This is a genomic window from Sporosarcina pasteurii (assembly GCF_041295575.1).
Taxonomy (GTDB): domain Bacteria; phylum Bacillota; class Bacilli; order Bacillales_A; family Planococcaceae; genus Sporosarcina; species Sporosarcina pasteurii.
This window is the reverse complement of the sequence record NZ_CP160452.1, coordinates 1,211,102-1,268,772: the sequence shown is the minus strand read 5'-3', so window position 1 is coordinate 1,268,772 and position 57,671 is coordinate 1,211,102. Positions and strand designations below refer to the sequence as shown.

At 38.9% G+C, this 57,671-nt stretch carries 57 protein-coding genes and 2 riboswitches (2 of these 59 running past the window's edge); of the genes, 20 read left to right on the top strand and 37 right to left on the bottom strand.

Translation table 11 applies throughout. The features are described from left to right. Together AB1H92_RS05730 and AB1H92_RS05725 are read right to left on the bottom strand one after the other, a co-directional pair. On the bottom strand, positions 1–68 hold the beginning of the coding sequence (locus AB1H92_RS05730) for a 3-oxoacid CoA-transferase subunit B (protein ID WP_115361613.1). The gene continues 589 nt to the left of window position 1, outside the view; 68 of the gene's 657 nt are visible here — the first part of the coding sequence; its start codon is at positions 66–68; its stop codon lies off the left edge, out of view. Positions 69–83: 15 nt separating this feature from the next. Continuing rightward, on the bottom strand, positions 84–779 hold the full coding sequence (locus AB1H92_RS05725) for a CoA transferase subunit A (protein WP_370475441.1): 696 nt from the start codon (positions 777–779) through the stop codon (positions 84–86). A gap of 108 nt (positions 780–887) precedes the next feature. Here AB1H92_RS05725 and AB1H92_RS05720 point away from each other — a divergent pair, with 108 nt between their 5' ends. Beyond that, entirely contained in the window at positions 888–1,760 is an 873-nt protein-coding gene (locus tag AB1H92_RS05720) for a LysR family transcriptional regulator (protein ID WP_115361614.1), read from the top strand. Between the two features lie 439 nt (positions 1,761–2,199). Here the strand turns inward: AB1H92_RS05720 and AB1H92_RS05715 are convergent, their stop codons facing one another. From AB1H92_RS05715 to AB1H92_RS05640, 16 genes are all read right to left on the bottom strand, one after another. Next, complete coding sequence (locus AB1H92_RS05715) at positions 2,200–3,474, bottom strand: TRAP transporter large permease (protein ID WP_115361616.1); 1,275 nt, start codon at positions 3,472–3,474, stop codon at positions 2,200–2,202. Next, complete coding sequence (locus tag AB1H92_RS05710; RefSeq protein WP_115361618.1) at positions 3,471–3,971, bottom strand: TRAP transporter small permease; 501 nt, start codon at positions 3,969–3,971, stop codon at positions 3,471–3,473. The genes AB1H92_RS05715 and AB1H92_RS05710 overlap by 4 nt, the downstream gene beginning before the upstream one ends. A 250-nt stretch (positions 3,972–4,221) precedes the next feature. Beyond that, positions 4,222–5,235, bottom strand: a complete 1,014-nt coding sequence (locus tag AB1H92_RS05705) for a TRAP transporter substrate-binding protein (RefSeq protein WP_115361620.1) — start codon at positions 5,233–5,235, stop codon at positions 4,222–4,224. Positions 5,236–5,354: 119 nt separating this feature from the next. Next, entirely contained in the window at positions 5,355–6,716 is a 1,362-nt protein-coding gene (locus AB1H92_RS05700; RefSeq protein WP_115361622.1) for an aromatic acid/H+ symport family MFS transporter, read from the bottom strand. Positions 6,717–6,795: 79 nt separating this feature from the next. Continuing rightward, positions 6,796–7,818, bottom strand: a complete 1,023-nt coding sequence (locus AB1H92_RS05695) for an amidohydrolase family protein (RefSeq protein ID WP_115361624.1) — start codon at positions 7,816–7,818, stop codon at positions 6,796–6,798. An 81-nt stretch (positions 7,819–7,899) separates the two neighbouring features. Beyond that, entirely contained in the window at positions 7,900–8,904 is a 1,005-nt protein-coding gene (locus AB1H92_RS05690) for a VOC family protein (protein ID WP_115361626.1), read from the bottom strand. A 118-nt stretch (positions 8,905–9,022) separates the two neighbouring features. Beyond that, the gene (locus AB1H92_RS05685; protein WP_115361628.1) at positions 9,023–9,208 is read right to left on the bottom strand and encodes a 4-oxalocrotonate tautomerase; all 186 of its coding nucleotides are present in this window, start codon (positions 9,206–9,208) and stop codon (positions 9,023–9,025) included. A gap of 24 nt (positions 9,209–9,232) precedes the next feature. Further along, on the bottom strand, positions 9,233–10,021 hold the full coding sequence (locus tag AB1H92_RS05680) for a 2-keto-4-pentenoate hydratase (protein ID WP_115361630.1): 789 nt from the start codon (positions 10,019–10,021) through the stop codon (positions 9,233–9,235). A 16-nt stretch (positions 10,022–10,037) separates the two neighbouring features. After that, positions 10,038–11,063 (bottom strand): 4-hydroxy-2-oxovalerate aldolase, encoded by a 1,026-nt coding sequence (dmpG, locus tag AB1H92_RS05675; protein ID WP_115361632.1) that lies wholly within the window; start codon positions 11,061–11,063, stop codon positions 10,038–10,040. 20 nt (positions 11,064–11,083) lie between these two features. After that, positions 11,084–11,965 carry an acetaldehyde dehydrogenase (acetylating) gene (locus tag AB1H92_RS05670; protein ID WP_115361634.1) on the bottom strand — a complete coding sequence of 294 codons (882 nt, stop codon included), beginning with the start codon at positions 11,963–11,965 and terminating at the stop codon, positions 11,084–11,086. A 167-nt stretch (positions 11,966–12,132) separates the two neighbouring features. Next, a complete protein-coding gene (locus AB1H92_RS05665; RefSeq protein WP_115361636.1) occupies positions 12,133–12,921 on the bottom strand; it encodes a 2-keto-4-pentenoate hydratase in 789 nt (262 codons plus the stop codon). A gap of 15 nt (positions 12,922–12,936) precedes the next feature. Next, complete coding sequence (locus AB1H92_RS05660) at positions 12,937–14,403, bottom strand: aldehyde dehydrogenase (protein ID WP_115361638.1); 1,467 nt, start codon at positions 14,401–14,403, stop codon at positions 12,937–12,939. A 69-nt stretch (positions 14,404–14,472) separates the two neighbouring features. After that, a complete protein-coding gene (locus AB1H92_RS05655; protein ID WP_115361640.1) occupies positions 14,473–14,724 on the bottom strand; it encodes a ferredoxin in 252 nt (83 codons plus the stop codon). Between the two features lie 96 nt (positions 14,725–14,820). Continuing rightward, positions 14,821–15,864, bottom strand: coding sequence for an NAD(P)/FAD-dependent oxidoreductase (locus tag AB1H92_RS05650; protein WP_115361642.1), 1,044 nt, complete (start codon positions 15,862–15,864; stop codon positions 14,821–14,823). Between the two features lie 134 nt (positions 15,865–15,998). Continuing rightward, positions 15,999–16,478 (bottom strand): aromatic-ring-hydroxylating dioxygenase subunit beta, encoded by a 480-nt coding sequence (locus AB1H92_RS05645; RefSeq protein ID WP_115361644.1) that lies wholly within the window; start codon positions 16,476–16,478, stop codon positions 15,999–16,001. Further along, positions 16,475–17,761, bottom strand: a complete 1,287-nt coding sequence (locus AB1H92_RS05640) for a Rieske 2Fe-2S domain-containing protein (RefSeq protein ID WP_115361646.1) — start codon at positions 17,759–17,761, stop codon at positions 16,475–16,477. The genes AB1H92_RS05645 and AB1H92_RS05640 overlap by 4 nt, the downstream gene beginning before the upstream one ends. A gap of 491 nt (positions 17,762–18,252) precedes the next feature. Between AB1H92_RS05640 and AB1H92_RS05635 the strand changes: the two genes are divergently transcribed. Both AB1H92_RS05635 and AB1H92_RS05630 read left to right on the top strand, forming a co-directional pair. Further along, a complete protein-coding gene (locus AB1H92_RS05635) occupies positions 18,253–19,137 on the top strand; it encodes a LysR family transcriptional regulator (RefSeq protein ID WP_115361648.1) in 885 nt (294 codons plus the stop codon). Between the two features lie 169 nt (positions 19,138–19,306). Further along, on the top strand, positions 19,307–20,275 hold the full coding sequence (locus AB1H92_RS05630; protein WP_115361650.1) for a 3-hydroxyacyl-CoA dehydrogenase family protein: 969 nt from the start codon (positions 19,307–19,309) through the stop codon (positions 20,273–20,275). Positions 20,276–20,337: 62 nt separating this feature from the next. On the opposite strand, the gene AB1H92_RS05625 is transcribed toward AB1H92_RS05630, so the two are convergent. The 5 genes from AB1H92_RS05625 to AB1H92_RS05605 form a co-directional block, all read right to left on the bottom strand. Further along, positions 20,338–21,534, bottom strand: a complete 1,197-nt coding sequence (locus tag AB1H92_RS05625) for a benzoate/H(+) symporter BenE family transporter (protein ID WP_115361652.1) — start codon at positions 21,532–21,534, stop codon at positions 20,338–20,340. Between the two features lie 133 nt (positions 21,535–21,667). Beyond that, positions 21,668–22,951, bottom strand: coding sequence for a GntP family permease (locus AB1H92_RS05620; protein WP_115361654.1), 1,284 nt, complete (start codon positions 22,949–22,951; stop codon positions 21,668–21,670). A 24-nt stretch (positions 22,952–22,975) separates the two neighbouring features. Continuing rightward, entirely contained in the window at positions 22,976–23,752 is a 777-nt protein-coding gene (locus AB1H92_RS05615; RefSeq protein ID WP_115364101.1) for a 3-hydroxybutyrate dehydrogenase, read from the bottom strand. Positions 23,753–24,171: 419 nt separating this feature from the next. Next, on the bottom strand, positions 24,172–24,729 hold the full coding sequence (locus tag AB1H92_RS05610; protein WP_115361656.1) for a DoxX family protein: 558 nt from the start codon (positions 24,727–24,729) through the stop codon (positions 24,172–24,174). 46 nt (positions 24,730–24,775) lie between these two features. Beyond that, complete coding sequence (locus AB1H92_RS05605; protein ID WP_256594309.1) at positions 24,776–24,898, bottom strand: hypothetical protein; 123 nt, start codon at positions 24,896–24,898, stop codon at positions 24,776–24,778. 539 nt (positions 24,899–25,437) lie between these two features. Here AB1H92_RS05605 and AB1H92_RS05600 point away from each other — a divergent pair. The 7 genes from AB1H92_RS05600 to AB1H92_RS05570 all read left to right on the top strand — a co-directional run bounded on the left by AB1H92_RS05600 (position 25,438) and on the right by AB1H92_RS05570 (position 34,134). Then, positions 25,438–26,928: a peptide MFS transporter gene (locus AB1H92_RS05600; protein WP_370475433.1), complete on the top strand. Its 1,491-nt coding sequence runs from the start codon at positions 25,438–25,440 to the stop codon at positions 26,926–26,928. A 195-nt stretch (positions 26,929–27,123) separates the two neighbouring features. Further along, on the top strand, positions 27,124–27,816 hold the full coding sequence (locus AB1H92_RS05595) for an SDR family oxidoreductase (protein ID WP_115361660.1): 693 nt from the start codon (positions 27,124–27,126) through the stop codon (positions 27,814–27,816). Positions 27,817–28,261: 445 nt separating this feature from the next. Then, complete coding sequence (locus AB1H92_RS05590; protein WP_311157230.1) at positions 28,262–30,283, top strand: cation:proton antiporter; 2,022 nt, start codon at positions 28,262–28,264, stop codon at positions 30,281–30,283. A 199-nt stretch (positions 30,284–30,482) separates the two neighbouring features. Further along, a complete protein-coding gene (gene cysK / locus AB1H92_RS05585) occupies positions 30,483–31,412 on the top strand; it encodes a cysteine synthase A (protein WP_115361663.1) in 930 nt (309 codons plus the stop codon). Positions 31,413–31,556: 144 nt separating this feature from the next. Next, complete coding sequence (locus AB1H92_RS05580; protein WP_115361665.1) at positions 31,557–32,399, top strand: ABC transporter ATP-binding protein; 843 nt, start codon at positions 31,557–31,559, stop codon at positions 32,397–32,399. After that, positions 32,332–33,084 carry an ABC transporter permease gene (locus AB1H92_RS05575; protein WP_115361667.1) on the top strand — a complete coding sequence of 251 codons (753 nt, stop codon included), beginning with the start codon at positions 32,332–32,334 and terminating at the stop codon, positions 33,082–33,084. The genes AB1H92_RS05580 and AB1H92_RS05575 overlap by 68 nt, the downstream gene beginning before the upstream one ends. Positions 33,085–33,165: 81 nt before the next feature. Further along, entirely contained in the window at positions 33,166–34,134 is a 969-nt protein-coding gene (locus AB1H92_RS05570) for an ABC transporter substrate-binding protein (RefSeq protein WP_370475565.1), read from the top strand. A gap of 133 nt (positions 34,135–34,267) precedes the next feature. Here AB1H92_RS05570 and dapA read toward each other — a convergent pair whose 3' ends face one another. From dapA to AB1H92_RS05545, 5 genes are all read right to left on the bottom strand, one after another. Further along, positions 34,268–35,152 carry a 4-hydroxy-tetrahydrodipicolinate synthase gene (gene dapA, locus AB1H92_RS05565; protein ID WP_115361671.1) on the bottom strand — a complete coding sequence of 295 codons (885 nt, stop codon included), beginning with the start codon at positions 35,150–35,152 and terminating at the stop codon, positions 34,268–34,270. A 124-nt stretch (positions 35,153–35,276) separates the two neighbouring features. Next, positions 35,277–35,455, bottom strand: a riboswitch (Lysine riboswitch). A 227-nt stretch (positions 35,456–35,682) separates the two neighbouring features. Continuing rightward, positions 35,683–35,805 carry a hypothetical protein gene (locus AB1H92_RS05560; RefSeq protein WP_256594310.1) on the bottom strand — a complete coding sequence of 41 codons (123 nt, stop codon included), beginning with the start codon at positions 35,803–35,805 and terminating at the stop codon, positions 35,683–35,685. A gap of 265 nt (positions 35,806–36,070) precedes the next feature. Then, entirely contained in the window at positions 36,071–36,934 is an 864-nt protein-coding gene (locus AB1H92_RS05555) for a malate synthase (protein ID WP_115361675.1), read from the bottom strand. A 329-nt stretch (positions 36,935–37,263) separates the two neighbouring features. Continuing rightward, complete coding sequence (locus tag AB1H92_RS05550) at positions 37,264–37,665, bottom strand: carboxymuconolactone decarboxylase family protein (RefSeq protein ID WP_115361677.1); 402 nt, start codon at positions 37,663–37,665, stop codon at positions 37,264–37,266. Positions 37,666–37,805: 140 nt separating this feature from the next. Then, the gene (locus AB1H92_RS05545; RefSeq protein ID WP_115361678.1) at positions 37,806–40,085 is read right to left on the bottom strand and encodes an ATP-binding cassette domain-containing protein; all 2,280 of its coding nucleotides are present in this window, start codon (positions 40,083–40,085) and stop codon (positions 37,806–37,808) included. 711 nt (positions 40,086–40,796) lie between these two features. Here AB1H92_RS05545 and AB1H92_RS05540 point away from each other — a divergent pair. The 3 genes from AB1H92_RS05540 to AB1H92_RS05530 all read left to right on the top strand — a co-directional run bounded on the left by AB1H92_RS05540 (position 40,797) and on the right by AB1H92_RS05530 (position 45,404). After that, positions 40,797–42,239, top strand: coding sequence for an aspartate aminotransferase family protein (locus tag AB1H92_RS05540; RefSeq protein ID WP_115361680.1), 1,443 nt, complete (start codon positions 40,797–40,799; stop codon positions 42,237–42,239). A 588-nt stretch (positions 42,240–42,827) separates the two neighbouring features. Beyond that, positions 42,828–44,684, top strand: a complete 1,857-nt coding sequence (locus tag AB1H92_RS05535) for a sigma-54-dependent Fis family transcriptional regulator (RefSeq protein WP_115361682.1) — start codon at positions 42,828–42,830, stop codon at positions 44,682–44,684. 366 nt (positions 44,685–45,050) lie between these two features. Then, entirely contained in the window at positions 45,051–45,404 is a 354-nt protein-coding gene (locus AB1H92_RS05530) for a DUF2200 domain-containing protein (protein WP_115361684.1), read from the top strand. 99 nt (positions 45,405–45,503) lie between these two features. On the opposite strand, the gene AB1H92_RS05525 is transcribed toward AB1H92_RS05530, so the two are convergent. From AB1H92_RS05525 to fabG (AB1H92_RS05510), 4 genes are all read right to left on the bottom strand, one after another. Then, positions 45,504–45,746, bottom strand: a complete 243-nt coding sequence (locus tag AB1H92_RS05525; RefSeq protein WP_115361685.1) for a hypothetical protein — start codon at positions 45,744–45,746, stop codon at positions 45,504–45,506. Positions 45,747–45,858: 112 nt separating this feature from the next. Beyond that, positions 45,859–45,958: riboswitch (SAM riboswitch) on the bottom strand. A 97-nt stretch (positions 45,959–46,055) separates the two neighbouring features. Next, positions 46,056–46,430 carry a UPF0158 family protein gene (locus AB1H92_RS05520; RefSeq protein WP_115361687.1) on the bottom strand — a complete coding sequence of 125 codons (375 nt, stop codon included), beginning with the start codon at positions 46,428–46,430 and terminating at the stop codon, positions 46,056–46,058. Positions 46,431–46,684: 254 nt separating this feature from the next. Then, positions 46,685–47,194 carry a YfiT family bacillithiol transferase gene (locus AB1H92_RS05515; RefSeq protein WP_115361690.1) on the bottom strand — a complete coding sequence of 170 codons (510 nt, stop codon included), beginning with the start codon at positions 47,192–47,194 and terminating at the stop codon, positions 46,685–46,687. 147 nt (positions 47,195–47,341) lie between these two features. Next, positions 47,342–48,085 (bottom strand): 3-oxoacyl-ACP reductase FabG, encoded by a 744-nt coding sequence (fabG, locus tag AB1H92_RS05510; RefSeq protein ID WP_115361692.1) that lies wholly within the window; start codon positions 48,083–48,085, stop codon positions 47,342–47,344. A gap of 216 nt (positions 48,086–48,301) precedes the next feature. Here fabG (AB1H92_RS05510) and AB1H92_RS05505 point away from each other — a divergent pair, with 216 nt between their 5' ends. After that, complete coding sequence (locus AB1H92_RS05505; protein ID WP_115361694.1) at positions 48,302–49,090, top strand: TatD family hydrolase; 789 nt, start codon at positions 48,302–48,304, stop codon at positions 49,088–49,090. An 82-nt stretch (positions 49,091–49,172) separates the two neighbouring features. Here AB1H92_RS05505 and AB1H92_RS05500 read toward each other — a convergent pair whose 3' ends face one another. Both AB1H92_RS05500 and phaQ read right to left on the bottom strand, forming a co-directional pair. Next, positions 49,173–49,688: a hypothetical protein gene (locus AB1H92_RS05500; RefSeq protein ID WP_115361696.1), complete on the bottom strand. Its 516-nt coding sequence runs from the start codon at positions 49,686–49,688 to the stop codon at positions 49,173–49,175. 75 nt (positions 49,689–49,763) lie between these two features. Continuing rightward, on the bottom strand, positions 49,764–50,192 hold the full coding sequence (gene phaQ / locus AB1H92_RS05495; RefSeq protein WP_370475427.1) for a poly-beta-hydroxybutyrate-responsive repressor: 429 nt from the start codon (positions 50,190–50,192) through the stop codon (positions 49,764–49,766). A gap of 217 nt (positions 50,193–50,409) precedes the next feature. Between phaQ and AB1H92_RS05490 the strand changes: the two genes are divergently transcribed. The 3 genes from AB1H92_RS05490 (at position 50,410) to phaC (ending at position 53,026) form a co-directional block, all read left to right on the top strand. Further along, positions 50,410–50,832 (top strand): poly(R)-hydroxyalkanoic acid synthase subunit PhaE, encoded by a 423-nt coding sequence (locus tag AB1H92_RS05490; protein WP_115361699.1) that lies wholly within the window; start codon positions 50,410–50,412, stop codon positions 50,830–50,832. A 234-nt stretch (positions 50,833–51,066) separates the two neighbouring features. After that, the gene (gene fabG / locus AB1H92_RS05485) at positions 51,067–51,849 is read left to right on the top strand and encodes a 3-oxoacyl-[acyl-carrier-protein] reductase (protein WP_115361701.1); all 783 of its coding nucleotides are present in this window, start codon (positions 51,067–51,069) and stop codon (positions 51,847–51,849) included. A 91-nt stretch (positions 51,850–51,940) separates the two neighbouring features. Further along, positions 51,941–53,026 carry a class III poly(R)-hydroxyalkanoic acid synthase subunit PhaC gene (gene phaC / locus AB1H92_RS05480; protein ID WP_370475563.1) on the top strand — a complete coding sequence of 362 codons (1,086 nt, stop codon included), beginning with the start codon at positions 51,941–51,943 and terminating at the stop codon, positions 53,024–53,026. A 170-nt stretch (positions 53,027–53,196) separates the two neighbouring features. Here the strand turns inward: phaC and AB1H92_RS05475 are convergent, their stop codons facing one another. Next, on the bottom strand, positions 53,197–53,850 hold the full coding sequence (locus AB1H92_RS05475) for a carbonate dehydratase (RefSeq protein WP_115361705.1): 654 nt from the start codon (positions 53,848–53,850) through the stop codon (positions 53,197–53,199). Positions 53,851–54,033: 183 nt separating this feature from the next. Here AB1H92_RS05475 and AB1H92_RS05470 point away from each other — a divergent pair, with 183 nt between their 5' ends. The 3 genes from AB1H92_RS05470 to AB1H92_RS05460 all read left to right on the top strand — a co-directional run bounded on the left by AB1H92_RS05470 (position 54,034) and on the right by AB1H92_RS05460 (position 56,462). Next, positions 54,034–54,489, top strand: a complete 456-nt coding sequence (locus AB1H92_RS05470; RefSeq protein WP_115361707.1) for a staygreen family protein — start codon at positions 54,034–54,036, stop codon at positions 54,487–54,489. Positions 54,490–54,859: 370 nt separating this feature from the next. Beyond that, on the top strand, positions 54,860–55,051 hold the full coding sequence (locus AB1H92_RS05465) for a hypothetical protein (RefSeq protein ID WP_243835729.1): 192 nt from the start codon (positions 54,860–54,862) through the stop codon (positions 55,049–55,051). Next, a complete protein-coding gene (locus tag AB1H92_RS05460; RefSeq protein WP_115361709.1) occupies positions 55,044–56,462 on the top strand; it encodes an amidase in 1,419 nt (472 codons plus the stop codon). The genes AB1H92_RS05465 and AB1H92_RS05460 overlap by 8 nt, the downstream gene beginning before the upstream one ends. Positions 56,463–56,529: 67 nt before the next feature. Here the strand turns inward: AB1H92_RS05460 and AB1H92_RS05455 are convergent, their stop codons facing one another. Both AB1H92_RS05455 and fdhF read right to left on the bottom strand, forming a co-directional pair. Continuing rightward, entirely contained in the window at positions 56,530–57,006 is a 477-nt protein-coding gene (locus AB1H92_RS05455; protein ID WP_115361711.1) for a DUF1641 domain-containing protein, read from the bottom strand. 6 nt (positions 57,007–57,012) lie between these two features. Beyond that, positions 57,013–57,671, bottom strand: the final stretch of a protein-coding gene (gene fdhF / locus AB1H92_RS05450) for a formate dehydrogenase subunit alpha (RefSeq protein WP_115361713.1). Its footprint extends 2,275 nt past the window's final position; 659 of the gene's 2,934 nt are visible here — the last part of the coding sequence; its start codon lies beyond the right edge, outside the window; the stop codon is at positions 57,013–57,015.

Below are 57,671 nucleotides of genomic sequence, written 5' to 3'. Positions count from 1 at the left end.
TTCACATTCATGCCGTCTTCGATTTCCTTCACGGCTCGTTTTACAATCAATGTACGCATATTACTCATGTTCATCTCTCCTTTTTAAGCTTTCGCAACCGTTAAACGCTCAATTCTCTTTTCGTAATTTGTTCCTTGCAAGACGCGTTGTACGTAAATTCCTGGTGTGTGAATTTCATTCGGATCTAATTCTCCTGCTTCTACAATTTCTTCCACTTCAGCAATCGTTATTTTCCCAGCCATCGCAGCAAGCGGATTAAAGTTTCTTGCCGTTTTGCGATAAACGAGATTCCCAAGCGTGTCAGCTTTCCACGCTTTCACAAGTGCAAAATCCCCTACAATTCCTTCTTCAAGCAAATAGGTTTTCCCGTTAAAGTCTTTCGTTTCTTTTCCTTCAGCAATTGGTGTGCCAACACCAGTCGCTGTGTAAAATCCTGGAATACCTGCACCACCCGCTCGAATTCTCTCCGCAAGCGTGCCTTGTGGTGTTAATTCAACTTCCAATTCACCGCTTAAATATTGTTGTTCAAATATTTTATTTTCCCCAACATAAGAGGAAATCATTTTTTTAATTTGTTTATTCGCAAGTAGAATCCCTAGCCCACCATCATCGACTCCGCAATTATTACTAACGACGGTTAATTCTTTCGTTCCTTGTTCGCGTAGTGCTTCAATCGATTTCTCTGGTATTCCTGAAAGTCCAAATCCTCCAACAATGAGCGTATTACCATCCTCGATGTCGGAAACCGCTTCCACAAATGACTTATATACTTTACTCATCACTATCCCCTCCATAGTGAATAGTTTACAGATTATATATTTATTAGTAAAATGCATATATAAAATGAGTACTATTCAAATTCGGAATAAATGAAAGGTTTTGTGTGCATGGAATTTAAAGATATTAGAGCGTTTATCGCAGTTGCCAGTCATTTAAGTTTCACAAAAGCAGCAGAGTACACTTATATTTCTCAGCCTACTTTAAGTAAAGCAGTAAAAAAACTAGAACAAGATTTAGGTGTCCTGCTTTTCAATCGTTCTACAAGACACCTCAGCTTAACGGATGCTGGTGAAATCGTTTATAAACAAGGGAAACAAGCACTTTCTTCATTAAATGAGATAGAGAATTTATTGCAAGAATTAATGAATGCAAATGCAGGAAATATTAAACTCGGTATGCCGCCATTAATTGGCACGTTGTTTTTCCCAGATATTGCAAGAAAGTACCATGAACGGTATCCCAACGTAAAAATTAAACTGTTTGAACTCGGTGCAAAAGTCGTGGAAGAACTTGTGGAAGAAGGTCAAATTGATGCCGGGCTTATTGTATTGCCAACAAATGAGACAATATTCAATATACAACCATTTATCGAAGACAACTTCGTCTTATTTGTACATCGTGATCATCACCTCGCGAAACAAAGAAAGGTTGCTCTGTCGGAATTAAAAAATGAGAAGTTTATTCTTTTTGATCAAAGTTTTGCTTTACATAATTACATTATTAGTGCTTGCAAGGATGCCGGATTCAATCCAACGATTTCTTATGAAAGTTCACAATGGGATTTAATTGTTGAACTGATCGCATCGAAACTTGGAATTACATTGTTGCCAAAATCGATTTTTGAAAAACAAAGTAATCCAAATATCAAAATGATTCCACTCCAAACACCTGCATTAAAATGGAAACTAGGAATTATTACAAAAAAAGATACGTACGATTCATTTGCATTGAAAAAATTTATTGAAATGTTTCAGCAGTAGATTGTTAATTAATTTGAATGATTAATATATAACACTTCACCACAGACACGATGGAGTTATAAAAGCGCTCAAAAAAAGTGACTCCATCATTTCAATGAGGTCACTAAAGTCCGCTTTAATAGGGATTGGTAAAACTATTGACTTCCGTTCCGGGCGCACGCCAGCTTAAGGAAGCAAATACTCGAGTCAATCGCAAGACGAAGATTGAAATTGGTCGTATTTCTATGGGTTTTGTAGAAATTAAAGGCGCCCAGTTATATTCTTGCTCATAACGCTTCGCTTGTACTCGCAAAAGTGGTTCTTCGTTACAGCTTTCGCTAATCCCACAGGAGTCAGCACCTACACTCCAATCAACGAAACACATTCTATCGAAGTGATAAAATAAAACATAGTGAATCTGTTTCATGTCTTACTGTCTGTTCTCTCAAGTATTTTTTAGTCAATTAACTAGGGAAGGTATCCACAACACTAGCTCTGGTATAAAAGTTATCAATAATAATACGAAAATAGAGACAGCTACGAACGGTAATACAGCTTTGATAAAGTCCTCCAATTTCACCTTACCTATAGAAGTCGTTAAGAATAAACCTGACCCTACAGGAGGTGTTAAAATCCCTATTACAACGTTTAAGCAGATAATAACCCCAAAATGAATAGGATCTATGCCGAATACAGGTAAAATAGGGATAAAAATAGGTGTTAAGATAATGATTAAGGCAATTCCTTCAATAAACATTCCCAACAATATGAACAACACGTTAATAAGAAGCAGGAAAATCACTGGATTTGTTGTCACTGTCGTCAACCATTCTGCAATCATTTGTGGAATGCGCTCAAATGTCATCGACCATCCAAATAAACTTGCCATTGCAATTAATAAAGTTACAATTGAAGTAGTTATTGCTGTATTAACAAAAATACCTGGAAGCTCTTTTAATTTTAAATCTTTATAAAAAAAGAGGCTAATGATTAAAGCGATAACACAGGCGATTCCCGCAGACTCTGTAGGTGTGAAGACGCCTGTTACAATCCCCCAAATAAGTATTCCTGGAACAGACAACGCAGGCAATATTTGAATTAATGATTTTCCCCTCTCTTTCCAAGGGATTTTTTCCGCCTTCTTGAATTCTTCTTTATAACCTATATAAGCGACCAATAAAACAAATGATATTGCTAAAAGAATACCAGGAATAATCCCTGCTAAAAACATATCTCCAATTGATATACCAGCACTAGCACCATAAATGATAAATAACATGCTTGGTGGAATAATCGGGCCTAACATTCCAGACGCAGCCGTAGTCGCTGCCCCAAACTCTCTCCTGTACCCCTCCTTTTCCATGGCTGGAATCATAATTTTACTCATCATGGCTATTTGCGCTGCTGCTGACCCGATAATTGCCGCGAGAAATGTATTTGCGACAATGTTGACATAGGCGAGTCCTCCACGGAAATGGCCAACAAATTTTTGGGCGAAATTAACCAGTCTAATGGTAATCCCGCCAGCATTCATAATTTCTCCAGCTAACATGAACAAAGGAATTGCTAATAAACTATAACTTTCAAGGGCGGAAAACAAACGTTGTGGGGAATTAATAATCAACCCAAGATTCCCTGCAAAAAATAACAGGATTACACTTGTTATTCCTAATACGATTGCTATCGGGATTCTCAATAACAGGAAAAGAAGAAAAAGTACTAGTGAAATAATCATTCTATCACCTTCTTTTCTTTTGCTTGACGTAATGAGTCCATAAATAAATGAACAAAATGAATTACCATGAAAAACATTCCAATTGGAATTGAAAGATAAGGAATAATCATAGGAATCTGGGTTGTTACTGATTTTTGATATAAAATGGTTGGATTGGAAATCCATTTAATCGACAAATACACTAGCAATAACGTAAATAATAACGAAGTCAATAATCCAGTTATTATCAAGATGTTGCGTAGTGATACAGGTATTCTGTCAACCAGAATTGTTACCGCAACCGCTTCTTTAACTTTCACACTCATACTCGCACCTATAAAGCTTGCAAAGATAAAAGTAAACAAAGAAATTTCCTGCGCCCACAATAAAGGAGAGTTTAAAGCATATCGAAATAAAACATCTGCAAATAATGAAAATAATAAAATGGGCAGTAGAATTATAACGATTACTTTCTCTAGTTTGAACAGGGAGTCACTCACAATTTTAAATAGGCTCAAGTCATCAACTCCTTAATAAATAACCAATTTGACTATAATCGTATTAAATAGTCGGCGGATGTTCCCTTTCAAAAACGATTTCAAATTTGGTTATGTAAGTTACAGTTCTGATTAAGCCTTCTAAGGGATTTATTTTCATTGAATCCAACTTAATCATTCCTCTATTGGCATATACTCTTATATATTTTTGTAGTCCACTTAATATTCTCTAGAGCCCTCAAATAGTGAGGGCTCTAATTATCCAAAAATATTATTTTTTATTATTTTCCTTGATAAAACGTTTAATTAATTCATTGTCGGAAGAATACTTTTCATATATTTTTTCTGCTTCAGTTATAAAACTTTCCTTATCTTCCAACTCTAAAACCGGTAAATATTCTTCCAATTCTATAAGATTCTCACTTTCCCTTTTTAGATGTTCAACTTTACCCCACTCAATTGCAGCATTAACAGCTTCATTTACGATCTTTTGATCTTCTTCAGGAATGTTTTCGTAATTTAGTTTACTTGAAGTAAATATTCCTCCGAAAGCCATATGACCCGTTAACACATAGTTATCCGAAATTTCATAATACTTTTCAGATAATAATGCATTACTGTCAATTGAAGTTCCTTCGATAACTCCGGTTTGGAGGGCAGAATAGACTTCTGTTAATCCCATTGCAATTGGACTAGCCCCTAGACCTTCCCAATAATCAAGTACAGAAGGTCCTCCAGTGAATCGAAGTTTTTTGCCTTTGACATCACTTGCAGTTTGGATTTCATCATTTTTTAAAACCAAATGGTGTAGTCCTGTATGCATATATCCCATACCATTTAATCCTTGTTCACTTAACAAATCCAACATTTCCTGGGCAGAATCTGAGTCCTGCGCTTCTAATGCATCCTCAAGACTATCAAATAGAAATGGCATATTCCATGCATCTAACTCTGGAATTCGAGAGCTTAAATACGGAACTGTAAGTAGCGCAAAGTCTATCGATCCATTTTCTAGCTGCTGAACAATATCAGGTTCCGGCCCCAATTGTCCCCCAGGATATATTTCCAAATTCATGCGGCCGTCTGATCGCTCATCTAACTCTTTAGCAAGGAACTCTGCAAACCCCTGCCAAATATGCGTGTTTTGTGTGACATGTGTCATTTTAAAATTATAGGTTTTGCCGTCTCCAGAGCTTTCTGCTTTCGTTAAGTCATCTGGAGAACAAGCGGAAAGTAGCAGTAACATCATCACTGTAACGATGAGATAAGCTTTTATTTTTTGCATTTAATAGTCCCCCTTGTTGATTGACTTCTAATTAGGTATAACACCAATAAAAGTCCAAAAAGCTTATGTTTAATAAGCTTTTCGGATTAACTGAAATATCAAATTCCGGGATATTTCAGTTATTTATCTATTAAGTTGCTAGTAGCCTTTACTAAATTCGGTTTAACTGAAGCTCGTTGCTTAGCATGACCCTTTTCCCGAATAAAGGCAACAGCAATAGCTGCAAGTACACCCGGCACAGCTAAAAGCATAAAATTTTGTTGGAACGGCAGGTTAAGCGCCAACAGCGCCCCGCCCACTACTGGACCGATAATACCGCCAATTCTTCCTACCCCTGATGACCATCCTACTCCCGTAGAACGAACTTCAGTTGGATAAAATTGAGAGGCAAAAGAATATAAAATAATTTGTGATCCAATAGATGTTGCACCTGCAATTGCAACCAAAATATAAAGTATTACAACATTTGGTTGCAGGCCCATCACGGTTAGAGATATAGCATTTAAGGTGAAAAATAGAGTTAACACGTTTTTCGTACTCCAATGGTCTGCCCACCAACCACCAGTAAGTGAACCTATAATTCCACCTAGGTTAAGCACTAAGAGAAACATCAAACTTGACCCAAAGGCATACCCAGCTTCAGACATTAACTTGGGCAACCACGTACCTAAACCGTAAGTAATTAATAAACATAAGAAAAAATTGAACCAGAACAATAAAGTACTAATCGTTCGTCCACTTTCAAATAACTTTGTGACAGGTATTCCTTTTTTAGAAGGTATGGAAATATCATATACATCCTCATCACTTGGGCGATAGGAAGGATTAATTCTTGCCAGTACTTGACCGATTTCTTTCTCCTTCTTTTGAGCCATTAGAAACCCAAGTGATTCGGGAAGATGTCTGTAAAGAAAAGGAACAGCTAATAATGGAATTGCACCGACTAAAAACATCGCTTTCCAACCTGCGGCAGGAATTAAATAAATGGCTAATCCCGATGCTAAAATCCCGCCAATTCCATATCCACATAACATAAGCGTCACTAATCGATTTCTCATCACTTTGGGTGCGTATTCGGTTACCAATGCCACTGTAACTGGAAATGCCCCGCCTAAACCGAGACCGGCAATGAAGCGATATATGCCAAACTCAGTAGGTCCATTCGAAAATGCGATTAAACCTGTAAATAAACTAAAAAGAACTACACAGAAAATAATGATATGTTTCCGGCCAAATCGATCGGCGAGGGGCGCAAATATAAAAGCGCCAAACATCATACCTATTAACGCATAGCTTCCTATCGTACCTGCTTGTACTGATGTTAAGGACCATTCTTCCATTAATGTAGAAACAACTGATCCATAAACGATTAAATCATATCCATCAAAAACTATGATGAATGCACACCAAAATACTAATAATCCGTGAAAGCGGTTAAATTTTGATTCGTCAACCGTGCGGGCAACATGAATCGAATTCAAATTATTTCCTCCCCTTATCCATACGAATTAAATCAGTACGAATATACAGTATTTAATCACTCGATTGCTCATCAAGTATTCACTTAGAGGTAGCCATTTCACGCAATCCTAAAAATTTCAATGCATTTTCACCATGTATTAAACGTGCTTCTTCTTCAGACAATGTCATTAAATTATCAACTACCTTACCAGAAGGCGCTTCGCGTAATAAAAACGGATAGTCCGAACCAGCAATGATCTGCTCAGGTCCAAAACGATCAATCATATATTGAAGATTCACCGGATCATAGACAAGAGAATCATAATAAAGTTTTTTCGCATAATGGCTTGGTGGATGTTCAGTCTTTCTAATCTCAGGCCAAACTTCCCAACCTTTATCCATTCTTGGCAATAAATACGGCAAAGCACCTCCGCCGTGTGCAAAACATATTTTAAGCGACGGATACTTATCAAGTAATCCACTCATAATGATACTGCCCGCTGCAAGTGCAGTTTCTGACGGCATCCCAACCATATACATAAAGTTATGTCTTGGCATTCTTTCCCCACCCAATGTGGCCCATGGATGTACGAAAAGCGGTATATTCCACTTTTCCGCTGCTGCGAAAAAAGATTCTAAAGAAGGATCATCCAAGTTTAGGCCATTTACGTTGGAGCCAATTTGAAGGCCTTTCAAACCTAATTCATGAATCGCACGGTCCATTTCAAGAATAGCAAGTTCCACATCTTGCAAAGGAACCGTCCCTAACCCGATAAATCGCTCTGGACACTCTTTCACAATTGAAGCAATAAAATCATTTTGCGACTTTGAAAGCTCCAATCCTGCTTCCGGCTCGGCCCAATAAGATAATGTCACCGGAATCGGCGATAAGACTTGAATATCGATACCTTCCTTATCCATGTCTTCAAGGCGTTTTTTTATATCCCAAGCCTGGTCTGTTATTTTCCGGAAAGACTTTCCTTTAATCATAATTTCCGCACCGCAATCGCATGTCCGGTCTAAAACTGGAAAGCGTTCGTCTCCGTATTTGGCAGCAAGATCCGGAAAATCTTCTGAAATGATATGCGTATGAAAATCAACACGCAATATTTTTTCTGACATAACACCCATCTCCTTTAAATACTGAATGAGGTAGACAGATCATTTCTATCTACCTCGTTCTTTATATATGTTAATATTTAATTACAGCAATTTAGTGCCGTACGTAAAGTAACTTTCTGGTGCGACACTACCCCATAGGTCAAGACCTAGTAAACCAACTTCTGGACTCCACTTAATCGGCTCCCAATCTGGTGCGAAGATTAATAGTCCACCAGTCCAAATTTCAACACGGTTACCAGAAGGCTCGATGACGTAAATGAACTGTGCACCGCTTGTACCATGTTTACCCGGTCCCCACTCGATCTTAATATCATTTTCAGCCATTAAGTTACAAGCTCTAATTAGCTCATCCGGCGAATCTAAGTAGTAAGCTAAGTGGTGGAAAAGTGCTCCGTCCTGGTTTGCATTACGCATTAATGCAATTTCGTGGGCAATGTTCGTACGGCTTAACCAAGAACCAATACGGACATCCTCTTCGTTTTTAACATAGTAGCGGTGGTGGATCCCTAAAAAGTCACTCCACCATTGTTGTTCTTTTTCAACATCATTCACCATGAAGTTTACGTGGTCAAAACGACGTGGTGCGACCCCTTTACCCGTATACTTACTTGGGTGACTTGGCATTTTTGATGCAATTGCTGGATCATTGTTCACATATAATTCTTTCTCCCAATATAGTTCAACTGGCAATCCTGCTGGCGATTTAAATTGAATTGAGTCGCCTATTGCTTTTTTCTGACCTGCTTCCACCCAGTTAAAGTCAATGTTCATATCTGTTAATTGCTTTTCAAAGCCTTTTAATGCTTGTTCCGTAGCAACACGCCAACCAACTTGTTTCACACCAGATGTGTCAGATTGCTTCAGTACAAGTGTATGGTGATCAAAATCCTGCCAAGCCCTTAAGTAGACGCGGTCATCTTCTTGATCTGAAATATAAAGCCCCATTACTTCTGTGAAAAACCAAGTTGATTTTTCTAAGTTAGTTACACCAATTTCAACGTGTCCAAGGTGTGCGATACTTGTTGTGTACTTTTCAAGTTCTTTTAACAGTGCTTGTTCTTCAATGTTTTCTTTTGAGATAGTCATGATACATTTCTCCCATTCTATAATGTAATTGTCTTATTAAAAGAAAAATGATTTATTATGATAACGTGTTTGTAGTAATCGAAACATTTAACGCATAACCCCTATCATTCAAACCTCTTCATTCCCTTGAAATAGGTTCTCCTGCTTTGCCCCAATGGGTTTTTGCTACTTCTGTGACGATGACTCGGACGTTTTCAACAGGTGAATCCAATGTTTCTGAAACTGCTTTTGTTACATTTTCAATCACTTCAGCAACTTTTTCTTTTGGTCTTCCTTCGAGAAGATTGACGTGAATAATTGGCATGTATACTCTTCCTCTCTTAAACTTTTATTCTGTTACTATAAATGAAACTTCTCCAAGTCCGTCGAACTTACCGCTAACGACGTCGCCTTCTTCAAGTAACACCGCTCCCGTTAAGGCACCCGATAAAATGACATCACCTTTACGGATTTTATCGCCTTTTTTCGCGAGCATATTCGCAAGCATTGCGATGGCATTAGCCGGGTGACCGAGAACAGCTGCACCTGCACCAAGCTCTTTGATTTCTCCATTAATCGATAATGTTGCTCCGACTAAATCGAGTTCAAATTGCTCTGGACTTTTGATTGTAGTTCCAAATACAACTCTCGATGTAGAAGCGTTATCCGCTACTACGTCGGGTAATGTGAAATTAAAGTTTTCATAACGGCTGTCAATAATCTCCAGTGCCGGCAAAACTGACTCCGTTTTCGCGAGCACTTGTGCACCTGTAATACCAGGTCCTTCAATGTCTTCGCCGATAACAAACGCAATTTCTGCTTCTACTTTCGGATGAATTAAATCACTTAAAGAAACCTTTCCGCCGTTCTCAATTAACATATAGTCGAAAACGTATCCATAAATTGGCTCATCTACATCCATCTGTTGCATTTTTGCTTGGCTTGTCAATCCCATCTTCGGACCAACGATTTTACGTCCTTCCGCAAGTTTCATTGCAACGAGTTCTTGTTGGACAAGATACCCTTCTTCTACTGTTAAATCTGGCTTCAATTCTGCAGTTACTTTTGTAACTTCTCGTTTTTCTACTTCTCCAGCTACTAAATATTGTGCAATCTCTTTTGCAAATGTTGCTTCCATTAAATACTGCCCCCTTCTATACACCAATTTCGACTTTTTGATTTGCGAGCTCTGCGGCCACATCCATGATCATATCTTCTTGACCACCGACGACTTGACGTTTGCCAAGTTCTACTAAAATTGACCGCGAATCAATGCCAAACCTTTCGGCTGCTCTTTGTGCATGTAGCAAGAAACTTGAATAGACGCCTGCATAACCTAATACCAAGCCATCTCTCGTAATTTCTTGTGGTTTTTCTAAAATTGGTGCAACTAATTCTTCTGCAATATCCATCATCTTGTAAACATCTATTCCTGTTTGAATATTCATCTTATCCAGTACTGCAACTGCTACCTCTGTTTGCGTGTTTCCAGCGCCTGCGCCTAAACATCGGATACTTCCATCGATTCGGTTTGCGCCTTCTTCAATCGCAACGAGTGTATTCGCCATCGCCAATGATAAGTTGTTATGTGCATGAAAACCGATATCAATCGATAAGTTTGCTTTTAATGCGCGGATTCTGTCTCTCACTTGCTCCGGCAATAATGCTCCTGCTGAATCAACGACATACACCGCATCTGCCCCGTAGCTTTCCATAAGTTTTGCTTGTTCAACAATTTTCTCTGGACTGGCCATATGGGACATCATTAAAAATCCGATTGTTTCCATACCTAATTCTTTCGCTAATGCGATATGCTGCTCGGATACATCGGCTTCTGTAACATGGGTTGCGACTCGTACCATTTTGGCACCGAGTTTTGCAGCTTCTTTTAAGTGGGACATCGTGCCGATACCCGGGATTAATAGAACAGCTATTTTTGCTTGTTCTACAACGGAAGTCGCCGCTTCGATTAGTTTCATCTCGTCTGTTAAGGACAAGCCATATTGCAAGGATGAGCCGCCTAACCCATCACCATGAGAAACTTCAATGTAAGGTACGTTCGCATCGTCTAATGCTTTTGCTACTTGGGTCACTTGTTCTACAGTAAATTGATGTCGGATCGCATGGCTTCCATCTCTTAAAGCCACTTCTGTAATAAGTACATCACGCTTTTCTGCCATTTAGTTGTTCAACTCCTTCTTCATCCAACTACACTGGAAACTTGATGTTTCGCCCATTCTTCAGCCACTTTGACTGATGCCGCAGTCATAATATCGAGGTTGCCGGAATAAACAGGCAAATAATCACCTGCACCTTCTACTTCGACAAATACTGTGACAGATGAACCGTCAATAATTGGCTCTTGTCGGATTCGATAACCTGGTACATACGCTTGAACTTCTTTTTCCATCGCTTTAATCGATGCAACGATTTCCTCTTTTTTCGCTTTACCTTCTACTGAAACATGAATCGTATCTCGCATTAAAATAGGTGGTTCCGCTGGGTTTAAGATAATAATCGCTTTACCTTCCTTTGCACCGCCAACTTCTTCAATTCCGCGCGCTGTTGTTTCTGTAAACTCATCAATATTAGCTCTCGTACCAGGGCCTGCACTCTTACTGGAAATCGTTGCAACAATTTCTGCATAATCAACAGGTTGTACTTGATGAATTGCATGTACGATAGGAATTGTTGCTTGCCCTCCACAAGTTATTAAGTTAATGTTGTCAGCATCTAAATGGTCATGCATATTTACAGGTGGAACGACGATTGGTCCTATAGCTGCAGGTGTTAAATCTAACACTTTCTTACCTGCTTCCTTTAATAATTTTGCATGATGGATATGCGCTTTTGCAGATGTCGCATCGAAAATGATATCCGCCAACTTAGGTCTTGCTAAAAAACCTTCTATTCCAGTATTAATGGCGACATACCCCAACTCTTGTGCTTTTTTCAAACCATCTGACTCAGGGTCAATGCCAATAACTGCCGTTAATTCGAGCACTGTCGATCTGCTTAACTTCATCATTAAATCCGTTCCAATATTCCCGGAACCTAAGATTGCCACTTTTAATTTACGCATGAAATTCCCCTTTTCATCGAATCAATTTCATCATTCTGTTCGGAAACGAGATTGTACACTTTTATGTAGCGTAAATGTTGTTATTGGCGCAATAGGCGTCTGCCTACAGCGCCAAACCTCATTCATAATTCGCTATTATTCTTCGTTTCTAAAATTGACCCTATCATTTAAAAGTGAATGCTAACTTCACCTAGATGTGCAAATCTTGCTGTAAATGTATCTCCTTCTTCTGCATCTACTGCTGCGGAAAGCGCACCTGATAAGATGACTTCACCCTTACGTAGCGGAATATCGAAATCTGCCAATCGGTTCGCGAGCCAAGCGACACATTGTGCAGGATTCCCAAGGGCGGCCGCGCCAACACCTGTATTCACGAGCTTGCCATTTTTAAGCAGTACCATGCCGACTAATTCTAGATCGACATCTTCTATTTTTACTGGCTTGCCGCCAAGCGCATAGAACGCAGAAGATGCATTGTCAGCAATTGTATCTTCTAATTTAATCTTCCAGTCTTTCACTCTACTATCTACGACTTCAATTGCCGGCAAAATATAATCTGTTGCTTGCAATACGTCTAACGTCGTCACATTCGGTCCTTTTAAGTCCTCTTTTAAGACGAATGCAATTTCGCCTTCCACTCTCGGTTGGAGAACTTTGTCTTTTGGAACCGCATTTCCATTTTCGACAACCATGCTATCTAGTAGATGTCCATAATCCGGTTCATCAACCCCAAGCAAGTCTTGCATCGCTTTTGAAGTTAAGCCAATTTTCTTCCCAACAATCGTCTGTCCTTGTGCTACCTTTCGTTCAATATTCTCAAGTTGAATCGCATAAGCTTCTTCCACCGTTAAATTCTGATCTTCAGAAGTTAACGGCGATGTACCGATGAGCGTCTCTTCTGCTACAAGTAATTGTTTCGCTAATACTTTGAATTTATTTGCTACTGCTGTTGTCATTCATCACACTTCCTTTTACAACTTAATCGTAATATTCGATAACTCGGAATAGAAATCAATGCTGTGCATGCCACCAGTTCTACCAATTCCGCTATGTTTCATCCCACCAAATGGTGTTCTTAAATCTCGTAGGAACCATGTATTTACCCAAACCATTCCAGCTTCAATTTGATGTGCGACACGATGTGCACGTCTGACATCATTCGTCCAGATGGATGCACTTAGGCCGTAATGTGTATCATTCGCTTGCTCGATCACTTCTTCTTCTGTATCAAAAGGAACAACAGTTACAACTGGCCCGAAAATTTCTTCTCTTACACAACGAGAGTTGCGATCTAATCCAGTAATAATCGTTGGTTCTAAGTAGTATCCTTTTTCCAATCCTTTTGGACGATTGCCGCCCGTTAAGAATGTACCGCCTTCTTCACGTGCAATTTCTACGTAGCTAAGTACACGCTCATAATGTTCTTTACTGACGAGTGAGCCAACGTTTGTACCTTCTTCAAAAGGTTTACCAACTGTTAATTCTTTTGTTTTTGCAACAAACTTCTCTAAAAATGCCTCATAAGCAGGTCTCTCTACATAAATACGGGAGCCACATAGGCACACTTGACCTTGGTTAATAAAACTGGATCTGATTGTTGTCTCAACAACCTCATCTAAATCCGCATCTGCAAAGATAATGTTTGGATTTTTACCACCTAGTTCAAAGGAAAGCTTTTTCAGCGTAGCTGCGCCTGCTTTCATAATTGCAGAACCCGTACTTGGCTCACCAATGAAGGAAATTGCATCGACGTCCGGATGTTCAGAAATCGCGCCACCTGCCGAATTTGGACCAAATCCATGAACAAGGTTTACAACTCCGTCCGGAACACCCGCGTCTTTAAGAATTTCCATCAGGACAGTTGCCGTCATCGGTGTCCACTCAGCTGGTTTAATAACCGCTGTGTTTCCCATTCCTAAAGCAGGAGCTAATTTCCAAGTTAAAAGTAGCAACGGCAAGTTCCACGGTTTAATAATGCCGACAACCCCTACTGGCTTGCGTACTGAATAATGTAAAGCATTTCGATCTTCCTGTTGATAAGCTTCTGTTCCAACTGAAATAATGTAATCTGCAAAATGGTGGAAGTTATAAGCAGCCCTCGGTATATCAATTGTGTTCGTTAGCGAAAGAGGTTTCCCAGTATCCAAACACTCAAGACGTGCTAATTCTTCCTGTCTTTCTAGAATTAAATCCCCGACTTTACGAAGAATTTTGGACCGTTCTTCAAGCGTTGCATCTTTCCAAGGTCCTTTAAGTGCTTTTCGAGCAGCTTTAACCGCAAGATCTACTTCTGCTTTTCCACCTTCTGCGACAAGTCCAAGAACTTCTTCCGTAGCTGGGTTTATATTTTCAAAGCTTTTTCCTTCCTCTATTTCCACATACTGTCCACCAATAAAATGACGGCAGTCGATTGCTTGCACTTTTGTTTTCGTAACCATTCAAAATTCCTCCCTAATCATTTTTTAACCTGATAAACGGTGCGATTCCCCAAGATGTATGATGATTAGTTAACTAGCTTCCTCTTTTTCACTACTAAAAGGTTCATCAGACATTTGAATTGAATTAGATGGACAGCTTTCATAAGCATCTTCTAATTCGTCAATCATTTCTTCATCTACTACAGGCGTAATTCCTTTGTTATTATCCAGAAGTCCAAAGGAAATGCCCTCATCGTCATAATCGAATAAATCCGGCGCGGCAATTGCACATGCACCGCAAGCAATACATGTATCCTGGTCAACTATTGTGTACTTTGCCATCTATACACCCCCGTATTTTGTGTTTCTGATCTGATTCATCTACACATTTCCAATTTCACTAAATCGGGTATTTCCGAACAGTGCATTTTCTCATGATTATGAGATGCCTACAGTTTCTTTCGCTTTCGTTGTTTTCTTTTTAAATTCTTTACTCTCCATGAGCGTCGTACTATGCTGTGTCTGCACGCGGGCTGTTGGATCTATATAAACCTTTGCATTACTAACAGCGATTGGTGACTCCCCAAATCCAGTAGCAATCAACTTCACTTTGCCGTCATACGTGCAAATGTCTCCAGTCGCATAGATCCCTTCAATATTCGTTTCCATCTTTGAATTAACAACAATGGAGTTTTTATCGATTTCTAATCCCCAATTTTTTATTGGTCCAAGCGATGAAACAAAGCCATAATTGACGAGTACATCGTCTGCTTCAATTTCTAAAGTTTCCTCGCCTCTCGTTTCTTTGACGATGACTTTTTCGATTCGTTCATCACCCACTAACTCAACCGGAACGTATGGAGTCAATATCTCTACATTCGACTGTTTTAGCAACTCAACACTATGCTCATGTGCACGGAATTTATCTCTTCTATGAATTAACGTAACTTTCTCTGCAATAGGCTCAAGCATTAACGCCCAATCCACTGCCGAATCTCCCCCGCCAAAAAGAACGACTTTTTTGTCGGCAAACTGCTGTAAATCTTGAACGAAGTAATGAAGGTTTTTATCCGCAAACTTCTCTTCACTTTCGATATTCATTTTACGAGGTTGAAATGCCCCATTACCTGCTGTAATAATAATCGTTTTGGAGTAATGGATTTCTTTGCTCGTTGTGATTTTAAAAATATCGCCTTCTTTCTCAACAACCTCTACAGACTGTCCCGTACAAATGATTGGATCAAACTGATGCATTTGTTCAGTGAGTCGGTCAACAAGGTCTTGCGCACTAATCTTTGGAAACCCAGCAATATCATAAATGTATTTTTCAGGATAGAGTGCTGACAGTTGCCCACCTAATTGGGGAAGACTTTCAATGATTTTCACTGATGCCTGCCGCATTCCCGCATAAAATGCAGTAAATAACCCAACAGGCCCGCCACCGATAATCGTCATATCAACGACTTCAGACTGATAATTCATATTTTGAACCTCCTTACTAAAAATTTTCCAATAAATTAACGGCGCATTATTCGAAATTAATACCAGGCCGCGCCGTTAACTAAGGAATATGTAGCGGCCTTTAAACAATTAGACCGCATATGTTTAGCCGTAATTCATAATATAAGGCTTATTTTTCCATGTGGCCGTAAGCTATCTAGTTGTAGTGTTACTTTCTTTTCTTGGATTTTAAGCGCATCATTTTCAACAATTAAATGATAATCTTGAACACCTATAAAAGTATCAATCACATCACGTTTTGTTCTGTAAGTAGTAAAATTACACCTTACAACAATTTTATTGTCTTCCTGGCTTTTAATTCTGACGTTGCTAATGTTACGCAACGTTTTGGAATGCGGATATTCAACATGCGCTTCTTTTTTCAATAATCTTTTTGCTCTATCTTCCAATCTCTTACGATCGTCATGGACGTAAAATAATGATGTTGCCGGATTTGCTGTTGGATTTTTAAGCGGTGGAATCAGATAACTTCCGGTATCCGTAAATAATGCAGCCCACTCTTCTAATTTCCATTCGTCTAGCAATTCATTTTCATGATATAAAAATGCTTCGATTTCCGCGCGAGTTTTCGTCATACTAGTGCCTCCTCTTTTTCTTTGACATCTTTCGATATAATTTTATTCCACTGTCTCCAGAAGCTACGCATTTGCTCCTCATCTGTTGCATGCGGCTGCTCGCCATTGTTCATGCGGTTCATTCCTTTAGAGATGTCATTCCATTCGACCCCAGTATTGTTCAAGTAACCTTCTTGACAAAGTTCAAGCGCTTCGTTGTCATCTGGAGATGCAAATCCGCCTGGTCCTAAGAACTCAAGGAAGTTTTCGTTTCTCATCAATCTGGACTTCTCACTTTCTCCAACTGGTGCTAAGGAATAACCTGTTACTTCCATGTAGCCTGGCTCAACTGGATAATAAGTACGCAGTGTAATAGCCATGATGTCATTAATGACTAGGTTCGGGAAAATGAGGATGTTTCGGTTGTAGTTGGCAATTCTGTCTGCTCTTTCCTCGCCAAACCTTTCAACTAGTTTCTGTTTAATTTCATCGATTTCTTTTTTATCTTCTTCATCCCAAGCAGGAGTCCAACGAGCAACCGGCCTACCCCATGGAGATGTGTATTCCATTACCGCATGTCCGTTCCCTAAATCTTTTCCAATTCCTTCAAGCTTTACATTTTTAGCGTTAGCATCTTGCTCCATTTTGATATCGAAATAAGTTTTATGCGTCGGCATTCCGTGATATAAGTCAACACTGTTTTCTCCAATTAACTTCCAGTTTGCCCGTACACTATACTCTTGAGGATCATTAAGTGCTTCCATGCCAAGCTCAGATTGATCTGCGACTAAGTCGATATACTCTTTCGCGTTGCCTAGGTACTCCTCAAGAGAAACAGCATTCTCATCGAAGTTGACAAACATTAGGCCGCGATAACTTTCAAGACGCTCAACTTGTTTCATATTTTTAGCGCCATCACAGTTAAAATCATCCGCGAAACCATCTTTACCAGGCATTCCGACTAACTCGCCGTCGTTTTTAAAACTCCATGCGTGGTAGAAGCAGCGAAACACTCTTGTATTTCCTTCATCTTCACGACAAACAAGTGCACCGCGATGTGGACATGAGTTATATAAAACTCTAATCACATCATCACTTCCACGTGTAAAGAGTAGGTTTCTGCCGCCTACCTTTTTACGTTTGAAATCACCTTTTTTCGGAATTTCAGTTTCATGACCAATAAACAACCAGCACTTGCTAAAAATTTCTTCTCTTTCCTTTTCCAAAATCTCCTGTGACGTAAATGCGCTTCGGTGAACTAAAAACTCGCACTTTTCCTGATTTTCAATTACGTATTTGCTCATTTGTTTTCCTCCTTATTTCTTTAAAAACATTATTTGTGAAGTACTTTTAATTGAAACTCCAATTCTAGCTTCAGTATGCATCCGTCACAAATGGATACATCACTTTTCCAATAGGAACAATAGGTTTAGTTGCCCTATCATCCTGCTAAATGGATTCTAATACTTTACAAAACCTCTAACGGAAAACGCTTACATGTAACCCATTTTTCTATCCACTTCCTACGTTGGCACCGCAATCATCCCCATTAGAAACCTGATTGAGCTTAAAGCGTCTCGAACGAATTGAATATTCTATAAATTTGACCTAGTCCAAGTATATAGTCTACTATAGTGAAAGACCAATTGATTTTTTTTTAGTTTCACCCTTATATTCAAAATTTTTTCTATTCATTTGTTAACCCGAACTTGCACCTCCCCTCTTAGACTCGGAGGTTGCAAGGAATTAGAAAAAAATTCATTTGACAGAAGAAAAACTTTAAGGAGTGATACATATGGACAAAGTTCAGTTAGAGACATTTCTAACAATCGCTAAGCACAAAAGTTACTCAAAGGCAGCTGAATTATTAAATGTCACCCAACCTACAGTAACTGCAAGAATTAAAAACTTGGAAAAGGAACTTGTTTGCCAATTGTTTGAAAGAGTGGGCAGACAAATTACATTAACTGAAGAAGGAAGTATTTTCGTAGAATATGCCACAAGTATATTAACCTATATGAATCATTCCAAAGAAGTAACGAGATCAGCTAAATATCCAAATGTCAGGATTGGGTTTTCTCCGGGCTATTCATATTCCTTTATTACAGAGGTTATCAATTCTGTGATTGATATTGATAACTTAGGAATTACTATCATCGAAGGAGAAGACTCGGTTAGTTTAAATGAACAAATTTTGTCTGGTGAATTTGATCTCGTCTTCACAAGAAATGTTTTATCACATAAACCAGAGTTAATCTCTGAATATTTATTCGATAATCGTCTTATCGCAGCACTTAGTAAAAATCATCCACTAGCAGAAAAAACAACACTTAGATTAAATGATTTACAAGGACAAACAATCATCGGGTATCGCCGACATACAAAATTATGGTCTGAAATAGAACAAAAACTTATAGGGATTCCGAACGTGAAGAGGATTGAAGTTGATAATAACGAGATGTTAAAAAACTTAGTTGAAAGCGGCTTAGGTATAGGCATAACCCCTTCCCTTGGAATTAATAAACATATAGATACAAATTTAGTAGTTAAAAAAATCGAAGGCATTGACAACATTCCAAACAAAGTTTATGTACAATACAGGAAAAACTCTGCCATTGCCAAACCTATTAAAAAAATCATTTACTCTATTATTAATCATGAAATGGAAAAAACCATGTGAGAAGGGATTTTTAAGTCTATTAATATGGATTGCAACACTACAATTAACTTAAATTACAATCTTTTCAGAAGATACATGCTATACTAATGAAAATTATAACTGACAAGATACTCTTTCAAGTGTCAAAATCCAGTTATATAAATAATTAGCAAGGAAAAGGGGTAATGAAATGGAGAATATTACAGTACTCGGAGCAGGAGTTATGGGACATGGTGCTGCACAATTATTTGCGCAAGCAGGAAAAAACGTACGTATTCAAGCAAGGCGCGAAACATCACTTGAGAAAGCGAAAGATATGATTACGAACAGCTTGAAGATTATGGTAGAAAAGGCAATGCTCACAGAAAATGATATGAACCAAGCATTGGCACGTATTACTTATAAAACGGATTTACATGAAGCCATTCAGGATGCTGATTTTATTCTCGAATCCATTCCAGAAGTACTTCAAACGAAGTTAGATACTTACGAGATTATTGAAAGCGCTGTCAGCAAAAATACAATTATTTCATCAAACACATCAACTTTTCCGTTAAAAGAGTTAACAAAAAACGCAAAGCATCCAGAAAGATTTATCATTACGCATTTTTTCAATCCACCACAAATCGTACCTATTGTGGAAATTGTAAAAGTCGAAGATACTGATGAAGCAGTCGTTGAAACAACGTATGATTTGATGAAAGGTATCGGAAAGTCTCCTGTTGTACTAAAAAAAGAAATTACAGGATTTATTGTCAACCGTGTTCAAGTTGCGATGTTGCGTGAGGCTTTTCATTTAATCGAGTCTGGAGTTGCAACCGCCGAAGATATTGATGTCGCAATGAAAGGAAGCATGGGCTTTAAATGGGCATTTTGTGGACCGATGGAAAGTCAAGACTTGGCAGGCCTACAAACAACGGAAGCCATGGTCGGAAACATTATGCAAGATTTATCGAATACGAGAGAGGTGCCTTCATTTTTATCGGACATGGTGGAGCATAATCAGCACGGAATTCGAACGAATCAAGGGTTTTATCAATATGATGATTACGGCGAACAAGCCATTCATACGCGAGACGATCATTTCTTAGATTTATTAAAGTTGATGCAGCAAAAAGCGGACGCAAATAAAGAACCCGTTCTATCTTCTAAAAACTAGTATTTTTGATTATCATTATATCATTAGAAAAAGAAACCAACCCATTTTGGCTGGTTTCTTTTTCAATTTACTTTTTCTTTTCTCCCCAAAGTAAAATGCTCTCTTTCAACGAGAAAAGAAACCATCAAACTACCGACAATTGCCCAAAGCGGTGCACTGATGTTAAAAAAACTTATACCTGACATGCCAATAATCAAGGCAAAGAAAGCCCCCATTTGAAAATGACTGGCTGAAAAAGCAGCTTTAAGTGAATTAATTAAAACACCAAGCATGGCAAGTCCCGCTATAACACTTACAATTACGCTCGGCATGGCAATAATGAATGGGACGAGTACCGTCGCAAACAAACCGAAAGTTGAGAATAGCCCACCGCATACGACTGCGGCTGCATACCGGTGTTCTTTTTCTCCTACATCCTGATCGGAACAAATGGCCGTCATCGGTCCAGCAATATTAATCGCATGTCCCCCAAAACATGAACCGACAAGCCCAACGATTGAACCATAAATTGCCATCGCGTTGTTCGGCGGTTTATAGCCTTGTGCCATTAATACACCCGTTGCTTGTGCATTTTCTGTACAGATAATGAGGATTGCCAGGGGAATCGCTATCGAAACAATGGCATCTAAACTAAATACTGGCATGATAAGTTGCGGCAAAATGAATCCTTCTGAAATACTTTCAATCTTAAATTGATTTGTCAAAACTGCTAATAAAATAGATAGGATTAATGCAGATAATACTGGAGGAATTTTAGTCCGCATTGAGAGTAAAAATGCAATAATTGCCCCGCCTGCTAAAAGCGGCGAAATCGTTATCGACGTAATCATGTCCGTCGCAAAACGGATCATCACCCCAACGATCATACCCATGACAATCGGGACGGGCAACCAGTTCATCACTTTATCAATTAAACCTGATGTGCCTAATAGTATAATCAATAAATGAGCAACTAAATAAGCGCCTACTGCCTCATTGATTGTAAAAAAAGATAAAGACCCCACGACTAATACTGCTCCCGCAATCGAATGCGCTCCTGCGATAGGCTGACGATATTTTATTGATAAAAAAATACCCAGTAACCCGCTAAAAAAATAAACAGCGAATATCCAACTGATTGTTTCGGAATAAGACAAGCCGTTACTAGTCGCACCTCCGATAATAATGAGGGCGGGTCCTGTACAACCAAAAATCGCTGCAACGACCCCAGCGCTAACTGTTTTAAGATTGAGGCTTTGACGCAATGCGAATCTCCCCATACCATCCCCCCTACAAACATACTCTCCACTCTAACTATTCTGTCTATTGAATGCAAGGGGGGATTTGCTTTTTTAGGTTCATTTGGAAATGATGATACTACTGAAAGAATCGTAACAAACTAGAATAATAGAATCATACAAGTCCAACAATGGCCAGTAAAATTGCTGCAATAAGCGCAATTACTGGAATGAGGACCGCTACGACAAAAATGTCTTTATAACTTTCCTTATGACTCATCCCTGTAATCGTCAGCAGTGTTAACACTGCGCCATTATGTGGAAGCGTATCCAATCCTCCTGAAGCAAGGGATGCAACTCGGTGAAATGCCTCTGGACTCATTCCTGTTTCTAAGGCAATCTCATAATACTTGGAGCCTAGCGCTTCTAGGGCAATTCCCATTCCCCCAGATGCTGAACCTGTTGCCCCTGCGAGAATGTTAACGGCCACAGCTTCTGAAATTATAGGATTTCCTTTGATGCCCATTAATAGCTCCGTCAGTTTTTCAAAGCCAGGGACTACTTTTACAACCGTCCCGAACCCAACTGCCGCACTTGTATTTATGATTGCGGTAACTGAACCAATCGCTCCTCCATTAAGTGCTTTGATAAACATGTTCATTTTACTTAAGTTGAGTAGGATAATTAATAGAATACCTGATAGCAGAGCTGCAACAATGTCCCATTTAAACAAATTCAATGTAACCAGAACAATAAGCAATGGCAATAAAGACAAAATAAATGAAGGCACATGCCCATCAGGATTCAGAACATTTTCATCTTCCGGTTCGGTGAACACTTCTCCAGCGAGTCTCGTTTTACTCTCCCGCCAACTTAAATACCAATAGCCACCGCCCAGCATAATGAGTGCGGCTACAATTCCCATAATCGGCGCTGCACCTGCCGTCGTTTTAAAGTAATTGATCGGAATTAAGTTTTGTATTTGCGGTGTTCCAGGAATCGCTGTCATCGTAAACGTGAAAGCACCCAGTGCAATCGTAGGCGGGATTAATCGCCTAGTAATATTTGCTTCTCTAAATAACGATAAAGCAAGCGGATAAACAGCAAATACAACTACAAACAGACTCACCCCACCATAAGTGAGGACAGCTGCTGACAGAACAACTCCTAAGATTGCACGCTTCGTTCCCAATAATTTTGTAATAGAAACAGCAACTGACCTTGCCATTCCCGTGTCCTCCATCAACTTACCAAATATTGCACCTAGTAAAAACACAGGAAACCAAGCTTTGGCAAAATCAACAAATCCGCCCATATACGTGTCTTTATAAGCATCTAATAAATCCAAACCGCCTGTAAGTGCTACAACCCCAGCAGCAATCGGAGCCACCCAAATAATCGACCAACCTAAATAAGCGAGAACCATTAAAACGATGAGTCCAAGAATAATCCCTAACATAAGATTCTCCTTTTCAAAAGTATTTTACTGTGCAGTATATCCGCCATCAATAATGATTGATTGACCTGTCATGCCTTTTGCTTTATCACTTGCAATAAACAATGCGACGTCCGCAATCTCTTGGACCGCCAACAGTCTCTTTTGTGGGACGAGCGGATAGATGACTTCCTCCAAAACTTTTTCAAGTGACACATTTCGATTTGTCGCTAAGTCGACAAGCTGATTCCGGACGAGCGGCGTATCACAGTAGCCTGGACATATTGCATTGACAGTAACGCCATATTCTGCCCCTTCTAATGCAGCTACTTTTGTAAGGCCAATAACGCCATGTTTTGCACTATTATAAGCCGATTTACCGGCGAATCCGATGACCCCATTAATCGATGCCATATTAATGATTCGACCAAATCCTTGCTTTTTCATCATTGGCATCACATGCTTAATGGCCATAAATGGTGCAATCAGCATAATCTTTGTCATAAGCTCAAAACGTTCAGTTGGAAAATCTTCTATTAGCGAAACATGCTGCATCCCCGCATTATTCACCAATACATCGAGCCGGCCGTACCGTTCTACTGTTCTATCAATTGCTTCTTTAATCTCGTTCTCATTAGTAACATCGCATTTCACACCAAAGCAATCATAACCTTCAGCGACTAGATCGGTGACGACTTCATTTAGTTTTTCTTCATTGACATCCGAAAATGCAACCTTGGCTCCTTCTTTTGCAAACTCCAGCCCAATTTCATACCCTATTCCACTTGCTGCCCCTGTAATAAACACAACTTTATCTTTGTTCAATTCAATAACCTCCCCTAGTAATATTGTTTCATTTTCTGTTGCTAAGCATGATGTTACAGGAAATGACACTTCTTTACTTCTTCTAACAAAACGTATGCATGTCCAAAAATCCTTGTAAATAAAGTGTCCCAGGATAAGTGGATTCAGCTAAAGAAGTGTGAACGCTTTTACCTACAAGTTATCTACCCCCCTCTATACTTAATACTCTATCTATTCCGAAATTGCAAGTACCTCAGTCCTAAGACATGTATACGCTTACTTCAAAGAATAAATGAAAGATTTCGTAAAACTTGGCCAATAGACAGCGAGTTATCTTGTTAACTGTGTGATGCAGTAGTAATAATAGATACCATTTTCAGACAAATTTCTTTACGCAAAAAATCCCAAGCAATTAAACTTGGGATTTCATTTAGTTTATTCTATTTATTTCTTGAAGACCAAGGCGTTCCTAAACGAGGCAATACCCAGCGGTCTAGTCCATACCAACCGGCAACTTTCCAAGCTAAGATTAGGACAATTGCAATCATAAACATAACTGGGTTTGAGCTGACCGTACCTGCCAATAAGAAAGACATATTCATTGTTGCACCGAAGAACGCTGCAATTCCCGTTAGCATTCCGACGATCAATCCAATGCCTACTAATACTTCACCCCATGCGACCATATAAGAAAATGGAACCGCATTTGGAATGACAACATTTTCTAAAAACCAAGCATACCATCCAGCAACGTCCCCTGCTTCAGCTTTTGCTAGAGCACCTTTCATGAAACCTTCTATTGCGACGCCTGCTTTATCGCCAGTCCATGCGTCAGACGTAACTTTTCCAATACCTGCTTTTAACCAAGAGTAACCGAGGTATACTCTTAATACCAACCATATCCATGCGGATGTTGTATTTGAAAACAACCATTTTGATAGTGGATTTTCCTCGACAATAACATTTTTCCCAAATTGGGAATTTCTTAATTCTACCATGTCCTCACCTCTAATAAGTTATATAAATAATTACATGCTCACTAAATTAGTTCATGTAAGTTAATAATGCACCGTGTTCAAATTGTTTAAGTGCTACTAACGCTTCTGCCTTATCTTGGTATTCATAAATCCTAACATTTGTTTTCTCAAAAACTGTAAGTAACCACATGTCCTCTCCCCGCCTCCTCTCTAATCGCTTTTATATGATGTAGCCCAATGAGTCTATAAGATTTGTCCGTCTTATTAACTAGTATTATACGCATTTCACTTTCAATGAAAAGTAGTTTGTGAAACACTTCACGAATGCTTCACAACCTTTTGTCCATTTTGTGAACTACTTCACTTAAATGTTTACCGACTATAAGCGTATTCACTAACATTCACACCCCTAAGGGCTGATTGTTGAAATTAGGCAATCTGAAAGTAAATTTAATGTACGAAGTGGTAGCTATCCGCTTCATTCTTTATAGATGTCCAGTTGATACAATCATCTTGTTGAAATCCACCAAATGTTATTTTGAAATAACTTATTTAAAACCATGAAATGAACAAGAACATAATATAAAAAGACGTATTTTTATCCCCTTAATAGTAGTCTAATATTTCGCAATTATCGTTATCTTAAAACATTATTAATTAAATAGTATTCTGATAGCATTAAAAAACGCTTACATGTATTATGTGTTATATGTAAGGGGGGGATTTATCGTGTCAAAATTAACGAAACAACAAATTATTGAAAGTGCCCCACAAAAAGGTTTTTTCGGGCATCCCAAAGGGTTATTCACTTTATTTTTCACTGAGTTTTGGGAACGTTTTTCCTACTATGGAATGCGCGCAATTCTTGTCTTCTACATGTACTATGAAGTCTCAAATGGCGGACTTGGATTAGATAAGACCATCGCGCTATCTATCATGTCAATTTATGGTTCACTCGTCTATATGTCAGGTATTATTGGTGGATGGTTAGCTGATCGGTTATTTGGAACTTCTAAAGCTGTTTTTTACGGCGGGATTCTAATCATGTTTGGGCATTTAGTTTTAGCAATTCCTGGGAACTTAACGATGTTCTTTATTTCGATGGTGCTTATTGTACTTGGTACAGGACTATTAAAGCCTAACGTTTCTAGCGTTGTTGGTGACTTGTATACGGAAGATGATCATCGTCGTGATGCCGGATTTAGTATTTTCTATATGGGAATTAATATGGGTGCATTCGTTTCCCCATTAATTGTCGGGAGTTTAATGAAGACCAGTTTCCATTTAGGCTTTGGTGTTGCAGCTGTCGGAATGTTCTTAGGTTTGGTCGTGTTTATTGCGACGAAAAAGAAAAATCTTGGACTTGCAGGTACACAAGCGCCAAACCCATTAAACCCTTCAGAGAAAAAACGTGCACTAGTGATTTCTTTAGTATCGACAATCGTGACTGCCCTGCTTGTTGCAATTTCTATTCCACAAGGTTGGTTAACGTTTGATTCGTTTGTAGCATTTGTCGGAATATTAGCTTTCCTCATTCCTACTGCTTATTTTATCGTGATGTATAGAAGCCCAAAAACGACTGAAGTTGAGCAATCAAGAATTATCGCTTATATTCCTCTCTTTTTAGCATCTGTTTTATTCTGGGTCATTGCTGAACAAGGGGCAACCGTTTTAGCGCTTTTTGCAGATACAAGGGCGAATTTGAATTTCATGGGGATTGAGCTATCTCCGGCTTGGTTCCAATCGTTCTGGCCTTTATTTGTTATTATTCTTGCACCAATGTTTGCTTGGCTTTGGGTGAAGCTTGGGGATCGGCAGCCAACAATTCCACAGAAGTTTTCACTAGGTTTATTATTCGGTGGTTTATCCTTTATCGTCATTTTATTGCCAAGTTATTTGGGTGGCGGAGATGCGCTTGTGAATCCACTCTGGTTAGTATTAAGTATTTTCTTCGTTGCGGTCGGAGAATTATGTCTCTCCCCTGTTGGTTTATCTGCAACTACAAAACTTGCACCAGCTGCGTTTTCAGCGCAAACAATGAGCTTATGGTTTTTATCAAACGCAGCCGCGCAAGCATTAAATGCGCAACTCGTTAAGTTTTATTCGGCAGAAACTGAAATTATTTATTTTGGTACAATTGGCGGTTCTGCAATTGTCCTCAGTATCTTGCTGTTTTTCATCTCACCAGTGATTCAGCGATTTATGAAGGGCATTCGTTAATTTATTTTATAAACAAGCATAAATAAAACGAGATTTAGGCTGTTGGAAACCCGAATGATCGCCGGGGTTCGGCAGCCTATTTTTTAGAGTTTAGCTCAATTCTATTCGACTTAGATTGACACAACAGGAGTCGATGCACCTATAATATGTATAATTATCTAATCATTGCACAAAACAGAAAGGATTGATGGATACATGGTTAAAAAAATAGCTGTCATTACTGGAGCCGGAAGTGGATTAGGTGCTTCCCTGGCAAAAAAATATGCGGAAGATGGTTATCACGTTTGTTTACTTGGTAGAACAGAAGATAAATTAGTGCGAACTGCGAAAAGCTTACCTAATAAAGCACATTCGATTTTCTCAGTAGACGTATCGTCTAAACGTGAAGTATCCGATGTTTTTACAAACATCAAAGAAAACTTAGGTAGCGTAGATGTCCTTGTAAATAATGCAGGTGTCGGCATGTTTGATGCAGCGGAAAACTTATCAGAAGAAGCTGTACACCAAATGATTGACATCAACTTGAAAGGGACAATTTTCTGTACGCAAGAAGTACTAACCGATATGAAAGCGAAAAATACCGGAAGCATTGTAAACGTCGTTTCCACGGCCGGATTAGAAGGCAAGAAGACAGAATCCGTGTACTGTGCAAGTAAGTTTGGTATGCGAGGTTTCCACGAAAGTCTAGTAGTCGAGCTACAAGAAACAGACATTCACGTATTCGGCGCGTATATGGGCGGTATGAAAACAGAATTTTGGGATGGCATTTTCGATGTGTCTCAAACAGCAGGATTAATGGACCCTGATGATATTGCCGATATCATTTACCATAACGCAGTAGAAAGAAAAAACTTAAATGTGGAGCAAGTGGTCATTAAAAATCATTGAACGATTTGAATACATGCTCACGACGATTAGCAGTCGTGAGCGTTTCTTACATCATACGCTTTTCACCTGCTTTGCTCCAATATCTCCAATTGCTGTTGCAATTCAAAAATGCACCTAAAGCAATGCACACAAATTCATGACGATTCCCCCTTTAGACATTCCTCTTCACTATATACAAGTTGCAACGATGGTCTTGGCTCTAAATGCTTAAATGTTTTAAATTCAACTAATATCTGAATGATTTCCGACAACCATCCTACAGCGTATTATCCGCTTATAGTGGGCTCTATCGCCAAACTGCTTCTTTATCTAAACTGTCTAATGATTTAAATTACCTTTTTAGACTAGAATTTTGAAATCAAATATAGTACATTGTTTATTCATAAAAAGAAAATCAATATACAATGATAATGTTTTTTTGTTACTGGAAGGCGAGGTTGAAATAATGATGAGTTTCCCACTAGAGGGACCCGTTCTCATATTCGGTTTGGCAGTGTTAATGTTTTTATTCTTCCCTATATTGATGGGGAAATTAAGAATGCCTGCGATTATCGGACCAATTTTGGCGGGAATTATCGTCGGACCCAATGGGCTAGGCATACTAGCTCGCGATTCGACCATTGAGTTACTCGGAACAGTCGGTTTATTATTTATTATGTTTATTGCAGGTCTTGAACTTGACTTTGACGGGTTTAAAAAATATCGAAATCGAAGTATCCTTTTTGGATTACTTTCTTTCGGATTTCCTTTTATTCTTGGAATTATCGTAGGATTATGGCTTGATCTTGGTGTACTTTCAGCTATTTTATTCGGTACGATTCTTTCTTCCCATACGTTACTTGGTTATCCGGCCGTAAGTACATTTGGGGTGACGAAAAATAAAGCAGTCACTACAGCAATTGGTGGTACTTTATTAACGGATAGTTTGGCAATGCTCGTGCTTGCTATCGTAACAGGTGCATCCGCTGGAAACTTAACTTTCGGGTTTTGGATGTATTTGTTAATTTCAACAGCAGTTTTTGCTGCTGGCGTTCTTATCATTACACCATATCTAACAAAGTGGTTTTTTAAACGCTCAAAAAATGAAGCCGCTTTGGAGTTTAACTTTGTCATGGCTGTTCTATTCGTAGCCGGGGCAATTTCATTATTTGTAGGTTTAGAACCAATTATCGGTGCATTCTTAGCCGGTCTTGCACTAAACCGGTACATTTATGATCACGGTCCATTGATGAATAGAATTCGCTTTACGGCGAATGCATTGTTTATTCCATTCTTCTTATTATCTGTTGGGATGTTAATGGATCTTCGCGTATTGATCTCTAATCCCGATGCGTTGTTAATAACAGCATTAATCTTAGTTGCCGGAATTGTCGGTAAGTTGATCTCAAGCTGGATTACGGGTAAGGTATACGGTTATTCAAAAGTAGAAACAAAACTAATTTTTGGTCTTTCTATATCACAGGCGGCTGCAACATTAGCAGCGACGCTTGTAGGATTTCGACTTGGGTTAATTGATCAGCAAATCGTAAACGCGGTGATTGTGATCATCTTGGTAACTTGTATTATTGGTCCCTACTTCTCTGAAAAATATGCCAAAAAACTGGCTATTTCACAGGATAAGGGCGGCCGGGATGAATCACTTCCTGAACGAATCTTAATCCCACTTTCGAACCCAGATACAATGGAATCTTTAATGGATATGGGGTTTGTTGTGAAAAAGGCGTTAAATTCAAATGCGCCGCTCTATCCATTGACAGTTGTTCAAAAAGATTTAAAACAGGCGAGCGATGAGGTATCTCAGGCAGAAAGAATGCTCGAGCATGCGGTGATGTATGCCTCAGGTGCAGAAGTTCCTGTCAAACTCCTAACAAGAGTGGACCAAAATGTTGGATGGGGAATTGAACGTGCTTCTACCGAAGAACAAATTACAACGATTATCGCAGGCTGGGATGGTGTCAGGCAACGAGATGAAAAGACTTATGGAACGGTCATTGACAACTTCCTTGAACATACGTATCAGCGCTCACTGATTACGAAAGTGAGACAACCGCTCAATACAATGGATCGTATTATTTTGATTCTGCCAAATAACGTTGTCTATAAACCGGGGTTTGAAGATGCGATTTCTATTATTAAGGATATTGCTTCCCAGTTAAGCACATCCATTAAAGGCCTTGTTCTTCGTGATGACTTAGATGTCTATGAAAAAGTTTCTGGACGGGTACGCCCTAATATTAAAATTGACTTCCATTCAAAGGATAGTTGGGATTCACTTTATGAAAATGATTTGAACGAAATTAAATCAACTGACCTAGTCATTTTATTAAGTGCCAGAAGAGGTACAGTGGCATGGAATCCTGAATTAGAAGATATGCCGAAGCAACTTGCTGCTTTAAATCGCGGCAACTTCATCGTGTTTTATCCAACGGAAATGAAAGAAACAGATATTCGTGGATCACGTGAATAAAAACTAAGTTAAATCAACCATAGATTCTCCTAAGAGGGTTTCTATGGTTGATTTTTTTTGTTAACCGTGTAGACACTCTTCCCCAATTTCACCAATAGTTCTCCCCCCTATTTTAATCCCTTGTAAATAAGGAGGATTAATATAGATTATTTTGTTATGATAAATTAGAAGCAGAGAATTGTTGGAAAGGAAGATTACTATGCGAGTTGTTAATAATATTGCCGATCTGATTGGAAATACGCCGCTTGTCAAGCTGCGGTCATTATCTCCGGAAAATGGTGCGGCAGTCTATGTGAAACTTGAATTTTTTAATCCTAGCCGAAGTGTCAAAGACCGCGCTGCTTACAATATGATTGTAGCGGCGGAAGCAAGCGGACAATTACAAGTTGGTGCAACGATTATTGAACCGACGTCTGGAAATACTGGGATCGGACTTGCCATGAATGCTGCAGCTAAAGGTTATCGGGCAATTATGGTTATGCCCGATAATGCAACTGCTGAGCGCATTAATCTATTAAAGGCATATGGTGCAGAAATTATTCTTACACCGAGTGAAGAGAGAATGCCTGGCGCAATCGCTAAAGCGAACGAACTTGCCTCCGCAATTGAAAACAGTTTTATTCCAATGCAATTTGATAATGAGGCGAATCCTAATATTCATCGAACAACGACTGCCGTTGAAATCATTGATGCAATGGCAGCGATTGACAGAAAACTTACTGCTTTTGTTTGTACTGCCGGAACAGGTGGAACCGTTACAGGAACTGGAGAAGCACTCAAAGAGTATGACCCTTCAATTACTGTCCATGTGGCTGAGCCAGCTGGATCTCCGGTGTTGTCCGGCGGCAAGCCCGGAAAACATAAGCTTGTTGGAACAAGCCCAGGTTTTATTCCGCATGTACTCAATACAAATGTGTATGATGAAATTTTCAAAATAGAAGATGATGAGGCCTATTATATCGTGAGACAATTAGCTGCTAATGAAGGTATCCTACTTGGACCTTCTGGTGGTGCATCGGTTTTTGCAGCACTAGAGGTTGCCAAGCGTTTAACACCAAATGATACTGTCGTCTGTATCGCACCAGATTCAGGTGAACGTTATTTATCGAGCGACTTATTTCAATTTTAAAATTCAACCTTTTGCCTATGAGATTAGGTGGAAGGTTTTTTTAACTATACATAGTTGACAATTCCGAGTAGTATAGTAGATTATATGTAATACATTTATTCATATTGATTTAATAGGATTTATGAATGAAGGAGGAAATTCAATATGTATTTGACGATTGATGGGATTGAAAAAAGTTTTCCTCATAAAGAAAATGGGCAAGTGAAAGTGTTAGATGCCATTGATTTAGAAGTTGAGCAAGGCCAATTCGTGTCCATTGTAGGCCCCTCTGGCTGCGGGAAATCAACATTACTATATTTAATCGCAGGACTTGAACAACCAGACGCAGGAGAAATTCGGATTGCCGGAAAGAAAGTAACAAGCGCGGGGCCAGACCGAGTAGTTGTCTTTCAAGAAGATGGATTATTTCCATGGTTAACGATTCTAGATAATGTTACCTACGGATTGCGTTTGAAGAAAATTACTAAAAAAGAAGCTGAAGATAAAGCACGAGAGATGTTGAAGATGGTTCATTTAAGTAATTATGCGGATGCCTATCCGCACCAATTATCGGGCGGCATGAAGCAACGTGCATCAATTGCACGTGCACTTGTCATGGAACCGGATATTTTATTAATGGATGAACCCTTTGCCGCTTTGGATGAGCAAACGAGAATGGTTTTACATAATGAACTCCTGGAAATTTGGAAAAAGACAAAAGTGACGATTTTCTTTATTACCCATAACATTCGGGAGGCTGTGCTTTTATCGGAAAAAATCATTGTTTTTGAAACACGTCCAGGAAAAATCAAAGCAACCTTTACAGTCGAAACAACGAAGGATGGTATCACACCAAATGATATTACGCTTCAATTAGAGAAACAAATTTTAACAGCTTTAGAAGCTGAAATTGAGAAAGTAGTAAAGGAGGAAATGGGCGATGACTACAGTTTTAAGACGCGTGATCTTCATCGCGATGCTAGCGGGGATATGGGAAGTCACATCTAGATTATCAGATTTACCCACTTTTATGTTTCCTAGTTTTACTCAGGTCATTCAAACATTACTGTCAGGTTTGATTAGCGGACAAATGATTTCCGCAATTACGAGCAGTTTAGGTCGGCTTCTCCTTGGCTTTTCGATTGCAATCATACTTGGTTTGCTATTAGGTTATTTAATTTGGCGATTTAAGCTGGTGGAAGATACACTTGGATTCCTCGTAACTGCCCTTCAGTCTATTCCAAGTATTGTTTGGTTCCCACTTGCAATTATTTGGTTTGGTTTGAATGATATTGCGATTTTATTTATCGTGACCATCGGGGCAACTTGGACGATGACAATTAACGCGACGAGTGGCTTTAAAAATGTTCCGACGCTTTACCAACGAGTAGGCAAAACATTTGGGTCAAACGGATTTCACTTTTTGCGAACCGTTATCCTCCCCTCCTCTGTTCCCCAACTCATTTCGGGGTTACGAATTGCATGGGCATTTTCATGGCGTGCATTAATGGCAGGAGAATTGCTCGGCGCTGGAAACGGCTTAGGGCAACTTCTTGAGACGGGCAGATCATTAGGACAGATGGATTTGGTCATTTCTGTCATGATTATTATCGGCGTCATCGGTACGATTATGGATAACGTCGTCTTTTTACGACTAGAACGCAACGTCCAGAAGAAATGGGGAGTTAGTTAGGTGAGATTTATTAGCTAAAAGCATTAAAAATAAGACGAAATTAGAGGAGTGATTTGTATGAGAAGAAAATTACCTGTACTTATGCTGTTAACAGTATTTTTGCTCAGTATTTTAGCGGCATGTGGAAAAGAAAGCGAGGCCGACATTAAAGAAGTGAACATCGGGTATTTTCCAAACTTAACGCATATTACAACGATTGTCGCATTGGAAAACGGTTATTTCAAGGAAGCTTTTAGCGATGACATTGAAATTAAGACAAAAACAGTGAGCAATGGCGGATTATTTATGGAAGCGATGGCAACTAAATCGATTGACGTAGGTACAGTTGGGCCGGGACCACTTCTGAACATCTTTGTGAAAGATCCGAGATATCATATTATTTCCGGTGCTGTAAATGGCGGTGCCGTACTCGTTACAAGTGATCATAGTAATATATCATCACTAAAAGATTTAGACGGCAAAAAAGTTGCGATTCCAGTGATAGGAAGTACGCAAGATGTTATGTTAAGAAAAGCACTTCAAGAGGTAGATTTGAAACCGACGACAAATGGTGGAACAGTCGAACTATTTGCGGCAGCCCCCGCTGACACAGCAACACTATTCATTCAAAAGTCAGTTGATGCAACTGCAACCCAAGAACCGTGGGGATATATTTTAGAATCACAGGCAGACGGTAATTTGCTATTGGATTGGGAGTCATTTGCATGGGGAAAAGACTCTACAAATACAGTCGTCGTTGCTAGAGAAGGTTTTCTAGAAAACGATGAGCTTACGAAAGCTTATTTAACAGCGCATATGAAAGCCGTTCAATTTATTGAACAACATCCAGAAGAAAGCCAAGAACTTGTCATTCATCATATTAAAGAATTAACAGGAAAAGAGATTGACAAGGAAGAAGTAGAAGTTGCCTTTAGTCGACTCCAAGTGACAACATTGGTGAATGAACAAGTGATTCAAGAAATGGCGACAATCAGTGAAGAAGCTGGTTATGCAAAAAGCGCTGATATCGATGGTTTGTTCCGATTAGAACTATTAGAGTCTCTCGAATAAATTAAATATAAAAAGAGGAAGATAAATGTTTTTATCTTCCTCTTTTTTGTTCATACAAGTATATGTTATTGAGCTACCGCTTTTTATTGTATTATTTTATGGTTTGTTATGTGAACTTTTTCCGCTCAGCTATTCAAATAGCCATACGATCGTGTGTTAATAAAACCTCTTGAAGCTCATGAAGTTGTTCTTCATTTAACGGAATCATTGGTAGACGGACACCGCCGACATCGACTCCTTTAATATTCAATGCGGCTTTGACTGCGGTTGGATTTGGCGTTGCAAACATTGCTTTCATAACAGGTAGCAATCTACGATGATCTCTCGCTGCTTGTTGTACATCGCCATTAGTAAAGTTTTCAAGCATGGTTTGCATATTATTTCCGATAATATGAGATGACACAGATACGACACCCACCCCACCAATTGCCAAAACAGGAAGCGCTAAACTATCATCTCCGCTATACAATGAAAACTCGTCAGGCGTTTGCTCAATAATTTTAGCCATCGCATCTAAATCAGCGCTCGCCTCTTTAATCGCAACGATATTAGAAATATTGGCAAGTCGAACAGTCGTCTCCACTTCCATATTGACGGCGCTGCGCCCAGGAATGTTATAGAGCATAATCGGTAAAGACGTGGAAGCTGCAATTGTCTTGAAATGTTCATATAACCCTTCTTGACATGGTTTATTATAGTAAGGCGAAACAAGCATAATCCCATTAACCCCTACTTCTTCCGCACGCATTGTCAGTTCAATCGACGCTTTCGTGTTGTTTGAACCTGTTCCCGCAATCACCGGAACTCTTCCCTGTACTACTTCCACCGTATACTTAAATAATTCAACCTTTTCATCATCAGTCAGTGTCGGAGATTCTCCAGTAGTCCCTGCAATCACTAAACTATCTGATCCGTTGGCAATTAAGTACTCAATCAAGTTACTCGTCGCTGGGAAATCAATCTCACCCTGTTCATCAAAAGGTGTCACCATTGCTGTTACAATTTGTCCAAAATTCATTAACTCCACTTCCTATCATTTATTTTTGGAAAATAAATAGAGGGAGTAGGGCAACTAATTATTAAACGCAAAAAGCAACAACGAGGGTTCGTTGTTGCAGCTGAAATAATAAATTATTTCTTTGCAAAAAGATAGCCCTCCATATAGTCTCCTATATGACAATCCTGAGCTTATTCAACCCAGAACCAGCTTCGAGAAAAATGAGTCTCTCTCCACTTCGGCAAATCCCCCTTTCCACAATCATCATCGGACCTCATTATCCTCAGGTTGTGTACTAATGGTTTTTGCGCCTCTATCCTTACTTCAAAACTTTTGAAATAAGAGAAATCTTTAATTACTATGACTATACTTCTTTTTGATAAAAAATGCAAGGATGAATTCTACGAAAGCAGTTTAAAGTGTAATGATCATATTCAATTAGCGGCAATTTCGCATTCAAGATTTTTCATTTTAAAAACCAAAAACCGTTTCATAAATAGGCCCAACAAAAAACCCTTCCCAAATTGGAAAGGGTTGATTGATCAATATGATTAAGCTACATATGAAAGACGTGCGTTTTTTGAAAAATGTGCTAGTGCTTTTTTCGCTTCACTTTGATTTGTATATTCGAAAATTCTGAAGGAATGTTGCTCAAATACTGTGACTACCCACATTTGACATTCTCCTTTATTAGTTACTTTTCATTGCACCTTTAGTATACTGTGTTTTATAACAGAAAAAAAGGACAATGTGTACACCTTCACAAATCATTCGAAACTAAAGCGCTTACATTCGACGTTTTTATGACAATAATCAAAGTAATTGCGTTTTATGATGATTCCCGCTTTTGAAGACATAACAAAAAGTAATCCTGCCCAAACACATCCTTTGGGCAGGATTACTCTATTTACCTAATGTCATTGGTTCGGGTTATGTGAATCAACCTACTGTGTCGATTGATTCTGATTGTTTCAAAGCTCCGTTTGCTTCCGGAATGTTATTTATGTCAAGTGCATTCATTTTACAGAAATATTCCAGAAAGCGTTCAACTTCTTTAATTTGCTCTTCATCTGTTTTTAACGCAATGATATCTTTTAAAATTTGGGCAGTCCAAACATTATCGAAATAACGATATTTACCAGAATTCCATGAAGTTCGATGAGGATGATTCTGATTGATATAGTAATTCCAGAAAAGCATTTTCTCTGCTTCTTCGTCTGTCAGTTTGATTCTAAATTCTGCGTGGGACGGGACCATTCCATCATTACTACTGTTGCCGGAAAATGTTTCATTCACCATATAGAGACCGAGGATCCGTCTTTCTGTTTCTGCTTGTTCCGCTTCTCTTGCAGTCAGAAGACCTGCACTGTTCGGACGCAAACGAGCCGCTCTATTTGGCTGGCCTTTATTTACGCCGCTTTGAATCATGCCGGTACTTACTTGCCAGTCGGTAAATACATTTTGTTGTTCTTCTTCGTCCAGCCAGAAAACAATTTGTGCGCTTTCATGGATCCGATTGTTCTTTAATTTCTCCCTAAATTGTCGTTCAAGCGCCAGTCTCTCTTGTTCTTCTGCACGTTCCCTTTCGAGCGCTTTTTTCTTCTTTTCTTTTTTCAAAAAGATTTCCTTCAAAGATTTTGCAGTATCTCGGTCATTAAGTGTGATAAACTCTCTAAATGCATCAGGATAAACGAATTTTTTTATCCCCTCATTAAAATCAACCGTGATGATAGATCCTTCATGTTCCACGATATTTCCTTCACCAAACACTTTATGAGTAATTTCCTCATTAATTAAATTCACTAACCCACTCTCCTTATATCAATAATTAGCTGTTTATTTCGACCGAATGAAATGAAAAGAAGTTTAAAAACCAAAAAATCGCACTCAAATTCTGTCCGTAAGAAGTTGTGCACGATGATCGAATGGCGTCTCCATAACTGTTATAACTATATATTATCACATATTCTGAAATGTTGCAAATTTTGCGATTGACAAGAGTTGTTTGCTTGTCGTATAATAGATTGTTTTCATAATTAAAAGGCCATTATTAAGGACAAAAAATGGCTCTAATCACTTAATAAACTGTGATTAAAACCATTTCATTTTTCTAACAAAAACTGATTCAATGATTAACTGTTGACTGTGACACCATTTTCTTCAAACACTTTTTGAGCAGCTTTTAAAGCATTGAGTGCACGCGGAAATCCTACATACGGGATAAGATGCATAATACAACCAACCATCTCTTCCGGTGTTAACCCTACTGTCAGCCCGGTTTTTACATGCATCTCAATCTGCGGTGTTCCTTGTGCAACAAGGGCTGAAATTGTTGTAAGGACTTTTTGTTTATTATCAAGTCCTGGACGTGCATAAATATCTCCAAAGGCAAATTCAACAACAAATTTGCTTAAATCAGGTGCAATGTCTTTAAACCCCTCACCAATATCCATATGGCCAGTTGGGTTGTTACTGTCTGGTGTAGTAAGTTCCATTAATTTATCTAAGCCTTGTTGATAACGATCTTTTGTCAATTGAAGTCCCCCTTAGTTAACTATTCGCCATTCCCAACGCCTGAAACGCTCTGAAAATGTCGATAAATAGAAATGGCTATAACCACTTTAACAAATTTTCACATTAAATGAAATACCCGTTCTTTTCTGGATAATAACTTTTAAATCAACTTTTCTTCACATCCATTTTTCAACCATTTCGCAGTCAACGATTCTGCATTTAACATCTCTTCTGGGGTGCCTTCAAATAGAATCTGTCCACCTTCTTTCCCCCCACCTGGACCTAATTCAATTACCCAGTCACACGCCGCAATAAAATCTAAATTGTGTTCGATAATGATTACGGAATTCCCTTTGTTGACAAGATTTTGAAAGACATTCAAAAGTTTATCATTGTCTTTTCTGTGCAGCCCTAATGAAGGTTCATCTAATAAGTAGATTTGTCCTTCTTTTTGTAAATGGCTTGCAAGTTTTAGACGTTGGACTTCTCCTCCACTTAAGGAGCTCGTCGTCTGCCCTAACGTGAGATACCCTAAACCAACATTTTTTAGCGTATTCACTCTATTAATGATTCTTGGTGAATTAAAATAGTGCATCGCCTCATCGATCGTCAAACTTAAAATCTCTGCAATATTTTTATCTAGATACTTGTATGACAATGCTTCATCTGAATATCTCATTCCTTGACAGGCTTCGCACGGAATTGTGACAGGATCTGCAAACGCTACGTCTGGGGTTGTCACTCCTTTCCCCTTGCACATCGGACAAGCGCCTAATGAGTTAAAGGTGAACAAGCCCGCGGGTTGACCTGTTTCTTTTGAAAGGATTGCACGAATGTCATCCATGATGCCCATATATGTCGCAAGTGTAGACCGACTAGAGATGCCTATGCTGCCTTGTCCAACCATGATTGTTTCTGGATAGCTTTCTGGAAATGCCTCCATCATTAAGGAACTCTTACCAGAACCTGAAACGCCACATATTGAAACAAGTGCATGTTGAGGAATCTTTACGCTTATATTTTTTAAGTTATTATGATTGGCTCCTTTGATTGTAAAATAACTTTTACTAGCCCTTGGACGCTGGTTGATATTTATCTGTTGGTTTAATGACGTTGCCGCTCTAGAGTTTTTCAATCCCTCTAATTTCTCTTGATAAACGACCTCTCCTCCAGCTGCACCCGCCCCCGGCCCCATCTCTATGATTGCATCTGCTGCTTGGATTACTGATAAGTCATGTTCGATCACGATGACCGTATTATGATGCTCTTTAATCCTTTTGAGCATCCGAATTAACAAATCCACTTCCTCCGGATGAAGTCCCGCGCTCGGTTCGTCGAAAATATATGTGAGATTATTTAAGCTGCTCCCTAAATGACGCGCAATTTTCACCCTTTGTGCTTCGCCGCCAGAAAGCGTTCCCATTGTTCTCGATAAAGTTAAATAGCTCAATCCTAATTCAACGAGTTGTTGTATTTGCGGAATGGCTTGCAATGCAATAGATTTCCCCAAAGGATCATTGATTTTTGTGAGTTCCTGAAGTAATTCTGTCAGTTCTAATTGATCATATTCCGCAATATTAAGTCCATTTATTTTACATGCCAATACTTTTGGGTTTAGACCAGAACCTAGACATGTTTGGCATAAGCATTGTGTAGCTACTGCAAAAACGTCGTCTTGAGAAACTTGCTTCAATTTTGAGATATCTCGATTGATATAGAGGCGCGTAAATCTAGGCAATAACCCGTCCCACTCGTGGTCTTGGGGTCCGTGTTTTGTATGAAATGGCGCAAAGACTTTTTCACCTTTCGGGGGGCCATATAAGAATAGGTGGCGTTTTTCTTCTGAATAGTCCTTTATCGGTTTATCAGGATCAAACAATCCCCCAGTCATCATCCATCTCCCTTGCCACCCCGATGGCGATAAAGGCTTAAATTTAACTGCATACGCCCGAAGCGACTTATCGAAATCGATCATTTTATTTACATCTGGCGCAATGACCTTACCAAATCCACTACATTCCGGACATCTACCAAAAGAACTTTGGCTCGAAAAATCGGTCGCAGAAGGTATTGGAGGTGTGCCTATACGTGAGAATAAAAGTCTAATCAATGGATGAATATCCATATACGTACCAACTGTTGAACGAGAATTGCCGCTGGTTTGTCTCTGCTCTACGACGACAACCGGACTTAAGTTCTGCATCAAATCAGCATGCGGTCTTTCATATCTTGGCATTTGATTTCTGACATAATGCGGATAGTTCATCGTCATTTGTCTTCGGCTTTCTTTCGCCAATGTATCAAAAACAACCGAGCTTTTTCCAGAGCCAGAAAGCCCTGTGAATACGATAATTTTTCCTTTTGGTATATTAATATCTATATTTTTCAGATTATTTTCTTTTAATCCTTTTAAAATGATTTCGTCTCTAATTTTGGGCACTTTATCATCCTTTCTAATTTGATTTGCTGAAAAAAGTGTCCTCGGTAAGAAAATTTATCCTTATACACCCATATATCGCTGCAACTCTTCCTGCCCCTAACTGTTTTAGTAATTAGACTTTTAGTATACTCTATTTTTTCTATCTATTGAATGCAAGAGAATCGTTTAAATTTAGACAATCTTTATGTTCCACTGGAAATAGAGGTATATCATAATTTTACTACTACAGCTGAGGTTTTTTACAACCTCTCTATAATAAGAACAATAAACATTCAAAAACTCCAACTCTTGCAAGAGTACGGATGAAATGTGGCATACATTAATTGGTTGCCCACTTTAATCGCTTATGTTCTAAAAAAGAACTCCGATGCTCCAAAATCAAACACCTCTTATGACATGAATCGTGCAACAAAGGGGGATTTCTAATTGGCATGCTAATTGCAACTATAATTTAATAGCGGCGCGACAAAAGAGGTGCCGATAGTTTCAGAAAATTGTATGATTAACAAAATAAAGGAGGCTACTATTTAAAGAAATTAAGAATGATATTGATAAAGTTACCGGTTCAGTTTAGAAGTCCGACATTTCCTTGATAAGGTAGGAATACTTTTGTGGCGTACCATTTTTTTCTACAGATTATTCGCGGAATTTTATTGCCTTAAGTAAGCTTTTAGCGCAGTACTACTCGTTAATTTAAAGGAGGACATAATAATGACGAATATTGATTGGAAAAAGGTTGAAGAATGGGATAATAAATATATACTAAGGACATTCGCTACACAGGATGAATACCAAACAGTCCCAATTGAGTCCACTGAAGGTGATTACCTAATCATGCCGGACGGAACACGCTTATTGGATTTATTTAATCAACTGTACTGCGTAAATACTGGTCAAAAAAATAAAAAGATAAATGATGCAATCAAAGATGCACTTGATCGATATGGATTTGTCTGGGATGCTTATACTTCAGACTATAAGGCAAAAGCAGCAAAATTAATTATGGAAGATATTCTTGGAAAAGAAAGCTGGCCTGGAAAAATCAGATTTGTTTCAACTGGAAGTGAAGCAAACGAGACAGCACTCTTCATTGCTAGACTTTATAAAAATCGTCCGAATGTCATAACAAGAGAACATGCTTTCCATGGATGGACAAGAGGCGCATCTTCTCTAACTCGAATAAAAGGGGTCCGGAGTGGAATTACAGAGACAAATCCTGACTCAGAACAAAGACATATACCTGGTCAGCAAGATGGTGTAGTTGCCGTTGCACCTTCTCCAAACTGCTTGCGCTGCCCGCTTAGCCATACCTACGGGTCATGTCATGATGAGACTGGAGAGTTAGCTTGTGTAACCTATACGAGACGAATGATTGAAAACCAAGGTCCTGAACAAGTAGCGGCTATGGTAACTGAAATCACACAGGGCGCTGGTTCTATTATGCCGCCAAAAGAATACATTCCGCAAATTCGAAAGTTGACGAAAGACCTTGATATTCTTTGGATTGTGGACGAGGTATTAACAGGCTTTGGCCGTACAGGAAAATGGTTTAATTACCAGCACTATGGCGTTACACCGGACATCGTCACAATGGCGAAGGGCCTTTCAAGTTCAACAATTCCAGCTGGTGCCGTGGTAGTTAATAAGGAAATCGCCGAATTTATGGACCAATTCCGTTGGGAAACAGTGTCCACTTATTCAGGCCACCCCATCGCAATGGCTGCTGTATGTGCAAATATAGAATATATGATAGAAGAAAACCTAGTTGAAAAAGCAAAAGAAACGGGTAAATATTTCGAAAAGAAATTATTGGAGTTAAAGGACAAACACCCTACTGTGGGTCTGGTTGCTGGAGCTGGAGTTCTCTGGATTGTAGAACTTGTTAAAGATGAGAAAAACACTCCTTTTATAAAACTTGATAGAAATACAAGTCACGAGGCTGATCCAAGCACGTATCCAATTAACATCATCAATTCAAAAGCGCTTGAAAAAGGCGTATTAATTGGCGGTTTTGTCCCTAACACTTTACGTATAGGTACATCCTTAGACATTTCTAAAGAAGATATTGATAAAGCAATTGATGCACTGGATTATGCCTTAGACCATTTAGATAAACTAGCCGCGCAAGTGCAGGAGCAAAAGGCCTTAGTTTAATAGTACTTTTATTGTCACTAGACCTTCCCTTTAACTGGTTAAGGGGTTCTAATTTAGAAGTCTAATTTCTTCACCTAGGATTAACATTGAATTTCGTTGACTTTGTAATAATCTCAAACCCAAAAATGACCGCCTACCTTTTTAAGGAGACGGTCATTATTTTTGTTGATTTTTAATAAGTAATCAATAATTATTCAAGATTTACCCAAACTGATTTTACTTGCTGGATTCACGGTTTCAAATGTTTCCCCAGAGACAGACTCGACAAACTCTCCACCAAATAAATAGCTTCTTGGGACTTCCACGTAAAAAATCCTTTACACGACCATCTAGCTGTATCTCCTTTTCTACAATTAATGTTTTTGACATACTTATCTTCCCGTTTTTTAAAGATTTAGCTCAATAGGGTTTGTAACTAGTATGAATATTGCAACTGTACTTAAGGTGATTTCGTGGCTCCATCTTTGATGCTTATTCGATGATGGGTCAATTCGTCCCGATTTAACGCGATTGATTGTACCTTCAAACTGTGATAACCTGTTAATGTATTTAGAATTTACTGTTAATTGTTGCGAGGGAGGTTGAAGAATGAATACAGTCTTGGCAAATAAAGACTTGATAAAATCTTGGGAGCGGAGCAAAAAACACGGTGCTAACTTGGCTAAAACGCAAGAAGCTATGCTCCAAGAATATGAACTTAAACTTCAACAAGAGAAAAAAAGAGATTTATTGAATAGCATGCATCCGACAATTGAAAGCTTGGCATATTCTTTAAAGTCTTCCAACACAATTGTTGCCATTTCTAACTCCTCAGGTTATTTACTCAATAGCATAGGTAATCTTTCATTTCTAGATGAAGCAGAAAAAAATAATTTACAAAACGGGGCTTGTTGGTCCGAGCAGATGCGTGGTACGAATTCAGCGGGCACTGTTGCCATTGAGCAAAAACCATTGACTGTTATTGGTAGTGAGCATTATTTACCATCCCATCGTACGCTATTTTGTGCTGGTTCCCCTATTTTTAATTCTATTGGAGAATTGGATGCAGTTTTGAATATAAGTGGACATTTTAGCGCCTACCATCCTGCGATGCTTGGGATGGTAGATAACATTTCTCGTAGCATAGAGAACTGGATGCTCGTCCGTCAACCTAAGCCACAACTTGTCCTTTCCCTTTATCCAGAATCAAAAAAATACTATGAAGCTTTATTTGCAGTCGATTTACACGGACAAGTTATTGGGATGAATCGTGAAGCACATCGCCTATGTCGGATAGATAACTTGTTAGTCACTCCGATTTACCTAGAAGAATTGTTCTCAAACACAGACGAGTTGCTATCTAGAACCATGAAGACCAGCTCCACTTCTTTGATCCGGCTTTACACAAAAGGTACTGAACAAAAATGTTTTTTCGCTTCAATTGTATATGATTCTCGTCCCCAAAATTTTGCATATACAGAAAAAATAAAAACTGCTACAAAACAGTTCACTACAGATAGAAAAAGCACGTCTTCCTATTCATTTAATGACATTTATGGGGCGGATAAAACACTTAAGTCAGCACTTTCCACAGCAAAAAAAGCCGCTAAAACAGATTATACAATTGTAATTACTGGGGAAAGTGGCACTGGAAAGGAAATGGTAAGCCAAGCCATTCATCAAGCCAGTACACGTTCAACAAAACCATTCGTCGCTCTCAACTGTGGTGGCATTACCAAAAGCCTGGCTGAAAGTGAATTATTTGGCTATGAAGCTGGGGCATATACAGGAGCAAAGCAATCGGGACAACCCGGCGTCTTCGAACAGGCACATGGAGGCACCCTTTTCCTAGACGAAATTGCCGAACTTCCTATTGATATACAAACCACATTATTACGGGTCCTTCAAGATTTCAAAGTGAAAAGAATCGGTGGCGTAAAGTCTGTTCAAGTGGATGTTCGACTTATTACTGCTACACATACCGACCTTTGGGAAAAAGTGCAAGAAGGCAGTTTTCGTGCCGATTTATATTACCGTTTACAAGGCATATCTATCGTACTGCCCCCACTTCGAAAGCGTGAAGACCGCTTACAATTTGCCTATAAATTATTATCTAAAATTCAGGGAGAGACTCATAGATACCCACTTACTTTCTCTCCTGTTGCAGAGCAGTTCATTGAAGATTATTCATGGCCTGGGAATGTTCGTCAAATGAGTAGTGCGATACGTGAAGCTGCCTTTTTATCTACAGGCGATACGATTGATATTCAATCTTTTCCAAACTATATTTTATCGGATTTTCAAAAACGAGAGACGACAGGCTCTTTACTGCAAGACACGGAGCGTAAAGTGATTTTAGAAACTATGAATAAAACAGGCGGAAATGTTGCTGAATCAGCGCGTATTCTTGGAATTGGTCGAAATACCCTTTACAGAAAACTAGACAGTTTTTCACTGAAAAATTAGTAATGAATTGATACAATATAAGATTTTAATCCAATATAAAGAGCGGCAACCTCATTCAAATTATTCGGCAGTAACTGTATAACTATGTCCTATGCAGTTCCAAAAAACATCGGGCTTAGCCGATGTTTTTTGGTGGTCATGAATTATCCATATCGACGATTCATTTTGTAACAGCGGATATTGCGCACGTAAAAAGAAATAAAAAAATCCTTTTTCATTTTGAGGAGGATTAACTGATAGTTAATATATTTACGCTTCAATAATACCTTAAAACATTATATAAAAAAATGTTATACTTGTTACAATCTTTATTGATGCTCAATAAAATGATTTATCCATAAGTAGAAATATAAAGGAGCCAATCTCATGACCAAACATAAAATTTATTCAATGAGCTTCTCTAGCGTCTATCCCCATTATGTTACGAAGGCAGAGAGAAAAGAACGTACAAAGTCAGAAGTTGATGAAATTATACGTTGGTTGACAGGATATTCCCAAGCAGAATTAGAAGCACAAATCGAAAAAAAGATAGACTTTGAGACCTTTTTTGCAGAAGCGCCCCAATTGAATCCTTCACGGACGCTAATCAAAGGAGTGGTCTGCGGCATCCGAGTGGAAAATATCGAAGAACCATTGATGCAGGAAATTCGCTTTTTGGACAAACTCATTGATGAATTAGCAAAAGGTAAAGCGATGGAGAAGATCTTGAGGAAATCATAATATGGTAAATTAAAAGCCTATTTCCATGTAAAAAACAGGAGATAGGCTCTTTATTTTTAGTTAGCATTATCCTCCACAATCATCTCGTCAATGGCTCTATCATTGAATGATTGTTTGTTCTCCGAAGACATGTGTAAGTAACGTACGTCTTTTCTCCTCTACAACTGCCGTTAAACGATTAATCTCTTCCTGAATTCCCTCGATTTCAGCCAGTTTGACCTGAATGTCTTTCCGTGAAATCGTATCTCCCAGTTCATAATAATCAATTTCCTTCTGCAACTGCGCAAGTTTATGGTGTCTTTGGATGGAAGATGCTGCCCCCGTTACCTCTTGCTCCTTCAATTGTTATTGCTCTGCATAAAGCTGTTTTAACTTTGTCATTGTAATTCCTCCCGAAATTTTCCCAAATAAAAAACTATTCCCGATTAAGAGAAGAGTGCATTTGCAAAATTTCTTCTCATCATTCAGGTTCGCCTGTTGGATGTAGCACCTTACCAGCTAGCAGGTTGCTGAGACTTCGTCGGGCCAATTCCCTCCGTCTCTCCTAATAAGAAAAGAGTCTATTATTTAGTTGATTCCAGTATATCATAACTTTTCGTCAAAGAAAGCGTATCCAGTCTCAGCTTGCTCTGAATGACCAGCGCCAGGCACTCATAAAGAATGCTCTAACCACGTCGACATTTTTCTTTTGGCATAATCATTCTCATAGTCGTACCATGCCTGTTCAATTTCCTGTCCTCTAATTTGATCCTTAAATGAACGGAAAGGCTTTTTCCCATTAAGCGCATCTATTAAGCGTTGGGTAACTTCTGGCTCTTGCTTTTTGGCGAAATCAACCATTAAGTCATATGCTTCAGACGAAGTCATTTGTGGAATTGGCACTAAGAATTCTCCTGTATCGTTATCATCCCTACCGATTTCCGACTCCTCTGAGATAAGAATTTCCTTTGTTTTCTGATTAAACATGTACTTTATTTCGTCATTACCATTTAAAAATGCTTCTATGAGTGCCTCTGTCACCTGCATTTTATTCACCCTTTCAAAATTATCGACACAAGGTTCCTATTCCACTTTGAACTGTTTTAAAACTAGCACTGAGGATTAGTTTTGTACACATTTGCACAATCCTATTCATGCGGATACATATAAAGGAAAGGATTTATTGCGTCTCGGTAAATAATCGATGAAATACAGGTGCTAAACATAAGCAAACCAAAAATCGCCAGGCTTTAAAACAATGTTAACATCGTTTTGAAACCTGGCACCAATTTATAATAGATTTACTTGGATAATGCAATTTTTATATGCGCTAAGTGGTGCTCTTCGTGCCAAGCTAATTTTGCAACTTTTGTTGCAACGGTGATCTTACCATTTTTCTGGTGAGTAAAATATCGATTTAATTGCTCCTCAGATAAATGATTTCCTAAAGATACGACGCGCTCATTTATACCTTCAAGCATTCTAATAGAGCTTTCTACAGGTAGTTTGGTATCTGGCTGAACCGCCCACTGATCTTGATCAAAATCTGGTACAGTTGGATTCTCATCTGTTAGAGCCATTTTCAATCGTTGATACATGTTCAACTGGGAATCTGCAATGTGATGAACCAGTTGACGAACGGTCCAGCTGCCGGCACGATAAGTTTTATTCAATTCCTCTTCATTTAATGAATCAACAATGTCTCTTAATCGAGACGTGTAAGATTGGATTTCCTCCAGCCACTCTTGAACATTTTCTACTGTTACTTTTTCTGGAACTTGTAATGTCCCGATTGGAAATTTCACATCCATCTATCTTTCCCCCTCTTCCCTGTCTATTCTTTTCTATTATACCATGAATGCTAAATTGACTGTTTGTATGTCCTTCGAGAGTATCTTCGCACAAAAAAGCCCATTCATGCCTAGTAGAATGAGCCTTTCAATCTAATCCATATAGATTTACATTGTAATCGCGCCGTCTACATGCAGGACATGACCATGAACATACGACGCCTCGTCAGAAGCTAAAAACAAATAAGCATTTGCAATGTCATCAGGTGTTCCTAATCTTTGTAGAGGAACCATTGCATTCATCTTTTCAACAACGTTTTCAGGCATGGCCTCAACCATCGCAGTGAGCGTGAAACCTGGTGCGACAGCATTCACATTAATGCCTTTCCGCCCTAATTCTTTTGCCCAAGTTTTTGTCATGCCGACAACAGCCGCTTTTGAAGCCGCATAATTCGTTTGACCGAAGTTTCCATAAATTCCGCTTACAGATGAACTGGTAATGATTTTGCCTTTACCCTTTTCAATCATATGGGCAGCGACTTCTTGTGTACAATTGAAAACGCCATTTATATTCACATTTAATACATCTTGGAAATTTGCTTCTGTCATTTTCGTGAGCGTTGCATCTCTCGTAATTCCCGCGTTGTTAATTAAAATATCTACTGTTCCGAACTGATTAATCACCTTTTCAACCATTTGCTGAACACTTTCCTGATCACTTACATCTACTTGCACAAAGAGAACATTCTCTGAATTTAACTCGTTCACAAGCTCAGCGCCGGCCTTTTCATCAAAATCGCCAATGACGACTTTTGCTCCTTCTTCTAAAAACCGTTTAACCGTCGCTTTTCCAATTCCATTTGCTCCACCGGTAATAATCGCCACTTGACTTTCCAATCTCCTATTCCCCATTCGTTCTCAACTCCTTTTGTTTTTTGTATTCCATCCCTTTGGTTGCCCTTCCACTTCAGAAGAGACTGTTCGTAAGTTTCGCTCTACTAATTAGTATAATACTAACCTTGAGAATCAATACCTAAATTTATAAGGTTCTTTATGCGCTATAATTAAATGAGATACCCAGGTTTTGATAACACAAAACTAATTACTCAATTAAAGGTGGCGAATATATTGAGAAAAATCATCGATGCGCATATGCATTTAGATCAGTATTCTGATCTGGATATAAGAAGGATCATCACTGATTTGGACCGGATCCAATGTACAAATGTTATTTCCGTTTCCTCTCACTTGGATTCTTGCCGCACCAATTTAGCACTTTCCCAAAAGTTTGAACAGGTAAAGCCAGCGTTTGGTTTACACCCTGAACAGGAACTTCCGTCTGACACTGAGATTGAAACCTTATTTTCATGGATTGCAGACCAACATAAAGAGATGGTTGCGATTGGCGAAGTTGGACTTCCCTATTATTTAAGAAGTGAAATGAACAATGACGCGCGATTTCCGATTGAAGGATATATTGAAGTACTTGAACAATTTATCAAGTATGCTAAAAAATGGGATAAACCCATTATTCTCCATGCCATCTATGATGATGCGCCAATTGTCTGTAACCTACTTGAAATGCACTCGATTGAAAAAGCACACTTCCATTGGTTTAAAGGGAATACAGCTACAACTCAACGTATCATGGATAACGGTTATTACATCTCTGTTACCCCAGACGTTTTATATGAAACGGAAATTCAAACACTCGTGAGGCAATGCCCGCTAGAACAAATGATGGTAGAAACGGACGGACCCTGGCAGTTCAAAGGAAAGTTTGATGGACAAATGACACATCCAAAGATGATTCACGCCTCCGTATCTATGATTTCGCAGATAAAAGAAGTCTATCTTGCAGAAACATATCGTACCTTGCATAATAATACGTTTGAATTTTACAAGCTGGATAAGTGAATGATTCCAATCTTTATTCAAGAAGAAATTCACCTAACAAAAACCGTGCAATCCATTCGATTGCACGGTATCTTGCTTTTCTTCAAACAGACACAGTCTCCAAAATCCCTTTATGTGTCTTTTTTACTTGTTCAGCCAGCCCCTCAATTTGCTTAATGGCTTCATCACGGCCTTTGTCTTGTTGTTGCTTCGCCTCTTTTATAGTTGCTTCTAACTGGTCTTGCGTCTCTGAAAACAGTTCTAATAATGAATGGCTAGGATTCCAAGAAAGCGCCAACGCTTTTTCATTAATTTCCTTTACAGCCGATAGCCAGCTAGATGATAATTCACTTTGGTTCTTTTCTGCTGATTTTACGGTACCTTCGAGCTTTTCATTCCACTCCTCTGCCATCTTTTTAGACTCACTTTCTGCAGTGTACAAAGATTTACGTGCAGCTTCTAACAAATCTCTTTGATAAGCTAATACTTCCAATGATTTTTTCTCAATATCATTTTGAATGCCCTGAAGTGATTTAAAGCTGTTTAACCAGCTATCCCAAATCGCTTCTACCCCGTTTACTGCTTGTTGCTGTGTGTTCTCCACTACTTTTTTCGTCATGTGAAATCCTCCCTTTATCGTTTTCCATGAGACATGGAATTTATGTTGAATGCAAAAATTGCATATCACCCAAAACTATTTGTCTTCCTGGTCTTCCTTTTCCCCTTTTGAAAAAAGACTATACGGCGAGAGAAACGGATTGTATAGCGAAAAAAACTGATCAAGCATTTTTTGATACTGGCCTAATGACTTCGCCCATATATCTAAATATTGTTCCCCTGCTTCTGTAATCGAATAAATTCGCTTTGCTGGTCCACTTGACGTTGTGTCCCAAGTAGATGAAACTAAATTATCTTTTTCAAGCTGTCTTAAAATACGATAAAAATTCCCTTGATCGATAGATTGAATGCCAAACTGTGTAATCTTCTCCATTAACTCATAGCCATGTGTATTCCAGTCACGTAAGTGCAGCAGCGTAATCGGAATCAGAAAGTTTCTCGGCGTTCCTAAATTTTGCTGCTTCTCTTTTTTCGTTTCATCTTTTTTTGAACTCAATTTATTCACCACCTCAATGACCGTTTAATTCATCTATATGTAATTTACACCTATATGGTTTTAATGTCAACTATTATAAAACATTTCAAAAACGGTCGAATTGTCGAATTTTGTAGATATATATGCTTATTTGATGAATTGTTAGCCCTTTTTAAGTATTCCAAATTTTCATAGTTAGCGTTACAATTAATGTTGATGCTTATGCTAGGAAAGGAGATGAAGTTTCATGTCGCAAACATTACCTATCGATCCGTTTAAGATTTGGAAAGATATTTATGATAAAACGGAAAACGCTTGGAATGATGCAATTCAAGAGTCACTTGGTAAAGAGTCTTTTTCCGAAGGATTGGGACAGACTTTAAATAGCTACTTACAATATCAGGAGTTTATTACGAAAACAGCAGAGTCCTATTTGACACAATTCAATATGCCTTCGCGCGATGAAGTCGCAAATGTCGCATCACTTGTGATAAATACGGAAAACAAAATTGATAATCTAGAGGACCAGCTTGAGGAGCTTGTGGAAGAAAACAAAAAAGAAATCAATTCTCTTAAAAGAACGATTTCCAATTTAGACAAAAAACTCGATCGTATTCTTGCTGAAGTTGAGAAAAATGAAAAAACTGGGACTCCTGCTAAAAAGAAATAAAAGTAAGAGATAACTTTTTTCAGAAACAAAAGCGTAAGTGCCTTAATCTTAGGGGGAGATAGCAGTCTAAAGCCGCCACGTTCTATTGGTACCTTAGTTTCTGTAAAGTTCAAAGAAATTAAGGCAAATCGAGCCCTACGCTATTCGATTGGCAACGACTGCAACAGTCCAGGATCTTTTAGTTTCCTGTACAGCAATCAAGCACTTTAAAACAACATAGGGGTGGATGACATAATGACAGTTCTAGACGTAGTAGCAGCGGAGAATAAAACAATTGTTAAACCATTAGAAGGAAAAGTTGCAATTGTGACAGGCGGTTCTCGTGGAATCGGCGCAGCGATTGCAAGAGAATTAGCAGATAAGGGCGCACACGTAGCAATTAATTATCAATCCCGTTCAGATGCAGCAGATGAAGTGATCAAAGATATCGAAGAAAATGAAGGCTCTGCTATTGCAGTAAAAGCAGACGTTTCAAACTCACAAGATATCGCGGATCTTATTGAAGAAGTGAAAAACAAATACGGTAAAATTGATATTCTCGTAAATAACGCTGGGATTACAAGAGATCGTACATTCCGCAGACTTTCAGAAGAAGAGTGGAATGAAGTGATTAATGTAAACTTAAACAGCGTTTACAATACAACTTCTGCAGTGATTAATCATATGCTTGAGCAAAAATCGGGACGAGTCATTAACATCAGCTCCATCATCGGCCAGGCTGGCGGTTTCGGACAAACGAACTACGCTGCTGCGAAAGCGGGAATGATTGGTTTTACTAAATCACTAGCATTGGAAACTGCACGGAATGGCATTACAGTAAACGCAGTTTGCCCAGGCTTCATTGGCACTGAGATGGTTCAAGCAATGCCGGAAGACGTATTGTCAAAAGTAGTTGCCAAGGTGCCAATGCAACGTCTTGGAACACCGGAAGAAATTGCTGAAGCTGTAGTATTTCTAGCGCAAGCGGACTATATTACAGGTCAGACAATCAATGTAAACGGCGGTCTATACATGTAATCATCACCATACATTGTAGCAAGGTGCTTCCAGCATTGGGAGCGCCATGTTTCGTTATGCAAAGTTTAAAGAGGGGGATTCGTGAGAAATGATTTATACAAGTATGAAGGATTTAGAAAACTGGGTCGACAAATTACCTGATGAATATAAAAGCAACTATAACCGCCTGAAACGATTTTCGGAAGTATTAACTACTGAACCGGAGCCACTTGTTGGACAAACGCCTAAAGAAGTCATTTGGACAAAAAATAAATCGAAGCTGTATCGTTATCAACCTGCGATTAAGAAAACGAATAAAGTGCCAATCCTTATGGTTTACGCCTTGATCAATAAGCCATATATTTTGGATTTAGCACCAGGCAATAGCCTTATCGAGTATTTGACAAACCAAGGACATGACGTCTATTTATTGGATTGGGGTACTGCGGGCTATGAAGACCGTCACATGAAACTAGAAGATTACATCATGGATTACATTCCACGTGCCACAAAAAAAGTGTTACAAACTTCAAATGCGAAGGAATTAAGCGTGCTTGGCTACTGCATGGGCGGGACGATGACGTCAATCTTTGCAGCACTCCATCCAGAGCTGCCAATTCGTAACTTGATTTTTATGACGAGTCCATTTGATTTCGCAGATGCTGGTCACTATACGAATTGGTTAGACAAAAGGTATTTCAATTTAGACAAATTAGTAGATACAATGGGCAATATTACACCTGAATTCATTGATTTTGGAAACAAATTGCTTAACCCAATTCAAAACTTCTACGGCCCGTACGTTAGTCTGGCTGATCGTGCGGATAATGAAACTTTTGTGGAAGGCTGGAAACTCATGCAAAAATGGCTGAAAGATGGCATTCCATTCCCTGGCGAATCCTATCGTCAATGGATCGGTGAATTCTACCAGGAAAACAAACTGATTAATGATGAACTCTACGTGCGCGGTCGTCAAGTTAAACTGGGCGATATTAAAGCAAACGTCTTAAACATTGCAGGAAGTCGCGATAATATTGCGTTACCGCATCAAGTCGAAGCGCTTAACGATAAAATTTCGAGCAAAAACAAAACATTCCACCTGCTTGAAACTGGCCATGTGTCCGTAACAGTCGGACGGACAGCAATCAATGAAACCTATCCATTAATAAACGAATGGCTAGTAGAAAACTCGAAATAATGATTGAATGAATGTAACAGCCCAAATTATAATTTGGGCTGTTTTTTTATCGTAGAATTGAATGATGGCGGACGTTTCCTTTGTAGGGTTTTGCCTTGTGCAGTAAAATCCGTCAATTTAAAAATAAAAGCCGCCTATGTTAAACCGCTACATAGGTGACTTGAATTAAGTTAGCTATATGCAATTCCACAAGAACAACGATTCTCCCCTAATAATAGATGATAAGAAGCAGGAAACTCTTGATTGACTCGCTGTACTTCAACGGCAAATTCTTCGCTATCTTTTGGCACAAATGACAGTGAATCTGCCTTCTCCTGCGTGTCAACATGGGCGCCTGGCGGTACGAATCGATCCGCTGCAATGTGCACGCCATTTGTCACGACGGCATTGTTTGAAATAAATGCCCCTTCTTCAACAATGGCATTATAGACAATCGCTTTAAATCCAACGAAGACATCATCTCCAATATAAACAGGGCCGTGGATGAGCGCGCCATGAGCAATTGTTACATCGTTTCCAAGGTAGATTGAATAACTTCCTCCCCCAACAGAAAAGCGTTTATCTAATAATCCATGAAGAATGACACCATCTTGAAGATTCACATTCGAACCAATGTAAAAAGGCGTTCCTTCATCTGCACGAACACTTACATTCGGCGCACTAAAAACATTATCATGAATGTAAACATTCCCAATCACACTCGAAAATGGACTTACATATGCGCTTTCATCAATGGTAGGATAATATCTTACAGGATTAGATGGTGTGATTGGATTAGGACTGATATAAGGTTGAAAACAATCAAATTCGAAAACTCTTCTCAAGCGGGCACCTCTCTCTCAATTTAACTCCCTAATCAGTTTATGTGAATCGAAGTGAATGTAGTAGTTCTTTTAAATAAAGAGCATGTCAAGTTTGAAATGCCCCCCAAAGAATTTTTTTCGTCTATGCCGATAACCAATCTTAAATAAGTAGCATATTGATATATAAACGATTGGAGTGGATCGATGAGGAAGTTTAATCCAGATAGACTCGCTGTTGAATACAGGAATGGGGTAACAGCTACAGAACCAATCATTCCAAGAAAACATACATTAACTCACTCTGATTTCACTGGAGAACTATTCCTAACAATTGGAACACAAGTTGCTTGGGACAAAGTTAATAGTGACTTGAGAGACGAAGTCATAGGCGAATGGAAAATGTGTGGAAATTTCTTGTACTACAATGTATATCTCTATATAGATAATAAAGAGCATGACTTAAATGCAGCAATCAGTCGGAATGAAATTTTCCGAAGAGAGCTACCCCTTGCATTAACAGCTATTCGATACGGAGATAGATTTCTATTTGATCTATACCCTAAACTAGATGATGTAATCATCATCGTAAACTTTATGTCTATTTATCCTCAAATTTGTAAACGAGAAAGTTGGGGAACATTCAGCAATTACTCCCTATAGTACTCACCTATCATTTGAAGGCTGAAATATAAATTGTATATTTCAACCATTTTCTTAGTATAGATACCCTTTCACTTGAGGCGGTTTATTTTCAACTTCATTTCAAGAGGCATTATATATTCCATGTCATTTATATCTTCATATCAATTACTAAAACACGCAATTCCAATAAATTAAACTATTCAAAATTAAATAAAGGGTTTTTGAAATCTATGTAGAATAAGTATGTTAGAGCGTCTATAATGGCCTCTTTTTTTGTGTGTCTCAGCTAAAATCAGTTATTATTCATTCTCATCATAGAACTACAGATCGTAGCTACGTTCTTATTAAGCATTTTGCTTATTAAGATATATATCATTTCTAAGGGAGAGTGTTTTCGTTGAGCTTATCGATTCAGGAGTTGTTGAAGAACAAAGGAATTGAAGTGAAAGAAGCACATTTGGATGTTCTTGAAGCACGTTGGACAGGCATGCAAGCTTTACGTGGAAATTTGGAGCATGTGAAAATAGACGATGCTGATATTGGCGTACGTAATATTCCAGGAGGCGACCACATTGAGTAAAAACTTAATTGACCTAGCTGTTGAAGAACTTGCACCATTATTAGAGAATAAATCCATTTCCCCTGTGGAATTAACAAAAGAAGTTATAGAGCATGCAGATCACACTGAACCTCAAATTAATGCCTATATGGACATTTACCGTGAAGATGCTGAGAAATCTGCAAAAGAAGCTGAAAAAGAGATTTTAAACGGCAAGTATCGCGGCATGTACCACGGAATTCCAATGGCTTTAAAAGATAACTTATATTTCAAAGACAAAGTCACAACAATGTCTTCTAAAATTCATAAGGATTTCGTATCCAACTACGATGCCACTGTTGTTGCAAAACTGAGAGAAGCGGGCGCCGTATTTACCGGTAAACTAAGCATGCATGAATACGCATGGGGCATCACGAATAATAATCCACATTACGGAGCTGTACGAAACCCTTGGGATCTCGATAAAATTCCAGGCGGTTCAAGCGGTGGTTCTGGAGCGGCAGTTGCAGCAGGTTCCAGTGTCGCGTCCCTCGGAACAGATACAGCCGGATCCATCCGCATTCCAGCATCTGCTTGCGGGATTGTCGGATTAAAACCTACACATGGACTCGTAAGTAAATATGGCTGTTATCCGCTTGCTTGGTCATTAGATCATATCGGTCCAATGACGAAAACGGTTAAGGATGCCGCTGGTTTACTAGAAGTCATTGCAGGGTACGATAAAAATGACCCTACTTCAGCGAACGTTCCTAAAGAGAATTATCTCTCGAAAATCACTGGTGACGTAAAAGATTTAGTTATTGGTGTGAATGAAGACTTCTTCTTTAACGAAGTAGACTCTGATATTGATAAACTTGTTCGCGCTGGCATTCAAAGTCTTGTTGATCAAGGTGCAAAAGTTGAGACTGTGAAAATCCCAACATTGCAATATGCTGAGTGGGCCGAGCTCGTCACTTCCTTATCAGAAGCCTCTGCAATTCATGACACCGATTTAAAGAAACGCCCTGAGGACTTCGGCGATGACATTCGCATGCTTTTCGAATTAGGACAACTTCCATCTGCTGTGGATTACTTACAAGCCCAACAAGTCAGAAGGCAGTTAAAGCAAGACTTCCAAAAGGCATTTGAAAAAGTAGACGTGCTTATCTCCCCTACTTTACCAGTTGCGCCGAATACAATCGGAGAAGATCTTGTAGACTTAAACGGCAAGCAAGTAGACTTAATTGATAACATCATTCGCTTCACAGGACCTGCAAACTTAACAGGTATTCCTGGTCTATCTGTGCCGTGCGGTTTCAAAGGTAACTTGCCAATTGGCTTACAAATCATGGGACCAGCATTCAGTGAAGCTTTACTGTTAAATACTGGATACGCACTCGAGCAGACGAATCCATTGCAAGGTAAAAAGCCTAATTTACTAATTAGAGCTTAATCAACATTCGTCAACTTGAAAAGCCGCGATTCTTCATGAACGCGGCTTTTTATTATGACATGCGAACCTATTCCAATCCCTTCCCCATGCCCTTCAAGAAATTCAAACCAAATTTAACTGCACGGTTAACATCTGGATCATTTAATGATCTGATTACGTCAAATGCACTAATCGAATCGTTATTTCCATTGTAAAGTTCTGCTTCATCCAGTCCGCTCTGTAAACTTTTCAAGAGTTTTGCAGAGACTTCCGGATCAATCGCCGAAAGCCCTGCTGATGCATTCATGACATGTTTGATCAAGTTTGTCACGGGCTCGCGAGACACTTGATTAACCGCAATACCAGCGATTTGATCTTTTGCTTTCACCATTGCCTGTACCGCATCGAGTATTCCTGCATCGTTTATTTCTCCGGTAATTTCAAGTATTTTATTAATTGCCTCGTCCTGTTCGGTGAGTAATGACTGAAGTTCTACTAGTTTCTCTTGCTGAATTTCTTCTGGCGTTTGTTTGTGCTCTTTAATAGAAGTAATCGGTTTCGCCATAAACCATCACCTTCCCTTTTCCGTCGTTAAATGTACATATCCCGGGCGTCTCCATTTACGCTCAACCTCAATCCCCGTTGTTGGATTGCGCTTTTTATTGCGATGGTTCGACTTCGGCAACGGATTCTCGCCGTCTTTCTGGAGCACTTCCATTCGAACCATCGTTTGTTTAAATGCGGGTGTATTCGTTCGCTCGTCAACTGCTGGTCCTGTTAGGAAGTTAATGGCTGACTTTTTCTCCACTGAATTCATCGGAAGAAATAGTTCATTCCCTTGCACACGGTCCGTGACGAGTGCGGGGAGTCTTAGGGAACCATAAGGAGACGTAAGCCGAACGATAGAACCGCTCATGACGCCTCGTTCTTTGGCCAGTTCCGGTGATACTTCAACAAAAATCTCTGGCACTTTCGATTGAATGCCATCTGATTTATTCGTTAAGTTGCCTTCATGGAAATGTTCAAGGATTCGGCCGTTATTAATGTGTAAATCAAACTCCTCCGAAAACTTCACAGGCTCCACCCAATGAGATAAAGCAAACCGTGCTTTTTTATCTGGAAAATTAAATCCTTCTGTATATAATAACGGTGTACTTGACCCGTCCAAACTTCCCCATAAAAAGCTATTCCAGCCTTCTAATACACTGTAATCAGCTTGACTGAATAATG

What these genes read in the sequence shown, in the direction of transcription:
- AB1H92_RS05575 (WP_115361667.1), top strand. Translation starts at nt 32,332, where the DNA reads ATGACTACAGTTTTAAGACGCGTGATCTTCATCGCGATGCTAGCGGGG.
- AB1H92_RS05515 (WP_115361690.1), bottom strand. Translation starts at nt 47,194, where the DNA reads ATGGATGTGAAATTTCCAATCGGGACATTACAAGTTCCAGAAAAAGTA.
- AB1H92_RS05720 (WP_115361614.1), top strand. Translation starts at nt 888, where the DNA reads ATGGAATTTAAAGATATTAGAGCGTTTATCGCAGTTGCCAGTCATTTA.
- AB1H92_RS05650 (WP_115361642.1), bottom strand. Translation starts at nt 15,864, where the DNA reads ATGAATTATCAGTCTGAAGTCGTTGATATGACGATTATCGGTGGCGGG.
- AB1H92_RS05660 (WP_115361638.1), bottom strand. Translation starts at nt 14,403, where the DNA reads ATGGTTACGAAAACAAAAGTGCAAGCAATCGACTGCCGTCATTTTATT.
- AB1H92_RS05570 (WP_370475565.1), top strand. Translation starts at nt 33,166, where the DNA reads ATGCTGTTAACAGTATTTTTGCTCAGTATTTTAGCGGCATGTGGAAAA.
- AB1H92_RS05665 (WP_115361636.1), bottom strand. Translation starts at nt 12,921, where the DNA reads ATGACAACAGCAGTAGCAAATAAATTCAAAGTATTAGCGAAACAATTA.
- AB1H92_RS05500 (WP_115361696.1), bottom strand. Translation starts at nt 49,688, where the DNA reads ATGACGAAAAAAGTAGTGGAGAACACACAGCAACAAGCAGTAAACGGG.
- AB1H92_RS05595 (WP_115361660.1), top strand. Translation starts at nt 27,124, where the DNA reads ATGGTTAAAAAAATAGCTGTCATTACTGGAGCCGGAAGTGGATTAGGT.
- AB1H92_RS05690 (WP_115361626.1), bottom strand. Translation starts at nt 8,904, where the DNA reads ATGACTATCTCAAAAGAAAACATTGAAGAACAAGCACTGTTAAAAGAA.
- AB1H92_RS05590 (WP_311157230.1), top strand. Translation starts at nt 28,262, where the DNA reads ATGATGAGTTTCCCACTAGAGGGACCCGTTCTCATATTCGGTTTGGCA.
- AB1H92_RS05715 (WP_115361616.1), bottom strand. Translation starts at nt 3,474, where the DNA reads ATGATTATTTCACTAGTACTTTTTCTTCTTTTCCTGTTATTGAGAATC.
- dapA (WP_115361671.1), bottom strand. Translation starts at nt 35,152, where the DNA reads ATGAATTTTGGACAAATTGTAACAGCAATGGTGACACCTTTTGATGAA.
- AB1H92_RS05685 (WP_115361628.1), bottom strand. Translation starts at nt 9,208, where the DNA reads ATGCCAATTATTCACGTCAATCTTCTCGAAGGAAGACCAAAAGAAAAA.
- AB1H92_RS05695 (WP_115361624.1), bottom strand. Translation starts at nt 7,818, where the DNA reads ATGTCAGAAAAAATATTGCGTGTTGATTTTCATACGCATATCATTTCA.
- AB1H92_RS05640 (WP_115361646.1), bottom strand. Translation starts at nt 17,761, where the DNA reads ATGAGCAAATACGTAATTGAAAATCAGGAAAAGTGCGAGTTTTTAGTT.
- AB1H92_RS05670 (WP_115361634.1), bottom strand. Translation starts at nt 11,965, where the DNA reads ATGCGTAAATTAAAAGTGGCAATCTTAGGTTCCGGGAATATTGGAACG.
- AB1H92_RS05610 (WP_115361656.1), bottom strand. Translation starts at nt 24,729, where the DNA reads ATGGTAGAATTAAGAAATTCCCAATTTGGGAAAAATGTTATTGTCGAG.
- AB1H92_RS05645 (WP_115361644.1), bottom strand. Translation starts at nt 16,478, where the DNA reads ATGACGAAAACTCGCGCGGAAATCGAAGCATTTTTATATCATGAAAAT.
- AB1H92_RS05655 (WP_115361640.1), bottom strand. Translation starts at nt 14,724, where the DNA reads ATGGCAAAGTACACAATAGTTGACCAGGATACATGTATTGCTTGCGGT.
- AB1H92_RS05455 (WP_115361711.1), bottom strand. Translation starts at nt 57,006, where the DNA reads ATGGCGAAACCGATTACTTCTATTAAAGAGCACAAACAAACGCCAGAA.
- AB1H92_RS05620 (WP_115361654.1), bottom strand. Translation starts at nt 22,951, where the DNA reads ATGTTAGGGATTATTCTTGGACTCATCGTTTTAATGGTTCTCGCTTAT.
- fabG (WP_115361701.1), top strand. Translation starts at nt 51,067, where the DNA reads ATGACAGTTCTAGACGTAGTAGCAGCGGAGAATAAAACAATTGTTAAA.
- AB1H92_RS05630 (WP_115361650.1), top strand. Translation starts at nt 19,307, where the DNA reads ATGGAGAATATTACAGTACTCGGAGCAGGAGTTATGGGACATGGTGCT.
- AB1H92_RS05725 (WP_370475441.1), bottom strand. Translation starts at nt 779, where the DNA reads ATGAGTAAAGTATATAAGTCATTTGTGGAAGCGGTTTCCGACATCGAG.
- AB1H92_RS05535 (WP_115361682.1), top strand. Translation starts at nt 42,828, where the DNA reads ATGAATACAGTCTTGGCAAATAAAGACTTGATAAAATCTTGGGAGCGG.
- AB1H92_RS05470 (WP_115361707.1), top strand. Translation starts at nt 54,034, where the DNA reads ATGAGGAAGTTTAATCCAGATAGACTCGCTGTTGAATACAGGAATGGG.
- AB1H92_RS05490 (WP_115361699.1), top strand. Translation starts at nt 50,410, where the DNA reads ATGTCGCAAACATTACCTATCGATCCGTTTAAGATTTGGAAAGATATT.
- AB1H92_RS05680 (WP_115361630.1), bottom strand. Translation starts at nt 10,021, where the DNA reads ATGGAAGCAACATTTGCAAAAGAGATTGCACAATATTTAGTAGCTGGA.
- AB1H92_RS05530 (WP_115361684.1), top strand. Translation starts at nt 45,051, where the DNA reads ATGACCAAACATAAAATTTATTCAATGAGCTTCTCTAGCGTCTATCCC.
- AB1H92_RS05580 (WP_115361665.1), top strand. Translation starts at nt 31,557, where the DNA reads ATGTATTTGACGATTGATGGGATTGAAAAAAGTTTTCCTCATAAAGAA.
- AB1H92_RS05705 (WP_115361620.1), bottom strand. Translation starts at nt 5,235, where the DNA reads ATGCAAAAAATAAAAGCTTATCTCATCGTTACAGTGATGATGTTACTG.
- AB1H92_RS05520 (WP_115361687.1), bottom strand. Translation starts at nt 46,430, where the DNA reads ATGCAGGTGACAGAGGCACTCATAGAAGCATTTTTAAATGGTAATGAC.
- AB1H92_RS05605 (WP_256594309.1), bottom strand. Translation starts at nt 24,898, where the DNA reads ATGTGGTTACTTACAGTTTTTGAGAAAACAAATGTTAGGATTTATGAA.
- AB1H92_RS05560 (WP_256594310.1), bottom strand. Translation starts at nt 35,805, where the DNA reads ATGTGGGTAGTCACAGTATTTGAGCAACATTCCTTCAGAATTTTCGAA.
- dmpG (WP_115361632.1), bottom strand. Translation starts at nt 11,063, where the DNA reads ATGGCAGAAAAGCGTGATGTACTTATTACAGAAGTGGCTTTAAGAGAT.
- cysK (WP_115361663.1), top strand. Translation starts at nt 30,483, where the DNA reads ATGCGAGTTGTTAATAATATTGCCGATCTGATTGGAAATACGCCGCTT.
- AB1H92_RS05635 (WP_115361648.1), top strand. Translation starts at nt 18,253, where the DNA reads ATGGACAAAGTTCAGTTAGAGACATTTCTAACAATCGCTAAGCACAAA.
- AB1H92_RS05540 (WP_115361680.1), top strand. Translation starts at nt 40,797, where the DNA reads ATGACGAATATTGATTGGAAAAAGGTTGAAGAATGGGATAATAAATAT.
- AB1H92_RS05625 (WP_115361652.1), bottom strand. Translation starts at nt 21,534, where the DNA reads ATGGGGAGATTCGCATTGCGTCAAAGCCTCAATCTTAAAACAGTTAGC.
- fabG (WP_115361692.1), bottom strand. Translation starts at nt 48,085, where the DNA reads ATGGGGAATAGGAGATTGGAAAGTCAAGTGGCGATTATTACCGGTGGA.